The 57,671-nt window shown below is 30.4% G+C and carries 57 protein-coding genes (1 of these 57 running past the window's edge); all 57 read left to right on the top strand.

Going from position 1 to position 57,671, the window contains the following annotated elements:
- Positions 1–143, top strand: partial view of a motility protein A gene (locus BUB36_RS07790; RefSeq protein ID WP_073148732.1) — the final stretch only. It extends 652 nt beyond the left edge of the window; 143 of the gene's 795 nt are visible here — the last part of the coding sequence; the start codon falls outside the window, past its left edge; it ends in the stop codon at positions 141–143.
- Positions 136–891 (top strand): OmpA/MotB family protein, encoded by a 756-nt coding sequence (locus tag BUB36_RS07785; RefSeq protein WP_073148730.1) that lies wholly within the window; start codon positions 136–138, stop codon positions 889–891. Before BUB36_RS07790 ends, BUB36_RS07785 begins: the two co-directional genes overlap by 8 nt.
- Before the next feature lie 40 nt (positions 892–931).
- Positions 932–1,348: a flagellar basal body-associated FliL family protein gene (locus BUB36_RS07780; RefSeq protein WP_073148728.1), complete on the top strand. Its 417-nt coding sequence runs from the start codon at positions 932–934 to the stop codon at positions 1,346–1,348.
- 17 nt (positions 1,349–1,365) lie between these two features.
- Positions 1,366–2,361, top strand: a complete 996-nt coding sequence (gene fliM, locus BUB36_RS07775; protein ID WP_073148726.1) for a flagellar motor switch protein FliM — start codon at positions 1,366–1,368, stop codon at positions 2,359–2,361.
- Positions 2,354–3,490 carry a flagellar motor switch phosphatase FliY gene (fliY, locus tag BUB36_RS07770; protein WP_073148724.1) on the top strand — a complete coding sequence of 379 codons (1,137 nt, stop codon included), beginning with the start codon at positions 2,354–2,356 and terminating at the stop codon, positions 3,488–3,490. The genes fliM and fliY overlap by 8 nt, the downstream gene beginning before the upstream one ends.
- Positions 3,491–3,511: 21 nt before the next feature.
- Positions 3,512–3,874 (top strand): response regulator, encoded by a 363-nt coding sequence (locus tag BUB36_RS07765; protein ID WP_073148722.1) that lies wholly within the window; start codon positions 3,512–3,514, stop codon positions 3,872–3,874.
- A 24-nt stretch (positions 3,875–3,898) separates the two neighbouring features.
- Positions 3,899–4,225 (top strand): flagellar biosynthetic protein FliO, encoded by a 327-nt coding sequence (locus BUB36_RS07760; RefSeq protein ID WP_073148720.1) that lies wholly within the window; start codon positions 3,899–3,901, stop codon positions 4,223–4,225.
- Positions 4,226–4,348: 123 nt separating this feature from the next.
- Complete coding sequence (gene fliP, locus BUB36_RS07755; protein ID WP_073148718.1) at positions 4,349–5,131, top strand: flagellar type III secretion system pore protein FliP; 783 nt, start codon at positions 4,349–4,351, stop codon at positions 5,129–5,131.
- Between the two features lie 13 nt (positions 5,132–5,144).
- Positions 5,145–5,414 (top strand): flagellar biosynthesis protein FliQ, encoded by a 270-nt coding sequence (gene fliQ / locus BUB36_RS07750; RefSeq protein ID WP_073148716.1) that lies wholly within the window; start codon positions 5,145–5,147, stop codon positions 5,412–5,414.
- 215 nt (positions 5,415–5,629) lie between these two features.
- Positions 5,630–6,403 carry a flagellar biosynthetic protein FliR gene (gene fliR / locus BUB36_RS07745; RefSeq protein ID WP_073148714.1) on the top strand — a complete coding sequence of 258 codons (774 nt, stop codon included), beginning with the start codon at positions 5,630–5,632 and terminating at the stop codon, positions 6,401–6,403.
- Between the two features lie 4 nt (positions 6,404–6,407).
- A complete protein-coding gene (gene flhB / locus BUB36_RS07740) occupies positions 6,408–7,493 on the top strand; it encodes a flagellar biosynthesis protein FlhB (protein WP_073148711.1) in 1,086 nt (361 codons plus the stop codon).
- Positions 7,494–7,623: 130 nt separating this feature from the next.
- Positions 7,624–9,651 (top strand): flagellar biosynthesis protein FlhA, encoded by a 2,028-nt coding sequence (gene flhA / locus BUB36_RS07735; RefSeq protein ID WP_073148709.1) that lies wholly within the window; start codon positions 7,624–7,626, stop codon positions 9,649–9,651.
- Positions 9,652–10,791 carry a flagellar biosynthesis protein FlhF gene (gene flhF, locus BUB36_RS07730; protein WP_073148707.1) on the top strand — a complete coding sequence of 380 codons (1,140 nt, stop codon included), beginning with the start codon at positions 9,652–9,654 and terminating at the stop codon, positions 10,789–10,791.
- A 1-nt stretch (position 10,792) separates the two neighbouring features.
- Positions 10,793–11,680, top strand: coding sequence for a MinD/ParA family protein (locus tag BUB36_RS07725; protein ID WP_073148705.1), 888 nt, complete (start codon positions 10,793–10,795; stop codon positions 11,678–11,680).
- A 128-nt stretch (positions 11,681–11,808) separates the two neighbouring features.
- Entirely contained in the window at positions 11,809–12,471 is a 663-nt protein-coding gene (locus tag BUB36_RS07720) for a flagellar brake protein (protein ID WP_073148703.1), read from the top strand.
- Positions 12,472–13,542 carry a protein-glutamate methylesterase/protein-glutamine glutaminase gene (locus BUB36_RS07715; RefSeq protein WP_073148701.1) on the top strand — a complete coding sequence of 357 codons (1,071 nt, stop codon included), beginning with the start codon at positions 12,472–12,474 and terminating at the stop codon, positions 13,540–13,542.
- 3 nt (positions 13,543–13,545) lie between these two features.
- Positions 13,546–15,567 carry a chemotaxis protein CheA gene (locus tag BUB36_RS07710; RefSeq protein ID WP_073148699.1) on the top strand — a complete coding sequence of 674 codons (2,022 nt, stop codon included), beginning with the start codon at positions 13,546–13,548 and terminating at the stop codon, positions 15,565–15,567.
- Positions 15,568–15,633: 66 nt separating this feature from the next.
- A complete protein-coding gene (locus BUB36_RS19240; RefSeq protein ID WP_073148697.1) occupies positions 15,634–16,077 on the top strand; it encodes a chemotaxis protein CheW in 444 nt (147 codons plus the stop codon).
- A gap of 18 nt (positions 16,078–16,095) precedes the next feature.
- Positions 16,096–16,716 (top strand): chemotaxis protein CheC, encoded by a 621-nt coding sequence (locus BUB36_RS19235; protein WP_073148696.1) that lies wholly within the window; start codon positions 16,096–16,098, stop codon positions 16,714–16,716.
- Entirely contained in the window at positions 16,709–17,194 is a 486-nt protein-coding gene (locus BUB36_RS07695; RefSeq protein ID WP_073148694.1) for a chemotaxis protein CheD, read from the top strand. Before BUB36_RS19235 ends, BUB36_RS07695 begins: the two co-directional genes overlap by 8 nt.
- Before the next feature lie 159 nt (positions 17,195–17,353).
- Positions 17,354–18,091: a sigma-70 family RNA polymerase sigma factor gene (locus BUB36_RS07690; protein ID WP_073148692.1), complete on the top strand. Its 738-nt coding sequence runs from the start codon at positions 17,354–17,356 to the stop codon at positions 18,089–18,091.
- Positions 18,092–18,117: 26 nt separating this feature from the next.
- A complete protein-coding gene (locus BUB36_RS07685) occupies positions 18,118–19,536 on the top strand; it encodes a DUF342 domain-containing protein (RefSeq protein WP_073148690.1) in 1,419 nt (472 codons plus the stop codon).
- Positions 19,537–19,540: 4 nt separating this feature from the next.
- A complete protein-coding gene (locus BUB36_RS07680) occupies positions 19,541–19,822 on the top strand; it encodes a hypothetical protein (RefSeq protein ID WP_073148688.1) in 282 nt (93 codons plus the stop codon).
- 11 nt (positions 19,823–19,833) lie between these two features.
- On the top strand, positions 19,834–20,376 hold the full coding sequence (locus tag BUB36_RS07675) for a DUF6115 domain-containing protein (protein WP_073148686.1): 543 nt from the start codon (positions 19,834–19,836) through the stop codon (positions 20,374–20,376).
- Between the two features lie 422 nt (positions 20,377–20,798).
- Positions 20,799–21,539 carry a 30S ribosomal protein S2 gene (rpsB, locus tag BUB36_RS07670; protein ID WP_073148684.1) on the top strand — a complete coding sequence of 247 codons (741 nt, stop codon included), beginning with the start codon at positions 20,799–20,801 and terminating at the stop codon, positions 21,537–21,539.
- A 100-nt stretch (positions 21,540–21,639) separates the two neighbouring features.
- Positions 21,640–22,290: a translation elongation factor Ts gene (gene tsf / locus BUB36_RS07665; protein ID WP_073148682.1), complete on the top strand. Its 651-nt coding sequence runs from the start codon at positions 21,640–21,642 to the stop codon at positions 22,288–22,290.
- A 194-nt stretch (positions 22,291–22,484) separates the two neighbouring features.
- Entirely contained in the window at positions 22,485–23,210 is a 726-nt protein-coding gene (gene pyrH, locus BUB36_RS07660; protein WP_334292997.1) for a UMP kinase, read from the top strand.
- Positions 23,204–23,758: a ribosome recycling factor gene (gene frr / locus BUB36_RS07655; RefSeq protein WP_073148678.1), complete on the top strand. Its 555-nt coding sequence runs from the start codon at positions 23,204–23,206 to the stop codon at positions 23,756–23,758. Before pyrH ends, frr begins: the two co-directional genes overlap by 7 nt.
- Positions 23,759–23,763: 5 nt before the next feature.
- A complete protein-coding gene (locus tag BUB36_RS07650) occupies positions 23,764–23,961 on the top strand; it encodes a hypothetical protein (protein ID WP_073148676.1) in 198 nt (65 codons plus the stop codon).
- Positions 23,962–24,014: 53 nt separating this feature from the next.
- Positions 24,015–24,773 (top strand): isoprenyl transferase, encoded by a 759-nt coding sequence (locus tag BUB36_RS07645; protein ID WP_073148674.1) that lies wholly within the window; start codon positions 24,015–24,017, stop codon positions 24,771–24,773.
- A gap of 99 nt (positions 24,774–24,872) precedes the next feature.
- Positions 24,873–25,658, top strand: coding sequence for a phosphatidate cytidylyltransferase (locus tag BUB36_RS07640; RefSeq protein WP_073148672.1), 786 nt, complete (start codon positions 24,873–24,875; stop codon positions 25,656–25,658).
- 115 nt (positions 25,659–25,773) lie between these two features.
- On the top strand, positions 25,774–26,919 hold the full coding sequence (locus BUB36_RS07635; protein ID WP_073148670.1) for a 1-deoxy-D-xylulose-5-phosphate reductoisomerase: 1,146 nt from the start codon (positions 25,774–25,776) through the stop codon (positions 26,917–26,919).
- Positions 26,920–26,930: 11 nt separating this feature from the next.
- Positions 26,931–27,938, top strand: coding sequence for an RIP metalloprotease RseP (rseP, locus tag BUB36_RS07630; RefSeq protein ID WP_073148669.1), 1,008 nt, complete (start codon positions 26,931–26,933; stop codon positions 27,936–27,938).
- A 12-nt stretch (positions 27,939–27,950) separates the two neighbouring features.
- The gene (ispG, locus tag BUB36_RS07625) at positions 27,951–29,015 is read left to right on the top strand and encodes a flavodoxin-dependent (E)-4-hydroxy-3-methylbut-2-enyl-diphosphate synthase (protein WP_073148667.1); all 1,065 of its coding nucleotides are present in this window, start codon (positions 27,951–27,953) and stop codon (positions 29,013–29,015) included.
- Between the two features lie 167 nt (positions 29,016–29,182).
- The gene (locus BUB36_RS07620) at positions 29,183–33,463 is read left to right on the top strand and encodes a PolC-type DNA polymerase III (protein WP_073148665.1); all 4,281 of its coding nucleotides are present in this window, start codon (positions 29,183–29,185) and stop codon (positions 33,461–33,463) included.
- A gap of 421 nt (positions 33,464–33,884) precedes the next feature.
- Positions 33,885–34,352, top strand: a complete 468-nt coding sequence (locus tag BUB36_RS07615; protein ID WP_073148663.1) for a ribosome maturation factor RimP — start codon at positions 33,885–33,887, stop codon at positions 34,350–34,352.
- A 12-nt stretch (positions 34,353–34,364) separates the two neighbouring features.
- Positions 34,365–35,408, top strand: coding sequence for a transcription termination factor NusA (gene nusA / locus BUB36_RS07610; protein WP_073148661.1), 1,044 nt, complete (start codon positions 34,365–34,367; stop codon positions 35,406–35,408).
- Positions 35,409–35,445: 37 nt separating this feature from the next.
- On the top strand, positions 35,446–35,715 hold the full coding sequence (gene rnpM, locus BUB36_RS07605) for an RNase P modulator RnpM (protein WP_073148659.1): 270 nt from the start codon (positions 35,446–35,448) through the stop codon (positions 35,713–35,715).
- Entirely contained in the window at positions 35,708–36,022 is a 315-nt protein-coding gene (locus tag BUB36_RS07600; RefSeq protein ID WP_073148657.1) for a L7Ae/L30e/S12e/Gadd45 family ribosomal protein, read from the top strand. The genes rnpM and BUB36_RS07600 overlap by 8 nt, the downstream gene beginning before the upstream one ends.
- 20 nt (positions 36,023–36,042) lie before the next feature.
- On the top strand, positions 36,043–38,088 hold the full coding sequence (infB, locus tag BUB36_RS07595; RefSeq protein WP_073148655.1) for a translation initiation factor IF-2: 2,046 nt from the start codon (positions 36,043–36,045) through the stop codon (positions 38,086–38,088).
- Positions 38,089–38,191: 103 nt separating this feature from the next.
- Positions 38,192–38,575, top strand: a complete 384-nt coding sequence (rbfA, locus tag BUB36_RS07590) for a 30S ribosome-binding factor RbfA (protein ID WP_165613050.1) — start codon at positions 38,192–38,194, stop codon at positions 38,573–38,575.
- Positions 38,568–39,539, top strand: a complete 972-nt coding sequence (locus BUB36_RS07585) for a DHH family phosphoesterase (protein ID WP_073148651.1) — start codon at positions 38,568–38,570, stop codon at positions 39,537–39,539. Before rbfA ends, BUB36_RS07585 begins: the two co-directional genes overlap by 8 nt.
- Positions 39,540–39,555: 16 nt before the next feature.
- Positions 39,556–40,452 (top strand): tRNA pseudouridine(55) synthase TruB, encoded by an 897-nt coding sequence (gene truB, locus BUB36_RS07580; protein WP_073148649.1) that lies wholly within the window; start codon positions 39,556–39,558, stop codon positions 40,450–40,452.
- A gap of 146 nt (positions 40,453–40,598) precedes the next feature.
- Complete coding sequence (locus tag BUB36_RS07575; protein ID WP_073148647.1) at positions 40,599–41,525, top strand: bifunctional riboflavin kinase/FAD synthetase; 927 nt, start codon at positions 40,599–40,601, stop codon at positions 41,523–41,525.
- A gap of 238 nt (positions 41,526–41,763) precedes the next feature.
- Positions 41,764–42,033 (top strand): 30S ribosomal protein S15, encoded by a 270-nt coding sequence (gene rpsO, locus BUB36_RS07570; protein ID WP_073148645.1) that lies wholly within the window; start codon positions 41,764–41,766, stop codon positions 42,031–42,033.
- Between the two features lie 196 nt (positions 42,034–42,229).
- Positions 42,230–44,332, top strand: coding sequence for a polyribonucleotide nucleotidyltransferase (locus BUB36_RS07565; RefSeq protein WP_073148643.1), 2,103 nt, complete (start codon positions 42,230–42,232; stop codon positions 44,330–44,332).
- A gap of 114 nt (positions 44,333–44,446) precedes the next feature.
- Positions 44,447–45,154, top strand: coding sequence for a polysaccharide deacetylase family protein (locus tag BUB36_RS07560; RefSeq protein WP_242655740.1), 708 nt, complete (start codon positions 44,447–44,449; stop codon positions 45,152–45,154).
- Positions 45,155–45,314: 160 nt separating this feature from the next.
- Complete coding sequence (locus BUB36_RS07555; protein ID WP_073148639.1) at positions 45,315–46,589, top strand: M16 family metallopeptidase; 1,275 nt, start codon at positions 45,315–45,317, stop codon at positions 46,587–46,589.
- A 77-nt stretch (positions 46,590–46,666) separates the two neighbouring features.
- Positions 46,667–46,936 (top strand): YlmC/YmxH family sporulation protein, encoded by a 270-nt coding sequence (locus tag BUB36_RS07550; RefSeq protein ID WP_073148637.1) that lies wholly within the window; start codon positions 46,667–46,669, stop codon positions 46,934–46,936.
- Between the two features lie 188 nt (positions 46,937–47,124).
- Positions 47,125–48,339 (top strand): aspartate kinase, encoded by a 1,215-nt coding sequence (dapG, locus tag BUB36_RS07545; protein ID WP_073148635.1) that lies wholly within the window; start codon positions 47,125–47,127, stop codon positions 48,337–48,339.
- 175 nt (positions 48,340–48,514) lie between these two features.
- Positions 48,515–49,357 carry a ClpP family protease gene (locus tag BUB36_RS07540; protein WP_073148633.1) on the top strand — a complete coding sequence of 281 codons (843 nt, stop codon included), beginning with the start codon at positions 48,515–48,517 and terminating at the stop codon, positions 49,355–49,357.
- A gap of 320 nt (positions 49,358–49,677) precedes the next feature.
- The gene (locus tag BUB36_RS07535) at positions 49,678–51,951 is read left to right on the top strand and encodes a DNA translocase FtsK (RefSeq protein WP_073148757.1); all 2,274 of its coding nucleotides are present in this window, start codon (positions 49,678–49,680) and stop codon (positions 51,949–51,951) included.
- A gap of 160 nt (positions 51,952–52,111) precedes the next feature.
- Positions 52,112–53,176 carry a tRNA 2-selenouridine(34) synthase MnmH gene (gene mnmH / locus BUB36_RS07530; protein ID WP_073148631.1) on the top strand — a complete coding sequence of 355 codons (1,065 nt, stop codon included), beginning with the start codon at positions 52,112–52,114 and terminating at the stop codon, positions 53,174–53,176.
- Positions 53,177–53,180: 4 nt separating this feature from the next.
- Positions 53,181–54,527, top strand: a complete 1,347-nt coding sequence (gene rimO / locus BUB36_RS07525; RefSeq protein ID WP_073148629.1) for a 30S ribosomal protein S12 methylthiotransferase RimO — start codon at positions 53,181–53,183, stop codon at positions 54,525–54,527.
- A complete protein-coding gene (gene pgsA, locus BUB36_RS07520) occupies positions 54,511–55,044 on the top strand; it encodes a CDP-diacylglycerol--glycerol-3-phosphate 3-phosphatidyltransferase (RefSeq protein ID WP_073148627.1) in 534 nt (177 codons plus the stop codon). Before rimO ends, pgsA begins: the two co-directional genes overlap by 17 nt.
- Positions 55,045–55,111: 67 nt before the next feature.
- Positions 55,112–56,356 (top strand): competence/damage-inducible protein A, encoded by a 1,245-nt coding sequence (locus BUB36_RS07515; protein WP_073148625.1) that lies wholly within the window; start codon positions 55,112–55,114, stop codon positions 56,354–56,356.
- Positions 56,357–56,518: 162 nt separating this feature from the next.
- Entirely contained in the window at positions 56,519–57,559 is a 1,041-nt protein-coding gene (gene recA, locus BUB36_RS07510; RefSeq protein WP_073148623.1) for a recombinase RecA, read from the top strand.
- The last annotated feature ends 112 nt before the right edge of the window (positions 57,560–57,671 follow it).

Raw genomic sequence — 57,671 nt, 5'->3', positions numbered from 1 at the left:
AAATAATGATTGAGGGATTATTATCTATTCAAGCTGGTGAAAATCCTAGAATTATTGAGGAAAAATTAAAGGCTTTCTTACCACCTTCAATACGTAAATCTTTAAATAATGGTGAAGATATGGAGGCTGTAGCAGATGAGTAGGAAAAAACCTCAAGAAGAAGAAACTGGTGGCGTACCAGAATATATGGCTACCTATGGGGATATGATGACATTATTGCTTTGTTTCTTTGTACTTTTATTTGCTTTTTCAGAGATTGATGCAAAGAAATTTCAAGCTATAATGCAATCATTTCAAGGGTCGGCTGGTGTTATGAGGGGTGGTAAGACCTTGGACGATACGCAGTTTGTAAATAATTCCACATTAGAAGATGATATTACCAACAACTTAAGGGAAATAAGAAACCTACAAGCCTTAAAGGAAAGCTTTGAAAAGCACCTAAAGGAGAATGATTTGCAAAGTCAAATTCTGGTTGAACTTGACGATAGAGGGCTTTTGATTAGGTTTGATGACAATGTTCTTTTTGATTCAGGTAGGGCTGAGTTAAAAACACAGTCTAAAGAGATCATAAAGTTTATGTCAAGCTTACTTAAGCAAGATAAATTCTCTGATAAAATAATTCGAGTAGAAGGACATACGGATTCAGACCCTATTAAAAGCAGTAAAAAATTTCCGACTAACTGGGAATTGTCAACTATAAGAGCAGTTAATGTAGCTAGATTTTTAATCGAGGAAACCAACATAACCCCTGAAAGAATATCCGTATCGGGATATAGTAAATATCATCCAGTTGCTCCCAATGATACTCCGCAGAATAAGGCAAAGAATAGAAGAGTTGATATAGTAATATTGAACTCAGAATATGAAAAAAGTGAGCCAAATTATAATTAGTAATGTGGAAATATAATATATAATAAAAGGGGAACAAGTTATGAGTTTAAAGAAAGTTCTTATTTTAAGCTTAATAGGATTTCTTGTTTTAGCATTAATATTCACCTTAGTATTTTTTCTAGTTCTTAATAAGAAAGAAGCAAGCAAGGAGCAAAAGGTTGAATATTATAAGTTCAAGCTTGATGAAATGTATACGAATATCAAGGAAAGCAACAATATATTAAAGATTAATATAACTATTGAATATACAGATAGTAAACTTGCTGAAGTTCTTACAAAAAACAAAGAAAGAATTACAAATGACATTTTAGAGCTTCTAAGGGATAAAACCATAAAAGATATGTCTGGGGAAGAGGGGCAACAAAAAGCAAGAAAAGATATACAAAATAAGATAGTAAATATAGTAGAATCCAATGCTATCTCTAATGTTTATTTCACAGAATTTATAATCCAATAGTATTGGGGGTGACGTAATTGTCAGATGTCCTTTCGCAAAGTGAAATTGATGATCTGCTTCAAGCGTTAAGTACAGGGGAAGTTGATGTACAAGAATTTAAAGAGGAAAATAAAGATAAGAAAATAAAAAAGTATGATTTTAGAAGACCTGATAAATTTGCTAAAGACCAATTACGTACACTTCAAATTATCCATGAGAATTTTGCTAGGCTTTTAAATACTTTTTTATCTGGATATTTGAGAACATTAATTAACATAGATGTTCTTTCAGTTGAACAATTGACTTACTATGAATTTAGTAATTCTATTTCCGATCCTGCAGTTTTAGGGATAATTAATTTCGAGCCATTAAATGGGCAAATAATAGTAGATGTCTCTACTGATATAGCCTTTACAATGATTGAAAGAGTTTTAGGTGGAAGTGGACGATTGATTAAAGAAAACCGTGGCTTTACTGAGATTGAACTAACTCTTTTGAAAAGAATCCTTATAAAGATTAATAAGTTAATAGTAGAATCATGGGAGAATATAGTAGCTTTGAATCCTTCTTTAGAAAAAATTGAGACAAACTCTCAATTTGCACAGATTGTTTCACCCAATGAGATTATTGCATTAGTAACCCTTAATGTTAAAATTGGAGAAGTTGAAGGTATGCTTAATATGTGTATTCCTTATTATGTCCTCGAACCAATAATACCAAAATTAAGTACAAGGCTTTGGTTTTCAAATAATAATAAAGAAGTTACCTGTGAAGAGAAGGATGCAATAAAATTTGGTTTAGAAAAGACCTATGTAAATGTTAGAGCAGTTATTGGCAGTACAAACATTTCCGTTGGGGAGTTCCTTGATTTACAGATAGGAGATGTGATTCAATTAGATACCAAGGTAAATGAAGATATTAAGGTTATAATAGGTAATCAACAGAAGTTTTATGCCAAGCCTGGTGTAAGAAAGAATAAGGTCGCTATAAAGATTACAGAATTCATAGAGGAAGGAGATGATCTGGATGGCTGATATGCTTTCTCAAGAAGAAATAGATGCTTTACTTAAGGGGACTACTTCTGATTTTGAAGAGGACAATGATTTGACAGATGATGAGAAAGACGCTTTGGGGGAAATAGGTAATATTAGTATGGGGACATCTGCCACCACATTATTCACATTACTAGGTCAAAAAGTTACTATAACTACTCCTAAAGTATCAGTAACGACTTTGGATGAGGTATCTAACGATTATGATATACCTTGTGTAGCTGTAATGATAAAATATAGAGAAGGAATAGAGGGTTTTAATTTACTAATATTAAATGAGGAAGATGTAAAAATCATTACCGACTTGATGATGGGTGGTGATGGCAAAAATGTTTCTCAAGATCTTACAGATATTCACCTAAGTGCCATAGGAGAAGCTATGAATCAAATGATTGGTTCTTCATGCACATCTCTTTCCGAAATATTTACAAAAAAAATAGATATTTTACCTCCAAGTGCTTTTTCTGTTGACTTGCCTAATAAAAAATATGACAATATGGGAATAGAAAGTGACCATAAAATTGTGAAAATTGCCTTTAGAATGACTGTAGGTGATTTAATAGACAGTGAAATAATGCAGATTATTCCAATTGAATTTGCTAAAAAATTGGTTGCTCCATTATTAAATGTAAGTTCTGGTTCTGCTAAAACAAAAATGGTAGATAATGACATTGTTAGGGAAACTGATATAAATGATATACCTGAACAAAATACTATGAAGCAACCAATGAATAATAATAGAAGAGAAAAAGCTGTTAATCCTAGAATTGAAAGAAATTCTCATAATAAGCCTGTTAATGTGCAGCCTTTACAATTTGAAAGCTTTGATGATGAGGGTGATGGCTATAATTCTTATAGTGATATAGAGCTTATAAAGGATGTGCCATTAGGTATTACAGTTGAATTAGGAAGAACAACTAAACAGATAAGTGAAATTCTTGATTTTGGACCTGGTACTGTTATAGAATTAAATAGGCTAGTAGGAGAACCTTTAGATATTTATGTTAATGGTAAACAAATTGCTAAAGGAGAAGTAGTAGTTGTTGATGAAAATTATGGTATTAGAATTACAGATATTATTAATCCACAAAAACGTGTAAATAATTTCTAGTGAATTAAAGGAGGAAATATTATGGCAAATGGAATATTAATTGTTGATGATGCGGCATTTATGAGGATGATGATTCGCGATGTTTTATCAAAAAATGGATATACAATAGTAGGTGAAGCAGAGAATGGGCAAAAAGCTATTGAGAAATTTAAAGAATTAGATCCAGAATTAGTAATAATGGATATTACCATGCCTGAAGTTGATGGTATACAGGCTGTTAAAGAAATAAAAAAGATTGCTCCTGATGCAAAAATAGTTATGTGTTCTGCCATGGGGCAGCAAGCAATGGTTATTGAAGCTATACAGGCAGGGGCACGTGACTTTATTGTAAAGCCATTTCAAGCTGATAGAGTTATTGAGGCTGTTAAAAAAGTTATTGGCTAATATGAAGGGAGTAAAAACTCATAAATGACAGGATATTATCCAATTATTGTTTTGATTGCATCAATATTTATTATAATATTGGCATTTTTCACTACTAAAATAGTCTCTGGAGGATTAAATGCCAATATTACAACAAATAGGAACATAAGATTTATAGAAAAATTGCCTTTAGGAGTAGATAAATCCCTTGTATTAATCCAGTTAGATGAACATTACTACCTAATATTTGTAGGTAAAAATGGTGCTCAGTTGATTGATAAGTTAGATTCTCTACAATTAAAGGATGTTAAAATAAAAAACATGAAATTTAGTGATATTTTATCAAACATTAAAAACTTAAGATACAAGTAAATAGTAGTTTAAAATATGGATATTAGTTTTAAAAAGATACAAAACCATATATAATTAGCTTTATTAATAAATATCTTATGAAGCTAATATCTATAGAATTCAATTACAGGTAAGGATGAAAAAATGAATAAAATATTCAAATATTTTATTATCACAATGATTGCGATAATTATTATAAGTAGTTTTTGTATTAATGTAAGTAATTATACTGCTTATGCAGAGCCAGAGTTTCCTATTCCCAAATTAAGTCTAGGGATCGATGAAGCTAAGAATCCAAAGGAAGTAGCTGTTAGTATAGAAATACTTGTATTGCTTACAATTTTAACCATAGCTCCTTCAATATTAATAATGACTACAAGTTTTACAAGGATAATTATAATTTTATCTTTTTTGAGAAAGGCATTATCAACTCAATCAACGCCACCGAATCAAGTGTTGATTGGTTTAGCTCTTTTTTTAACTTTTTTTATAATGGCACCTACCTTTGATGCCATTAATGAGAATGCTATTAAGCCCTATACCAATGGGGAAATATCATTTGAACAAGCAACAGATCAAGCGATAAAACCCCTAAGGCAGTTTATGTTTAAACAAACTAGACAGAAGGACTTAGCGCTATTTCTAAATATTATAGGAGATGAAACTCCAAAAAGCATAGATGATATACCTACTAGGGCTTTAGTTCCTGCATTTATTATAAGTGAGCTTAAAACAGGTTTTGGAATAGGCTTTTTGCTATTTATTCCTTTCATAGTTATTGATATGGTAGTTGCAAGTACTTTGATGTCAATGGGAATGATGATGCTTCCACCAGTCATGATTTCCTTACCATTTAAGATATTACTTTTTATTATGATTGATGGTTGGAACCTTATTATTAAGCATATTTTATTGGGATTTAATTAGGAGTGTTAATATAATGGATGAAGGTTTAGTGCTGGATTTATTTCAGCAAGCTTTATATCATATTATTCTTCTTGCATCACCACTTTTATTGGCTGGACTATTTGTGGGCTTGGCTGTAAGTATTTTTCAAGCAACAACTCAAATTCAAGAAGCTACTTTAGCTTTTGTACCCAAAATACTAGCAGTATTTCTAACATTGGTTCTACTTGGTCCTTGGCTTTTAAAAAAATCAACAGAATTTACAACTTATATTTTTTCTAACATAAACAATTTTGTAAAATAACTATAGGGAATTTAAGTAAAGATGCTAATTTACGTACGGCTAAGAGCCCTAGAAAAACTAGGTATTTGTACATGTATAAGCTAATTTTTACTATGTAAATCCCATAAAGATAAACAACATAAATACTTAATGTTGTTTATCTATAATAAGAATTGATTTTAACGGATTAAAAGCGATATTGAAAGCAGTTAATTAGTTAGATTGGAAGAAAATTAATGAATATAATGGAAAATATAATTATACTTATATTAGTTTTTTCAAGAATCAGTGGCATATTTTTATTAACACCAGTATTTGGGACAAAAACTATACCAAGAACTTTAAAAATTGGAATTGCTGGATTTCTTACCCTTATTGCTTTTCCAATAATTACAATTTCATCTAAATTGCAAATAATACACGTCTATCAATTATTGTACTATATGTTAATTGAATTTTTAATTGGCTTAGTATTTGGGTTTATTTCTCTTTTGATTTTAAATTCCATATATATAGCTGGAGTTTTAGTCGATAGAAATATTGGATTTTCCATTGTAAGCGTCATAAGTCCACAAGACGAATCACAAATACCAATTACTGCTAATTTTTATTATGTAATGTGTATACTAGTTTTTTTAATGACTGATTTACATCATACTTTAATTAAAGCTGTTTTGCATAGCTTCAAGATAATACCTATAGGATATGAGACTGTAAAATTATTATTTGTAGATAAAGTTATTGAAATACTGGAAACTTCATTTATACTAGGCTTTAAGATTGCAGTTCCAGTAATGATTACAATTTTCATCACAAATGTTATATTAGGCATTTTATCAAGAGCTATTCCTCAAATGAATGTTTTTGTTGTTGGAATGCCCTTAAAAATTTTTATTGGACTTGTTACTATTTTTATAGTATTGCCACTTTATTTTAAAGTATTCAGCAATATTTTTGCAATAATGTTTGACTATATTAAAGAGTTCTTGAATAGTGCTGTAAAAGGATGATTGAATGTTAAAACTTAGATTTGATTTACAGCTTTTTACAGGAGAAAAAACTGAAAAGCCAACAGCCAAGCGTAGAAAAGAAGCAAGAGATAAAGGGCAAGTACATCAAAGTAAAGATATTAATTCTGCTTTAATATTAATTTTCGTTTTTTCTTCAATAAACTTACTTAAAGGTTATTGGTATAAAGAAGTATACAAATTTTATCATAAAGTGTTAAATTATACGTCTGATATAAGCTCGATTTACATATTTAAAAATATTGTTTTGTTTTTAAATGAAACATTATTATTGATTGTAAAGCTTTCACTGCCATTACTGCTTATTTCTTTGACAGTAGGAATAGTATGCAGTTATATGCAGGTGGGGTTTCTTTTTACCACAAAGACCCTAAAACCTAAACTTGACAAACTAAATCCTATAGCTGGATTTAAAAGAATGTTTTCAATGAAATCGTTGGTAGAACTTGTAAAATCACTTTTAAAGACAACGATACTTTTGTATATAAGCTGTAGCTATTTATTAAAAGAATATAATAATATATTGAATGTGTTTGATATGGACCTAGATCAGGTAATTGATTATGCTTGGAGTTTAGTTTTTAATATTACTATACGATTAGGTATAGCGTTGTTGATTTTGGCAATTTTAGATTATTACTATAAAAAATGGGAGCATGAAAAGGGACTAAAAATGTCTAAGCAAGAGGTTAAAGAAGAATATAAACAGACAGAAGGAGATCCAAAAATAAAGTCAAAAATTAAGGAAAAGCAAAGACAAATAGCAATGAGAAGAATGATGCAGGATGTGCCCAAGGCCGATGTTGTTATTACAAATCCAACTCATTTTGCTGTTGCTTTAACCTATAATGAAGATGCCCATGATGCTCCAAAGGTAATTGCAAAGGGGCAGGACCTAATTGCTCAAAATATAAAAAAAATCGCAAAAGAAAATGATATTCCCCTTTTTGAAAATAAGCCATTAGCAAGGAGGCTTTATTATACAGTTGATATTGGAGAATTTATTCCACCAGACTTATATCATTCTGTAGCAGAAATTTTGGCATATATTTACAGTTTGAAAAATCAATAATCGTATTTTCTATATTTTTTTAAGTCTTTTATAAATAGCAAGATCTTGAAAATTTCATTAATGATTGTACGATATATTTTAAAATATCAAATAGTCTTATACAATTTTTGACAATATAGGAGGAACTTAGATGAAATTTGGCGGTATTATTGTTGCCGTAGGTATTATAGCTATTGTAATGATAATAATAATCCCTGTGCCACTAATGGTCTTAGATTTTTTATTAAGTGTAAATATTTCACTAGGATTATTGATATTACTTATATCTATATATAATAAAGAGCCATTACAATTTTCAGTATTCCCATCATTATTGCTGGTAACTACTTTATTTAGATTATCACTTAATATTTCTACAACAAGATATATACTTAAGGATGGAAATGCTGGTAATGTAATAGAAGCCTTTGGTAATTTCGTTATTGGAGGTAATGCAATAGTTGGTTTTATTATTTTTATGATAATTATAGTTATTCAATTTCTAGTAATCACTAAGGGTTCAGAGAGGGTTTCTGAAGTAGCAGCTCGATTCACATTAGATGCTATGCCTGGAAAACAAATGGCCATCGATGCCGACTTAAACTCTGGTTTGATTACTGAAAGTGAAGCAAAAGATAGAAGGATGAGGATACAAAAAGAAGCCGATTTTTATGGAGCGATGGATGGGGCTAGTAAATTTGTTAAGGGTGATGCAGTAGCTGGCATAATTATTACTATTATTAATATCGTTGCAGGTTTTATAATCGGCTCCTTTATGAATGGTATGGAAATTTCTGAGGCGATGCAAAGATATACTTTACTTACTGTCGGAGATGGCCTTGTAAGTCAGATACCAGCGCTATTGATATCAACAGGGACTGGTATAGTGGTTACCAGAGCTGCTTCTGACTCAGATTTAGGTAATGATTTAATAAAGCAGTTATTTAGGCAGCCTAAGATAATGTTTATCATAGCAGGAGTACTATTTGTGTTAGGGATTACTCCCCTACCCAATACCCCTTATTTTATGTTGTCAGCTACTTTTGTATTTTTAGGTTATATTTTGCGTAAAGAAATTATTAAGAATGAAAGCATTGAATTAGAAGAGGTAGAAGAGGCAGAGGTGGAAGAAATAAGGAAACCTGAAAATATTATGCCACTACTACAGGTTGACCCTATAGAATTAGAATTTGGTTATGGAATTATACCTTTAGCTGATCCAAATCAAGGGGGAGATCTATTTGATAGGCTTGTTATGATTAGAAGACAAATAGCCTTGGAATTAGGTATGGTTGTTCCAATGATCAGACTTAGAGATAATATTCAATTAGATGCCAATAAATATTTAATCAAAATAAAAGGAACTGAGGTATCAGATGGAAGTATAATGTTTAATCATTATCTTGCCATGAATCCAGGTAATGCTAGTGGAGATATTGAAGGGATAGATACAATAGAGCCTGCCTTTGGATTACCTGCTAAATGGATTACGGAAGCTAATAGAGAAAAAGCGGAAATCCTTGGCTATACAGTTGTAGATCCTTCTTCAATAATTTCAACACATTTAACCGAGATTATTAAGAAATATTCCTATGAATTATTAGGAAGACAAGAAGTAAAAACCCTTATTGATAGTGTCAAAGAAGAACAATCAGCATTAGTTGATGAACTTGTTCCAAAGCTGATGTCTTATGGTGAAATACAAAAAGTATTATGTAACCTATTGAAGGAAAGAGTATCTATAAGGGATTTAGTTACGATTTTAGAAACTTTAGCTGATTACTGTCTTATAACAAAGGATACAAATATGTTAACCGAATATGTTAGACAGTCTCTTGGAAGGGCTATAACAAAACAATACATACAAAATAAAAGAGCTAAGGTTGTGATGCTAGATCCAAATCTTGAAAAGCTAATTATGGAATCAATAAAGCAATCTGAGCATGGGTCGTATTTATCCCTAGAGCCTTCTGTGGTTCAAGTAATATTAAACAATCTTTCTACAGAAATTCAAAAGTTAGTATCCATTGGTGAACAACCTATAGTAATAACAGCTCCTATAGTTAGATATTACTTTAAAAGCTTAACGGAACAAAGTATACCAGATTTAATAGTACTATCATATAATGAAATAGATACTGATGTTGAGATTCAGTCTATAGGGACGGTGAAAATATAGATGAAGGTAAAAAGGTATATAACTAAAGACGTACAAGAGGCCATGATAAAAATAAAAAGTGAATTAGGCAGAGATGCTATAATACTTCATACAAGAAAAATAAAGGAACGAGGATTAAAGGGTTTTCTTAAAAAACCTCTTGTTGAGGTAGTGGCTGCTGTAGATTCAATTGAGCAAAATAATGCTCAACCTAAATATTTTGTAAATAGTAGCCCGGTCAAACAAAATATAATTGAAAAAAACAAATCATCAAATGTTAGTTCATATGATATTAATAATATAAATAAAGAAATTGACTCCATAAAAATGATGCTGTCAACAGTGATTGACAATATGAATAAAAACTCTAATACTAATAATGATGGAGTTTTACAAAAATATGAGAAGTGTTTAATGGATAAAGGAGTCATAAAACCAGTTAGTGATAAAATACTTTCTATTGTTAGAAGGCAAATAAGTATTTCTAACGAAAATGATTCATCTATAAGGAATGCTTTAAAGATAATTTTAAAGGATTATCTTGGAAATCCCTATATAATCAGTAATAATAGTAGAAAACAAAATGTTATAATATTTGTAGGTCCTACAGGCGTTGGTAAAACTACCACCCTTGCTAAGCTTGCAGCAAAACAAACTATAATGAATAAACGTTCTGTGGCATTTATTACTGCAGATACCTATAGAATTGCGGCCGTTGATCAACTAAAAACATATAGCGAAATATTGGATGTTCCGCTAACTGTTATTTATGAACCAAATGAAGTTAAGGATGCTATTGAAAAATATTCGGATAAAGATTATATTTTTATCGATACAGCAGGAAGAAATCATAGAAATAAAGAATTACTAAAAGAAGTAACCAGTATTTTAGAGTATGTAGAGTCACCAGAAATATTTCTTCTTTTAAGCCTAACAACATCTTATAAAAATATTGAAGATATAATAAAGTCATACCAGTTTTTAGATGACTATAGTTTAATATTTACTAAAGCTGATGAGACATCGTGTTTTGGTAACATACTTAATGCCAAATTCATAACTTCAAAGCCTATATCATATTTAACTACTGGACAAAGTGTACCTGATGATATAGAAATAGCTGATATTGATAAGATTGTTAATATGTTTGTAGGTGATTAAAATGAAGGATCAAGCTACTAATTTAAGAGAACTCATAAACAGCTTTAGACAAAATAACAACAAAATCATAAGTATGAATAAAAAACCAGAAAATAGTGCAAGGGTATTGGCTATAGCCAGTGGTAAAGGTGGAGTAGGAAAAACAAATTTCACTATCAATTTAGGCATTGCATTAAGTAATAAAGGTAAAAAAATAACAGTAATAGATGCTGATTTAGGTCTTGGAAACATAGATGTTGTTTTAGGTATGATACCTAAACAAACCTTAGCTAATGTAATTAGAGGTGAAGCTAGTATAATTGATATCATTATGAAAGGTCCAAAAGGAATAAATATTATTTCTGGTGGTTCAGGGATAACTGATATGATTGATTTATCAAAACAAGAAATTGATAATCTAATAAATAATTTTTACATGTTAAATGAAATTTCTGATTATATTTTGATAGATACAGGTGCAGGTATAAATAATTCAGTGGTATCTTTTATTGAAGCTGCTGATGAAGTAATTATTATAATTACACCTGAACCGACTTCTATAACAGATGCATATGCTATAATAAAGAATATTAGGCATAAAAATAAATCAATAAAGCTCGTTATTAATCGTATAGAATCAAGCAATGAAGGACGTGAAGTATTTAATAAAATAAGTTCGGCTACCAAAAGATTTTTAGACTTTGAAGTTGAAAATTTAGGATTCATATACGAAGATTCTTCGGTAAAAAAATCAGTAAAATTACAAAAACCTTTTATTTTAAAGTTTCCAAATTCAGTTGCAAGTAAAGGTATTGATATGGCAGCATATAACCTAATAAACAACCAAACTCAAATTAAAGATATTTCTAGTTTTAAAAGATTTATTAATAATTTGTTTAATAGGATATAGAAGGCGAGTTACAAAATTATATTAAGCTATGGTAAATTTTAAATTTAGATATTTTATTGCAGCGAACTAATGTTTTTATTGAATTATATTTAATTATTTTATATAAAAAATAGTAAGGAGGTATGTTTTTGGATAAAAGGATTACTGACTTGCTGGATATTGGAGAAAACATTGAGATAGAGATAGAAAAAGATGACTCCTTTTTAAATCTTAAAAGCAATGTCATAAGGGTTATAAATGATAATATCATTGTTATATCAAACCCTATTTATAAAGGGAGAATCTATCCCATGCGAATTGGCACAAATATAAATATTGTTTTCAACAAAGAAAACAAGGGTCAATTTTACTATGTCGGTGAAATCATAGATAGAAAGAAAAAAAACAACTTAAATATTCTATTTGTTAGTAAACATAGTGACATTCGGCATTTTCAAAGAAGAGAATTTTATAGGTTAAATATAGTTTTAAATGTAGATTTACAGATAATTGAAAATGGAGCCGTTGTTAAAACTATTCCCGCCATCACTAAGGATATAAGTGGAGGAGGAGTAAGATTAATAGCAAAATCAAAGCTAGAAAAATATACGACGGTAAAATGTGTTATTCATCTTGATAATGAGACAATAGAAGCCTTTGGTAAGGTTTTAAGATGCGATCCTATTCCAGATTCTATGTTGAAATATGATTTAGGTATTTGTTATACAGCTATAGAAGAAAAGAGTCGTTCAAAAATTATATCCTTTGTATTTAAGAGACAAAGAAAAATGATTAAAAAAGGGTTGATGTAAATGGATAAAATAAAAGTTCTTGTAGTAGATGATTCTGTATTTATGAGAAGGATACTTAGTGATATCATTAATTCCCATCCAAACATTGAAGTTATTGATACAGCTAGAGATGGTGAGGAAGCTATATTAAAGGTACAAAATCTAAAACCCCATGTTGTAACACTTGATGTTGAAATGCCTAAAATGGATGGATTAAAAGCACTTCAAAAAATAATGGATATTAGCCCAGTGCCAGTACTTATGCTAAGTGGTTTAACAAAAGAAGGTACTGATGCCACTATTAAGGCCCTACAATATGGAGCTGTGGATTTCATAGCCAAGCCAAGTAATATTTTTAAGATAAATGTAGAGGATATGAAGAAACAATTATTAGATAAAATTATAATTGCTTCTAAAATAAAACTTGGAAAAAAGCTTTTCTATAAAACTCATATTCCTAAAAAAAATGTAAAAGTTCACTCCACGTCACCTAGAATACTTACCAATAACAAGGGTACAGCTAAAAAGGTAGTAGCTATTGGGACGTCTACAGGAGGCCCTAGGGCATTACAAACCATTTTACCTAATATTCCAAAGGATATTGATGCAACATTTGTAATTGTACAGCATATGCCTCCAGGATTTACAAAATCGTTGGCAGATAGATTGGATTCAATATGTGAGATAAATGTTAAAGAGGCAGAGCAAGATGATATTCTTCTACCTGGTCATGCTTATATTGCTCCTGGTGGCAAACATATGATTATCAATAAAGATAATAACAAATTAAAGATTAGCTTAAACAAGAAGCCTGCTGTATCTGGACATAGACCATCCGTTGATGCAATGATGAATTCCTTAGCTAGTACAGGAATAGATAATATTATTGGAGTTATTCTTACGGGAATGGGTTCAGATGGTGCACAGGGTCTAAAAAAAGTCAAAGAAAACTCAGCATATATAATTGCCCAAGATGAAGAAAGTTGTGTTGTTTTTGGAATGCCTAAGTCAACAATAAAGCTTGGAATTGTTGATAAGGTTCTACCAATTGATGATATTAGTGATGAAATAATAAGAGCAGTGGAGGTGTAGAATATGGACATGAATCAGTATCTTGATATTTTTATTGAAGAATCAAAAGAACATCTTCAGGATATGAATCAGCTGCTTCTAAAATTAGAAGCTTCTACTGATGACTTAAGTCTTTTAAATGAAATTTTTAGAATTGCACATACGTTAAAGGGTATGTCTGGAACGATGGGATATGTAAAAATGGCAAATTTAACCCATGAAATGGAAAATGTTCTTCAATCCATTAGGAATAAAGAAATTGAAGCAAACGAACACATTATAGATGTGCTTTTCGAATGTTTTGATACCCTTGAAGAATATGTCAATGGGCTCATAAAGAATGGTGTTGAAGGTGATTTAGATCCAAAACCATTAATAAAAAAATTAAGCAATATTATGAACAATAATAGTATGGAAAAAAGCCATGATGAAGAAGATATAAAAGACGAAGAAAATAATTCAAAATTTACAATCGATATTGAAGATATTACATATAATATCATCAATAAAGCTAGGGAAAGTAATTTTAGTTCATTTAAAATTATGGTTGTTTTGAATCCTGAATGTATGCTGAAAGCAGCTAGAGCATTTATAGTTTTCAATACTTTGGAAAAATTCGGGGAAATTATTAGATCAAAACCAAGTGCTGAAGAAATCGAAGATGAAAAATTTGATAATGCCTTTGAAATAATTTATATAACTAAACTTGATGAAAATACAATAAGAAATGAGATACTTAACATTTCTGAGATAAATGAAGTTGTTGTAGAAAGAATTAAAGTTGAAGGGAATATAAATAAGCCACAAAAAATAAAGGAAACTAAAAAAATAAATAAACCTGTTAGTAAAAATAATGATAAGCCAAAAAAAGAAGAAAAATCTAATAAATTAAAATCAAAGACTTCTAAAACAGTTAGAGTTGATATTGATAGACTAGATAATTTAATGAATTTAGTAAGTGAACTGATTATTATAAAAACGAGGTTAGAAGATATTGAAGATTCAAAGCTTAATACAAATATGAACGAAGCTGTTGAATATCTTGAAAGAATAACTACTAGTCTACATGATGCTGTTATGAAGGTTCGTATGGTACCTATTGAAAGAACGTTTAATAGATTCCCAAGGATGGTTAGGGATTTATCTAAAGAGTTGGGAAAAGAAATTAAGCTATATATGACAGGAGAAGAAACAGAAGTAGATAGAACTGTAATTGATGAGATTGGTGATCCATTAATACATTTATTAAGGAATTCTATTGATCATGGCATAGAAGATCCTAAGACAAGAGAGGAATTAGGAAAGCCTAAAGCAGGAAATGTGTATTTAAGAGCATATCCAGATGGAAATAACGTTGTAATAGAAGTTGAAGATGACGGAAGTGGTATTTCTATAGAGAAGGTAAGAGATAAGGCGTTATCCAAGGGATTAGTTTCCAAGGAAACTATTGCAAATATGAATAATGATGAAATTGTTAATCTTTTATTTAAGCCTGGATTCAGTACAGCTGAAAAAATCTCTGATATTTCAGGAAGAGGTGTTGGTCTTGATGTTGTAAAAACAAAAATAGAATCCCTCGGTGGATTAGTTGAAGTTCATTCAGAGATGAATATGGGTTCGAAGTTTATTATTAGATTGCCGCTAACCTTAGCTATTATACAAGCTCTAATGGTTACAATCGGTGATGAAAAGTACGCATTGCCTCTAAATTCAATTAAAGAAATTGCCACAATTAAGACAAATACAATTAGAAAAGTTCACAATCAGGAAGTAGTATTATTTAGAAATAATACACTGCCTATATTAAGAATGAATGAAATACTTCAAGTTAATAAAATATCTGAAGATAAAGATGAAATGATTATTGTGGTAGTTAAAAAGGGGGATAAAATAGCTGGCCTTGTAGTTGATAATTTAATAGGACAGCAAGAGGTAGTTATAAAATCATTAGGTAAATATTTATCTGGTATCAAAGTAATTGCAGGAGCTACTATTTTAGGTAATGGTCAAATAGCATTAATAGTTGATCCTAATTCATTATTTTAATATGTTATTTAGCAAGTATTAAATACAATAAATCGTTCCATAAATCATTGTAAAAGGAGGAAGCTTATGCCGATAAAGGAATATGTTGTTTTTAAATTGGATAATGAGTATTATGGCATTGATATTCATAATGTAGAAACAATAGAAAAGGTTATGCCTATGACTCGTGTACCATATACAAAAGACTTCGTAAAGGGTGTTATAAATTTAAGGGGTAATGTTGTTCCTGTAATCGATCTTAGAAAGAGATTTGATCTAAGTATGAAGGAATATGATGAGAATTCAAGAATAATCATTGTGAAATTAGATGAAATTACCGTTGGAATGACTGTAGATTCTTCGTCAGAAGTTATCCAACTATCAGAGAAAGATATTGAAGAAGCTCCATCCCTTAAGGGTACCAGCGAAGAAAACTTTGTTAAATGTATTGGTAAAAAAGATAAACGTATTATCATGATTATCGACCTATATAAAATATTAGATATAAACGATATGGAAAAAGAGCTATGATTAATAAGGAGTGTTTACATGGATAATTATCTTAATAATATTGATTCTTTAATTCTTGATGTACTAAAAGAGGTTGGTAATATTGGAGCTGGCAATGCTACAACAGCTTTAGCTAAAATGTTAAATAAAAAAATTGATATGACTGTCCCTAAAGTTAATGTGTTAGACTTTTCAGATGTTGCTGATTTGATTGGAGGAGCTGAAACTATAGTTTGTAGTACCTTATTTGAAATTGAAGGTGACTTAAATGGGAGTATAATGTTTCTCTTAGAAACCGAGTATTCAAAAAAATTAGTTAGTTTAATAATGAATGGATATGAAGTTAAGGATATTGATGATTTAGCAAAATCTGCACTAAAGGAAATAGGTAATATTCTTTCAGGTGCTTATGTTTCATCATTATCTGGATTAACTGGATTAAACATGAAGATATCTGTACCATCACTGGCTATTGATATGGCTGGGGCAATATTAAGTGTACCTGCTATTAAATTTGGTCAAGTTAGTGATAAAATATTAATTATCGAAACACAGTTTTTAGAAGGCAATGATAATGTTAAAGGCTATTTCCTCCTTGTTCCTGACTATGATTCATATGACATATTATTAAGAAGCTTAGGGGTAAGCACAAATGGATAATATAGTAAAAGTTGGAATGGCCGATCTAAAGACCACATTTTCACCTAAAATACTAACAACTTTAGGACTTGGTTCCTGCGTTGGAATTTGCCTATATGACCCTGTTAAAAAAGTTGCTGGAATGGCCCATATTATGCTACCTGACAGTAAAAACATTAGAAATAACAGCAATTTATTTAAATTTGCTGATACTGGTATAGATGCCCTAATTGATGAAATGGTAAAGAAAGGTGCTTCAAAATATAGACTTATAAGTAAAATAGCAGGTGGATCTCAAATGTTTTCATTTGCAAGTAAAAATGATATTATGAAAATTGGTGAAAGAAACGTTATAGCTGTAAAAAAAATACTCAACGATTATAATATACCCATTAAAGCCCAAGATACAGGTGGAAACTATGGACGAACTATAGAATTTCATTCAATTGATGGTAAACTTTTAGTTAAAACAATTGGACATGGTATTAAAGAACTATAATCGACTATGTTTTTTATATAATTAAATATAATTTTATAATATATAGAAACTTCTACAAAATGACTGTAAGTCATTTTGTAACCCTATGTTAGATATTTATATAGTAATAATTTTCAGTAAGAAAATATTAAAAATACTCTAAGGAGAAGGATATAGTTTATGGCTAATAATGAATTATTGAAATTGTATAAAAAAAGCAAATCAAAAGAAATAAAAGATCAACTAATTGTCGAAAATATAGAATTAGTTAAGATAATAGCAGGCAGACTATATCATTCATATAATACAAATTTAGAATACGACGATATCGTTAGCTATGGCATTTTAGGTTTAATAGATGCAATAGATAAATTTGATCCTGATAAAAATGTCAAATTTGAAACATATGCTAACTTCCGTATAAGAGGATCCATAATTGATCATTTAAGAAGCTTAGATTGGGTACCAAGGTCTATCAGACAAAAACATAAAAAGTTCGAAGAAGTAGTATCAAAACTCCAAAGTATACATGGACTAGATATTGATGATGAAATTCTAGCGAAAGAGCTTAATATGTCCTTAGAAGAATTTAAAAATTTTCTTTCAGAGGTTTCGATTTTTTCAGTTGTATCCCTCGATGATAAAATGTCTGAAAATACTAATTTTAATATAATATCTCAGGATACTGAAACAAGACCTGAAAGCAGTTACATACAAAATGAAACAAAGAAGATATTATTAAAGACAATTGATAGATTACCAGAAAGAGAAAAGATGATAATCAAACTTTACTATTTTTCTGAATTAACCTATAAAGAAATATCCAAAATTTTAAACATCTCTGAATCAAGGGTATCTCAGATTCATACTAAGTGTATCGCTAAATTAAAGAGTTCTTTAAATAGCATATATACATAAAGTATATGTAGGGGTGGGGTGAAGGAATGAAGGATTATATTGAAGAAAATAGTTGTAGAGATAATAATAATGATACAAAAGAAGAAAGTACTATAGACATAAATATAGAGTTGTCCAGTGACTACTATGAAGCCTTTATAACAATACAGTGTGAAGACGATGAAATAATAAATAAAGAAGATATAATAAATGAATTAAGGAAGAGTAATGTTACATATGGTTTAAAACAAGATGTTATAGATGAGATAGTAAAAAATCCTAAAAATGTTGATAGAATTTGTATTGCTATTGGAGAAAGACATGTAAATGGCACAGATGGAAAAATCGAATATTATGTTGAAGAAAATAAAAAAAAGAGACCAAAACAGCTAGAAAATGGGAAAGTTGATCATAAAGAATTAAATTTTATAAATCAGGTAAAAAAAGGTGATGTATTAGCCAAGAAGATACTACCTATAGATGGAAAGGATGGGAAAACGGTAACAAATAGAATTATTAAAGCAAGACCTGGAAAATATGTTGATTTTAAAAAAGGAAAAAATGTAAGCGTGTCCGATGATGGAATGTTTCTATTAGCATCAGAAGATGGTTATATTAAAGTAGAAAATGGAAAAATTAGCGTTATTAAAATTTTAGAGATAAATGAAAATGTGGGAGTGACTACAGGAAATATTAGATTTAATGGAAAAGTAGTAGTCAAAGGTAATGTGGAAAATGGATATTTAATTAATGCATCAGAAGAAGTAGAAATACATGGAGTGGTTGAAGGTGCAGAGATTACAGCTGGCACCATTATAATCCACAAAGGAGTCCATAACAATTCAAGACTTATTTGTGAAGGTGATATAAATGCTAAATTTATGGAAAACTGTTATGCACAGGTTAAGGGCAATATAATTTGCGATACTATAATTCACTGTAATATTAGTTGTATGGGAAGGATTATTGCTAATCAAAAAAAAGGGCTGATATTAGGAGGCAACATATATGCGAGAAAAGAAATTATTGCAAAGACAATTGGGAGCCAAATAGGTTCAATTACGAGGATTCAATTGGGAACCGATGAAAAATTACTAATGGATATTAAAAAAACACAAAAATCAATAGAAGAAATTAAAGTTAGTTTAGATAAAGTTACTCAAGCTATTAATGTACTGAATAATAAAAAAAGCAACTTTCCTAAGAAACAGATTTATTTAAAAAAATATTTAAATACAAAGGAGCAATATACTTTACAGCTTAGGACTTTGCAACAAAACATGAAGAATCTATGCTGTACATTAGAAGCTTTAAAATATAGCAAAGTTAGCAGTGATGAAATTTATCCTGGAACGAATATTAAAATTAATAATTCCCACTATATTGTAAAAAATGTATTAAAAAATGCTACCCTATTAAAGGAAAATGGTGAAATAGTAATTGCTCCTAATTTAATAAGGAGTTGATGATATGCCTATTAGACCTATAGATATGCAGGTACTTATGCCTAAATCACAGAATATTTCAAAAATAAGTCAGGATATGGCAAATAGAAGTGAGAATCTTTTACAGCAGGCAGATATGAAAAGTAAAAAAATAGATAAAGAAAAACTAAAAAAGGTTAATACTACTGAAAAAAAAGATAAGTCACTATTAAAAAACAACAATAGTAATGAAAATAACAAGTGCATTTATAATAATGAAAAGAGAGTAAAAAATAGAAAAAATTCTAAAATAGACATAAAAGTATAATGGGGTGCAGCATGATAAGTTTAATATTTCTAGTAATAGGTATACTAATTATTATCATTTCACTATTTTTTATAAAAAATCAAAGGGCTGAAACTAATAGCAATAAAGAATATGAGGAAGATAATATAGAATTGATTTCATCTTTAGAGTCAATAGAAGATATCATAGATGGTATTAATATAACCTTTAATAACACAATAGCTCAAATGGAGAAAAAATATAAGGTATTAGAAACTAAATTAGAGCAAGTAGAAATGAGAACATCAGAGAGTGAGTCAATTCATAAAAAAGCTTATAATGAAAAACAATGTAAACCTAAAAATACAAATATAAATAGTAACAGTGACGTAAATCATTTTAATAATAATATAGTCAATGAAAATGTTACAAAGGAAGATAAAAATACCAATAATAAAAGCGTAAAAATAAAAGAGTTATATGATAAAGGAATGAATATTCCCCAGATTGCAAAATCATTAAATATTGGGATAGGAGAAGTTAAGTTGATTATAAATTTAAAAAAAGCTAAGGTAAGGAACAATTTAGAAGTTTAATTTACTAGCTTCTAGCTACTGGTTTCTAACCTTAAGCTATTTCAACAATAAAAAATAAAGTAGGTTCTATTTTACTCAGCTTTTTCTATATTATTTTCCATTTAAGGATTAGATATGAACATAGTAACTAGTAGCAAGCAGCTAGTAATTTACTAAAATACAGTAATACTCATGGTTATATATATTTTTTTGGTTATACTATAATTTGAGTTTATTTTATTAATATTAAAGAAAAACTTTATTATACTAAATTTAAAAATTTAATATTTTAATCTTTTTTCTTGCATAATTAATATTTTATATGTTATACTACTTAAGGTAATAAATACGCACGTCTCGAAATTCTTAAACTGGTGCCTTGCTATAAGAGGTTCTTTAAGAAAATGATCGAGGCGGAGGAAAAAACCATGGAGGTGTAAATAGTGGGTGTAATTTCTATGAAACAATTACTTGAAGCAGGGGTTCATTTTGGACATCAAACCAGAAGATGGAATCCTAAGATGGCTGAATACATCTTTACAGAAAGAAATGGTATCTATATTATTGATTTGCAAAAAACTGTAAAGAAGATGGAAGAAGCCTATGAATTTGTTAAGAATTTGGCTGCTGAAGGAAAGAAGATTCTTTTTGTTGGTACAAAAAAGCAAGCTCAAGAGGCAATTGAAAAAGAAGCTAAAAGATGTGGAATGTTTTACGTAAATCAAAGATGGTTAGGTGGAATGTTAACAAATTACAAAACCATCAAAAAAAGGATTGAAAGATTAGTTCAGCTTGAAACAATGGAAGAAGATGGTACTTTTGATGTTCTTCCTAAAAAAGAAGTTATTAAGCTTAGACATGAAAAGGAAAAGCTAGAAAAATTTTTAAGTGGAATAAAAACTATGGATGGAATACCAGATGCTCTTTTCGTAGTTGATCCTAGAAAAGAAAAAATTGCTTTAAAAGAAGCACAAATTTTAGGTTTGCCAGTAATTTCTATTGTTGATACTAATTGTGATCCTGATGAAGTAGATTATGTTATCCCAGGAAATGATGATGCTATTAGAGCTGTTAAATTAATAGCTTCAAAGATTGCTGATGCTATTATCGAGGGTAGACAAGGCGAACAATTTGATACTGAAGATGAACAAACTGAAGAATTAGAAGAACCAGTGGAAGAATAAGAATATTATACTAAGGATAACTTTAATGGTAAGGGCATTAAGGGAAAAATCTCCCTTACTACTCTTACCATTTATTATAGTGTAAAGAGGAGGAATATAAATGGCAGTAACTGCTTCAATGGTAAAGGAATTAAGAGAAAAAACTAGTGCTGGTATGTTAGATTGTAAAAAGGCTCTTGTTGAAACCGATGGTGACATGGAAAAAGCTATTGAAATACTAAGGGAGAAGGGTTTAGCAAAAGCAGCTAAAAAAGCTGGAAGAATTGCAGCAGAAGGTATAATTTCATCATACATACATGGTGGTAGAATTGGAGTTATAGTAGAGGTTAATAGTGAAACAGACTTTGTAGCTAAAAATGAAGAATTTCAAACTTTTGCAAAGGATGTTGCAATGCAAGTAGCTGCTTCAAATCCATTATATGTAAGACGTGAAGAAATACCAAAGGAAACTATAGAAAAAGAAAAGGAAATTCTTAGAAATCAAGCTTTAAATGAAGGAAAACCTGAAAAAATAGTCGATAAAATGGTTGAAGGAAGGATTGAAAAATATTATAAAGAAGTGTGTCTTTTAGAACAACCATTTATAAAAAATCCAGATATTACAATACAAGATTTATTAAATGAAAAAATAGCAAAAATCGGTGAAAATTTAAACATTAGAAGATTTGCTAGATTTGAAGTTGGTGAAGGTATAGAAAAGAAAGAAGAAAATTTCGCAGAAGAAGTTGCTAAACAAATGCAAAATAAATAAAGATATTAAAATCTATTAATTTAGTAAAAACTAAAAATAGAGAGCACAGAGGTGTTCTCTATTTTTATAAGACCTATGAAATGATATTTATTAGATGTAGTGCTATGATTATTTAAAAGTTTATCTTAAATTAAAATGTTTAAATTTATAGAAGGTTTTTTAGTATTTGTGTAGAACTAATAGAACGGAGGTTAATTACTGTGAGGCCTATATATAAAAGAGTTATATTGAAGTTAAGTGGTGAGGCGTTGGCTGGTGAAAATGGATTTGGAATAGATCAAAGCGTAATTGATTCGATTGCTGAACAAGTTAAGGCAATAGTCAATTTAGGTGTAGAGGTTGCTGTTGTCGTTGGTGGGGGAAACTTTTGGAGAGGAAGAAGTAGTGAAGGCATGGATAGGACTACGGCAGACTACATGGGAATGCTAGCTACAGTAATTAATTCCTTGGCCTTACAGGATGCATTAGAGAATATTGGTGTATTAACTAGGGTTCAAACGGCTATAGAAATGAGACAAATTGCAGAACCATATATTAGAAGGAGAGCTGTAAGGCATTTAGAGAAGGGGAGAGTAGTAATATTTGCCGCTGGGACAGGAAATCCATATTTTTCCACAGATACTACTGCATCTCTAAGAGCAGCTGAAATAGAAGCCGAAGTTATTTTGCTTGCAAAAAAAGTTGATGGGGTTTATGATAGTGATCCAGCTATAAATCCAAATGCAAAAAGATTTAATGAACTTACTTATATTGATGTCTTAAATAGAGGTTTAAAAGTAATGGATTCGACTGCTACTTCTCTATGTATGGATAACAAAATACCTATTATTGTATTTAGTCTAAAGAACCCTGAAAATATTAAAAGGGTTATTTTAGGAGAAAAAATCGGTACTTATGTAAAGGAGGAGGATCTATGCTAAAGGTTCATAAGGATTTTGAAGAAAAAATGAAAAAATCAATTAATGTGCTTAAGGAAGAATTACATAGCATAAGAGCTGGTAGAGCTAATCCAGCATTATTAGACAGAATTACTATTAACTATTACGGAGCAGAAACACCATTAAAACAAATTGCTAGCATTAGTGCACCTGAACCAAGATTGTTGGTTATACAACCCTATGATTCAAATTCTATAGCTGATATTGAAAAATCCATCATGCAATCTGATTTAGGAATAAATCCATCAAATGATGGAAAAGTTATTAGACTTGCTATACCGATGTTAACGGAAGAAAGAAGAAAAGAACTTAAAAAAGTAGTTAAAAAAGCAGGAGAAGAAATAAAAATAGCCATTCGAAATGAGCGTAGAGATGCCAATGATAAACTAAAAAAGATGGAAAAAAACAAGGAAATTACAGAAGATGATTTAAAGAGAGCAGAAGATGAAGTGCAAAAAATGACTGATAAATATATAAAACAGGTTGAAGAATTAGTATCTAAAAAAGAGAAAGAAATTTTGGAGGTATAAACCAAATGGAAATACCTGATTTAGTAGGTATTAGATTTGAAGAAGTTTCTAAAAACATAGAGTGTTTAGGAGAAACCTTTAATTTTAGTATAAAAGAAACTTTATCTCCATTTATGAAAAAAGAATATAAAAAAAATGAATGTAGAGTTGTAAGACAGCAAAATTATGACAATACTATTGTAATAACGGTTAGCTATTTTTAGCCCTCCTACCTTGGAGGGTTAAATGTTTTAACGACACGGAGGTTTAAAAGTGTATGCTAAAAAATATTATGAAGAGCAATAAAGAAAAAATGATAGTAGATTTAGATAAAGATAAGCTGCCTAAGCATATCGCAATCATTATGGATGGAAATGGGAGGTGGGCAAAAAAAAGGAATTTACCTAGAATTGCTGGTCATAGAGCAGGTGTAGAAGCTTTAAGAGGTGTTATCAAAACATCTTCAGATATAGGGATTAAGTATTTAACATTATACGCATTTTCAACCGAAAATTGGAAGAGACCTGCTGAAGAAGTTAAAGGTCTGATGGAGCTTCTCGTTTTATATCTTAGAAAAGAAATTGGTGAATTGCATAATAATAATGTTAAAATAAATATAATTGGAGATATTTCAAAACTACCGTCAAAAGCAATTTCAGAGATTGATAAGGCTGTCAATCTAACATCAAATAATAAAGGGCTTAACGTTAATATTGCATTAAACTATGGTGGAAAATCAGATATTATTCACGCTGTTAAAGGCATATGTGAAAACGTATTAGATAATAATTTGCAAATTGAAGATATCTGTGAAGATACATTTTCTAAATATCTATACACAAGGGGTATACCTGATCCAGATTTATTAATACGAACAAGTGGTGAACAGAGAATAAGTAATTTTCTTTTATGGCAAATAGCTTATAGCGAACTATGGTTTACGAAGGTCTATTGGCCAGACTTTACCTCTGAACATTTAATTGAAGCAATACATGATTTTAAGCACAGAAAGAGAAGATTTGGGGGGCTTAAATAAAAGATATTCAGCTTTAGTGTGATAATATGGATATATATTTTTCATATTGTCAAGTGTGGGATATGAACTTGAAGTTGTTATCTATAGGATGGTGAATTTATGCTAAAGAGAATATTAACGGGTGTCATAGGGCTACCATTACTTATTTTTATAGTAATCAGTGGTGGGTGGATCTTAAAACTTTCTACTTTAGTGGTTGTTCTAATGGCATTGAGGGAATTTTATCAATCCTTTAATCATAAGAACATATATCCACTGAGCTGCGTTGGATATCTGTTTACTGTTTTTATGTATACGACTGCTTCAAACTTTAATATTAATTTAACTTTTTTATTGATAACCTTTGCTTCATTGATTATTTTTCTCTTCAATAAAAAAGTAACCTTTAATGATATTGCAATAACCCTATTAGGATTTTTATACATATCCTATTTCTTGTTACATATTATATTAACATCGAAATTAAATTCCAACTTAATAATCTGGTTTATATTTATAATTGCTTGGTCAGCAGATACGTCTGCGTATTTTGCAGGAAATTTTTTAGGTTCAAAATTATTTGGTCCCAAAAAACTTTTCCCTGAAGTCAGTCCTAAGAAAACTATTGAAGGATTTATAGGTGGTATATGTGGAAGTACTTTAGCTTCATTTCTATTTTCCTATTTTTTCATTCCAAGCTTTATGGTACATTCAATAATTATAGGTTTTTTTGGGAGTATTATATCTCAAACTGGAGATTTAATTGCATCGAGAATCAAACGAGCAGTAGGAATAAAGGATTTTGGTAATGTAATGCCTGGACATGGAGGAATACTTGATAGGTTTGACAGTATACTATTAATAGCACCCGTTGTCTATTATTATGCTTTATTTTTCTTCAAGTAAAATCAGGAAAAAAATATTAATGGCTAGCATGTGAGTAGATGTTTTTAATTAATAGGATTACATTTACACTATAAAGTAATATGACTAATATTGTATGACACTGGGGGATGAACATATGAAAAATATATCTATTTTAGGTTCAACAGGTTCTATAGGTAAACAAACCTTAGATGTGATTAGAAATAATCTCGATTTATATAAGGTTATTGCTATTAGTGGTAATAATAATATAGATTTATTATTGAAGCAAATTAAAGAATTTGCGCCAAAGTATGTTGCAGTTTTTGATGAAAAAAAGGCTAAAGAATTGAGAAATAAAGTTTCAGATTCTAATGTTAAAATTTTATGTGGACTTGAGGGATTGAATGAAATATCTACTCTTAAAGAAGTCGATATTCTTGTAACGTCAGTCGTAGGAAATATTGGATTATTGCCTACCCTTAATGCTATAAAAACAGGAAAAACAATTGCTTTGGCTAATAAAGAAACATTAGTAACAGCTGGCGAGTTAGTGATGAAGGAAGCAAATATTAATAATGCAAGAATAATACCAGTAGACAGTGAGCATAGTGCAATTTTTCAATGTTTACAGGGAGCAAATAAAAAAGAAATAAACAAGATTATTTTAACTGCCTCTGGTGGTCCTTTTCGAGGAATGAACAAGGAAAAACTCATGGATGTAAAGGCAAGGGATGCACTTAAACACCCTAATTGGTCAATGGGAAGGAAGATATCTATTGATTCAGCTACGTTGATGAATAAAGGTCTTGAAGTTATCGAGGCAAAATGGTTATTTGGACTTGAAATAGATAAGATAGATGTAATAATACATCCTCAAAGTATTATTCATTCTATGGTAGAATTTATTGATGGCTCTGTTTTAGCACAGCTTGCTATACCAGATATGAAGCTTCCAATACAATATGCATTGACATATCCTGAAAGAGTGAAATCAAACACTGAAGGTTTGAGTTTTGAGAAGTACAATGAACTGACCTTTGAAAAACCAGACAGAAATACTTTTTTATGCCTGGACTTAGCTTATGAGGCTTTACGACTTGGAGGTACAATGCCTACGGTATTGAACGCTGCCAATGAAGAATTGGTAATGCAATATTTAGATAATAGGATTAAATTCTATGATATACCCGATAGAATAGAAAAAGCAATGAAAAAGCATAATATAATAAAAAATCCTAATATAAATGATATAATTGAAACAGATAAATACACTAGAGAATATATAAATAAATCTTTCTAAGGTGGGATTATATGTTAACTGCAATTAGTTTTGTGTTTGTTTTTGGGCTTCTAGTTTTTTTCCATGAATTTGGTCATTTTGCTTTAGCTAAAATAAACAACATAAAGGTTCATCAATTTGCTTTGGGTATGGGACCTAAGATTATAAGCTTTAAGGGTAAGGAAACAGAGTACTCCTTGCGGATTTTACCGATTGGTGGATATGTAAAAATGGAGGGAGAGGATGAGGTTTCCGATGATGAAAGAAGCTTTTCATCAAAAACCCCGCTGCAAAGAATTTCTGTTTTAGCAGCTGGTCCAATTATGAACATAATATTGGCTATATTATTACTTACAATTATCGCCTTTAACTTTGGAAACCCTGTTAATATAATAAACGAAACCACTAAAAATTCTCCTGCAGAAAAGGCTGGGTTAAAATCAGGTGATGAAATTATAAAAATTAATGAAACCCATATAGATAGTTGGGAAGACATTGTTAATACCATAGGGAAAAGTGAAGATGATATATTGAATATAAAAGTTCTTAGAAATGGAGAAGTTTTTTCTTTTGATGTTGTACCAGAATATGATGAAGAAACAAAAAGAAGACTTATAGGCATATCGCCAGTTATGAAAAAATCCTTACTAAAGTCAGTTAAAACATCGGCAGAAAATGTTTTTTTAGTTATAAAGCAGATATTGGGATTTTTGTTTAATTTTATAAGGGGAGAAGGGTCGGCTAAAGATATTGTTGGACCAATCGGAATGGTTCATTATGTCGGTGAAGCAGCGAAGATTAGCATTTTTTCCTTGTTATCATTAGCAGCTGTGATATCCATTAACTTAGCCATTCTAAATATTTTACCTTTTCCAGCCCTTGATGGTGGAAGAATAATCTTTGCTATCATCGAATTAATCAAGGGAAGTCCAGTTGATCCTGAAAAGGAAGGTTTTGTCCATATGATTGGATTTGTAATACTGATAGCTTTAATGATTATAGTTATCTATAAAGACATTGTAAGATTTAACTTGCTTTAGGACGGTGGAAAAATGCAGATAAAAAGAAGGAAAACAAAAAAAGTAAGATGTGGAAGTATTTATATTGGCGGAGATGCGCCAATTGCTATTCAATCTATGACCAATACAGACACTCGTAATATAAAGGAAACTATTAATCAAATAAAAAATTTAGAAGAATATGGTTGTGAAATAGTACGTATAGCGATACCAGATATGGAGGCTGCTATGGCAGTACCAGAGATTAAAAAAAACATTTCAGTACCCCTTGTAGCAGATATTCACTTTAACTATAGACTTGCCCTTAAGTGCATAGAAAATGGTATTGATAAGCTAAGAATAAATCCAGGGAATATAGGTGATATACAAAGAGTGAAGGAAATAGTATCGGAGGCTAGGGTAAGGGAAATTCCAATTCGTATAGGGGTTAATGCTGGCTCATTGGAGAAAAATATTATTGAGCAGTATGGCATGACACCAAAAGCTTTGGTAGAGAGTGCTATGAATCATGTAAGAATTCTAGAAGACCTTAACTTTGGCAATATAATTATTTCCCTTAAGGCTTCCGATATAAAACTAACCCTTGATTCATATAAGCTTTTATCAAAAAAAGTCAAATACCCTCTGCATATTGGCATTACAGAGGCGGGTACTGTATGGAGAGGTACAATTAAATCAGCAATAGGTATTGGTACATTACTTTTAAATGGTATCGGAGATACATTGAGGGTTTCTTTAACGGGTGATCCATCTGAAGAAGTTAGAGTAGGCAAAGAAATTTTACAGTCATTAAATATTAGAAGTTTTGGTATAAATTTCATTTCATGTCCTACATGTGGAAGGACCCAAATAGATTTAGTTAAATTGACTAAAAAAATAGAAAATGCTCTTAAGGATATTAAATTACCTATAACGGTTGCAGTTATGGGCTGTGCCGTTAATGGGCCTGGTGAAGCAAGAGAAGCTGATCTAGGTATAGCAGGAGGTAAAAACTCCGCATTGTTATTCAAAAAAGGAAAAATCATAAAAAAGGTCCCCGAGGGTGAAATAGTAGATGCTATTTTAAGGGAAGTTGAAAAGGTAGTCCAAAACGACTAAAGTAGTTTTGGGGTTGTAGGTTCCAAGTTGCAAGCTTTATGGTCATACTTTTTAAGAAAAATCTAAAAGACTAATCAGACAGTTTTTATTTTAAATGACCTTAAAGAATGGCAAAAAATCTTGGAACTTAGAACCTAGAAATTGGAACTTAATATGGAGGTAAATAAATGAATCAAAATACAACCTATGATAATTTTAAAAGCTTTCTTAATGATAAATCAAATATTTACCTTGATACAATTAAATATAATGCAAATTCAAAAACATTACATTTAACATTAGTACCTAATCAAATTATAGAAAAAGAAAAATTATATAATCTTAAACTGAGTATAAATGAGAGTTTACCCTTTGTTAATGATGTTTTAATAAATACTGTATATAAAGAAATATCTGATGATATTGAAAAATATATACTAGATTATTGGGACAATATACTATATGAAATAAAAATCAAGAGTCCATCCATGCTTGGATGGCTTAAAAATTGCAAAAGAGCCTACGACAGTTCTAGGCAAATATTAGAGATATGTGTTGACAATTCTGTTGGCTTAGAAAATTTGAATATAAAAAAATGTAATAAACTAATAGAAGATATATATAAAAATGACTTTAATAAAAGAATAAAGGTTAATTTTAAAATTTTAGAATCTGATAATAGTAATTCATATAATAATGAAAAAGAAAAGGAACTAAACTCAATATTGAGTAAAATAATGTCACAAAGCTCAAAGCCTAGTGAAAAACAGAATAAAGATAAAGAAAAGAAACCGAAAAACAAAAATATTTTTGGAAAAAAGATTAATGGAGAAATTGTGAGAATAAAGGGTTTATCTGAAGAAGATGGGATGGTATGTATCGAAGGTAAGGTTTTTGAAAAAGAATCCAGAGAATTGAAAAGTGGAAAAATATTAATAACACTATCAATTACTGATTATACATCTTCAATTGGAGTTAAGATATTTGTAAGCAAAGATGATGCAAAACAGCTGGATGAAAATATACAAAAGGGAAGCTACTATAGAATAAGAGGAGCAGTTCGATACGATACATTTGAAAAGGAAACAGTAATTATGGCAAGGGATATTAATATATCGGATTTAGAAGATAAGGTAAGAATGGACAATAGCAAAGAAAAGAGAGTAGAGCTCCATGCCCACACTAAAATGAGTTCCATGGATGGTGTGTGTAGTGCATCGGATTTAATAAAAAGAGCTTCCCAGTGGGGACATAAAGCTATAGCAATAACAGATCATGGCGTAGTTCAAGCTTATCCAGATGCTATTTCTGCTTCTAAAAAATATGGAATAAAAGTTATCTATGGAATAGAAGGCTATATTATAAATGATGGTTCTCTGCTGGTACAAAATAGTAAAGGACAATCATTAGATGATACATATATAGTATTCGATATCGAGACAACTGGATTATCCTTTAAGCATGATAAGATAACGGAAATCGGAGCTGTAAAGATTAATAATGGTAAAATTATAGATAAATTTTCTGCTTTAATAAATCCAGAGGTTAAAATCCCAGGAAAAATAGTAGAATTAACTGGCATTACTGATGCAATGGTTAAAGACAAACCAACTATCAATGAAGTATTACCAAAATTTCTTGATTTTATAGATGATAATCCCGTTGTGGCTCACAATGCTTCCTTTGATACTTCATTTATAAAAGAAAATTGTAAAAGACTAGGTAGAGAATTTAATAATACTATTGTAGATACATTATCTTTAAGCAGAATATTAGTACCAAATTTAAAAAGATATAAATTAAATGTTTTAGCTAAACATTTTAAAGTAAATCTTGAAAATCACCATCGTGCAGTTGATGATGCAGTAGCCACAGGAGAAATATTTATTAATTTAATATCTTTACTAAAGGAAAAAAATATTAATACTCTTGATGATGTAAATAATCTTCTAAGTGATAAAGTTGATTATACAAAACTTGATACATATCATATAAATATTCTAGTTAAGAATTATAGAGGACTTAAAAATCTTTACAAGCTTGTTACCCATTCCCATCTTGAAACCTTCTATAAAAGACCAAGAATTCCTAAGAGTATGCTTGAAGGCATGAGGGAAGGATTGATAATAGGTACTGCCTGTGAGGCAGGAGAGTTGTATAGAGCAATATTAAACAACAAAAATGAAGATGATATTAAGGATATCGTTAAATTTTACGATTTTCTTGAAATACAGCCTTTAGAAAACAATGGATTTATGATAGAGAAGGGTATAGTAAAGAATTATGATGATTTAAAGGAAATAAATAAGAAAATCTTAGATTTAGGTAAAAAATATAATAAACCTGTAGTTGCAACAGGTGACGTTCACTTTTTAGATCCCCATGATGCAATTTTAAGAACAATCCTCATGACTGGGCAAGGATATTCTGATGCTGATAATCAACCACCTATATACTTTAAGACTACTGAAGAAATGTTAAATGATTTTAGTTATCTTGGAGAAGAAACTGCTTATGATGTAGTTGTAAAAAATCCTAATATGATTGCAGATTCCATCGAAAATATAATTCCTATACCCGAGGAAACCTATCCTCCTAAAATTGAAGGTGCAGATGAAGATTTACGTAATATGTGCTATAAAAAGGCAAAAAGTATATATGGAGACCCATTGCCTGAAATAGTACAAAGAAGACTTGATAGGGAGTTAAGTTCTATAATTAGCAATGGCTATGCTGTGATGTATATTATCGCCCAAAAATTAGTTACAAAATCTCTAAAAGATGGATATTTGGTTGGGTCAAGGGGTTCTGTAGGGTCATCCTTTGTAGCAACTATGAGTGATATAACAGAGGTTAATCCATTAGCTCCCCATTATGTGTGTCCAAACTGTAAGAGCTCTGAATTTATAACGGATGGGTCCTATGAAAGTGGAGCTGATTTACCTGATAAGACCTGTCCTAATTGTGGTACAAAATATAACAAGGATGGTCATGCTATACCCTTCGAAACTTTTTTAGGTTTTGAAGGAGATAAAGAGCCAGATATTGACCTTAACTTTGCAGGTGAGTATCAATCGGTAGCCCATAAGTACACTGAGGAATTATTTGGCACAGGATATGTATTTAGGGCTGGGACTATTGGCACCATAGCAGATAAAACAGCCTTTGGTTTTGCAAAAAAATATTTTGAAGAAAAGAATATTACAGTAAGCAGCAGAGAAATCCTGAGATTATCCTCAGGCTGTACTGGAGTTAAAAGAACTACTGGACAACATCCAGGAGGTATAATGGTTGTACCTAACTATAAGGAAGTACATGATTTCACACCAGTGCAGTATCCAGCCAATGATAAATCCTCTGGTGTAATAACTACCCACTTTGACTATCACGCAATCAGCGGTAGGCTATTAAAGCTTGACATACTAGGACATGATGTTCCAACAATTATAAAAATGCTTGAAGAACTTACGGATATTGATCCTCAATCTATTCCTCTTGATGATGAAAGCACGGTAAAAATATTTACTTCTACAGAACCTCTTAAATTGGTAGATGAGGATTTTGATATTGAAGTTGGCTCATTGGGAATACCAGAGTTCGGGACAAAATTTGTAAGACAGATGCTTATTGATACCCAGCCTACGACCTTTGCTGAATTGGTTAGAATCAGTGGACTGTCCCACGGTACCGATGTTTGGTTAAATAATGCACAAGAATTAGTTAGACAAGGGACTGCACAGCTTAAGAATGTTATATCAACAAGGGACGATATAATGAATTATCTCATTCTAAAGGGGTTGCCACCAAAGGCTGCCTTCACTATAATGGAGAAAGTAAGAAAGGGTAAAGGCCTTACTCCAGAGCATGAAAAGCTTATGAATGAACATAATGTTCCTAAATGGTATATAGAATCCTGTAAGAAGATTAAATATATGTTTCCTAAGGCCCATGCAGTTGCATATGTTATGATGTCCTTTAGAATAGCCTATTTTAAAGTACATTATCCCCTTGCTTTTTATTCTACTTATTTTTCCACAAAGGTTGATGATTTTGATGCTGATTTAATATGTAGGGGCAAGGAGACTGTATTGAATAAAATAAAGGAGCTTAGTGAGCTAGGCAATAATGCAACTCAAAAAGAAAAAGACTTACTTACAGTACTTGAAGTAGCTTATGAAATGTATTGCCGTGGGTTTAGTTTTCTGAAAGTAGATTTATATGAATCTGATTCAGATAAGTTTTTAATAAAGAATAATTCCATATTACCACCTCTTAGGGCATTACAAGGTGTAGGAGAAAATGCTGCTAAGAAAATAGCTGAGGAAAGCAGAAAAAGTGAATTTCTTTCAATAGAGGATATTAGATTAAGAACAAAAATATCAAAAACTGTGATAGAAACCTTAGATAAACATGGCTGTCTAAAGGATTTGCCTCAGTCAAATCAACTGTCTCTATTTCAAGTTATATAAAAAGGAAAAACATCTATATTAAAATCCCCGCCATAGAAACTAGCTTGGCGTGTCAAATTAAAGTTGCACACATTTACTCATTATGATATAATTTCCATATAATAATGTGTATTTTGCTAAAGAGTGGGGCTTTCCCACTCTTTGTCATTGTAGTTACTTCATCAAGTTAACTTTAATAAAGCAAAGGGACTAAATTTATTTTGTTTAAACTGTATTAAGTAAATAAATATTGTATTTTATACTTATAGGTATATAGTGTGGAATTTTACGGAAAAATACGAATAGAACAAAATTTCTAATTTGAAATATACTTCGTTTAATGTAGATTTTACCTATACAAATAAAAAAGTGTATTTACCTACAATATCAATAAGCTTATAATTTTGTACCTGTTATAAAAAAATATAAAGGAGGTTTAAAATTGAAAAAGAAACGCGTTGTAGATATAGTTGAAGAAATAGCTCTACCATTTTTGGATAAAAATAATCTGGAGCTAGTTGATGTAGAATTTGTTAAAGAGGGTCAGCATAGATACCTTAGAGTATACCTAGATAAAGAAAACGGAGTAAGCTTAGATGATTGTCAACTAGTAAGTGAATACTTGAATGAAAAACTTGATGAATTAGATCCAATTGAAGAAAATTATTTTTTAGAGGTATCTTCACCAGGTATAGAAAGACAATTAAAAAAAGAAAAAGATTTTGAGAAGTATAAGGGTAGATTGGTGGAAGCACGATTATATCATACATTAAATGGTGAGAAGATCATTAAAGGTAAGTTGATGGGCTTGAAGGATAATAAAGTTATTATTAATAGAGAAGAAAAAGGCGAAGTAGAAATTGCCAGAGATAAAGTTGCATTGGTTAAACTTTCAATCAACTTCGATTAGGGGGTATAAATTGTGAAAAATGAATTGTTTGATGCCTTAGATCAGCTTGAAAAGGAAAAGGGAATATCCAAAGATATGCTAATTGACGCAATTGAAGCTGCATTGATTACCGCCTACAAAAAAAATTTCGGGTCATCTCAAAATGTTAAGGTTATAATAAATAGAGATAACGGATCTGTTAAGGTTTATTCGAGAAAGGAAGTAGTGGAAAACGTAGAAAACGACTTATTTGAAATTAGTTTAGAAGAGGCAAAAAAAATTGATCCTAATTATGAAATAGCTGATATCATAGAAGAAGAAGTGACACCTAGAAATTTTGGGAGAATAGCAGCTCAAACAGCTAAGCAAGTAGTTGTACAAAGAATAAGAGAAGCTGAAAGATCTGTAATATTTCAAGAATATGCAAACAGAGAAAGTGAAATAGTAACTGGAATTATTCAAAGAATAAGTAAAGGTACAGTTTATATAAATCTTGGTAGAATTGAAGCATTATTACTTCCCAATGAACAAATACAAGGAGAAATATATAAGCAAGGTAGCAGAATAAAAACCTATATTGTTGAAGTGAAAAAGACTACTAAAGGCCCACAAATACAAGTATCTAGAACACATCCAGGTCTTGTGAAGAGACTATTTGAATTGGAAGTTCCAGAAATTCACGATGGAATTGTTGAGATAAAAGGAATATCGAGGGAGGCTGGTTCTAGAACTAAAATTGCTGTATATTCTGCAGATATCAATATTGATCCAGTAGGCGCATGTGTAGGGCAAAGAGGCGTAAGGGTACAAAATATAGTAGACGAGCTAAAGGGTGAAAAAATTGATATAATAAAATGGGATAAAGATCCAGCTATATTTATATCCAATTCCTTAAGTCCTTCAAAGGTATTAAAGGTGGAAATAAACGATGAAAATGAAAAATCAGCTTTAGTTGTTGTGCCAGATTATCAGTTATCCTTAGCAATTGGAAAAGAAGGACAAAATGCTAGGTTAGCAGCAAAACTTACAGGATGGAAAATAGATATAAAAAGCGAATCACAATATAAAGGTGAATAAAAAGTAAATCTACTGTTTTAAGTGAGGAGGTATAAATATGAAAAAAAGAAAAATACCCCTTAGAAAATGTGTGGGCTGTAATGAACAAAAAAATAAAAAAGATATGATTAGAATTGTCAAGAATAAAGAGGGAAGAATTAATATTGATTTTACTGGAAAAGCCCACGGGAGAGGTGCATATATCTGTCCAAATGAAGAATGTTTAAAAGCAGCCCAAAAAAGAAAATCCCTTAATAGAGCCTTTGGACAAGAAATTTCAGAAGATATTTATGAAAGGTTAATGGAGGAGCTAAAAAATAATGAATGATAAAATTTTATCATTATTAGGATTTGCTCAAAAATCTAGAAGTCTTTTTTCAGGTGAGAACACTGTTAAGCTATATATAAAAAAAAATAGGATTAAGCTTGTAATTATTGCTGAAGATACGTCTCAAAACAGCAAAGAGGATTTTATAAATCTTTGTAATTTAAAAAATATTCCATATATAATATATTCTAGTAGAGATGAACTATCAAAGGCAATAGGTAAATATAATAGGGCAATATTAGGTATTAAAGATTCAAATTTTGCAGAAAAAATACTAGAACTTTATAAAGCAAAATTTGATATGTAAATATTATAGGGGGTGAAATTATGTCAAAGACTAGAGTTTATCAGTTGGCAAAAAAAATTGGTGTCTCAAGTAAAGAGCTTATAGCCAAATTGAATGAATTTGATCTTGAAGTGGCGAATCATATGAGTACTCTAGATGATGAAGATGCAAATCTTATCCTTGAATACTACCAATCTGAAGATAAAGAAGAGAACGGTAATAAAGGGAAAAATAATAAAACTAATTATAATAAGAAATCTAAAAATAAAAATATAAAGGATAAAGATAAAAAAAGCGAGGAAGAAAATTTGACTAATCAAAATAATACCAAAGAAAAAGAATTAAAGTTATCAGAAAAAATAGTTGTAAAAGAACTAGCTGAAAAATTAAATGTTAATCCAAACGATTTAATAATGAAATTAATGAACCTAGGAACTATGGCTGCAATAAATCAAGAAATAGATTTCGAAACAGCGGAAGTAATAGCTACAGAATATGGATTTAGTTGTATATTAGAAAATACACAAGAAGATATGGAAGATGATATATTTGAAGAAATAATAGATAATCCCGAAGATTTAGTAAAACGTGCACCTATAGTAACTGTTATGGGACACGTTGACCACGGCAAAACATCTTTATTGGATGCTATTAGAGAAACTGAAGTTACTGCTGGTGAAGCTGGGGGTATTACTCAACATATAGGGGCTTCAGAAGTTAAAATAAATGGAGAAAAAATAGTATTTTTAGATACACCTGGTCATGAGGCCTTTACTACACTGCGTGCTAGAGGAGCACAAATCACAGATATAGCCATATTAGTAGTTGCTGCAGATGATGGAGTTATGCCACAAACTATTGAGGCAATAAATCATGCTAAGGCAGCAGGGGTTCCATTGATAGTTGCGGTGAACAAGATCGATAAATTAAATGCTAATCCTGATAGAGTAAAGCAAGAATTATCAGAGCATGGAGTATTAATAGAAGAATGGGGCGGAGACGTTGTTTGTGTACCTGTTTCAGCCGTAAAGGGCGAAGGTATTGATCATCTATTGGAAATGATTATTTTAGTTTCTGAAATGCAGGAATTAAAAGCTAACCCTAATAGACCCGCTATGGGAACAATAATAGAATCTGAAGTGGATAAAGGAAAAGGACCTGTTGCTACTGTAATAGTTCAAACTGGAACATTAAGTGTTGGTGACTCAATAATTGCTGGACATACTTATGGAAGAGTTAGGGCTATGTTTAATAGTAAAGGAAAGAGAATAAAAAAGGCTGGTCCTTCCACTGCCGTTGAAATACTAGGTCTTTCAGATGTACCAGAAGCTGGTGATAAATTTATTGTAGCTAAAGATGATAAGACAGCTAGACAGATAGCTGAAAAACGTCAACAAGAGATAAGAGCTAAGAATTTGAGGGTTAATCAAAAAGTATCTCTCGAGGATCTATTTAATCAGATACAACAAGGAAAAGTAAAGGATTTAAATGTTATTGTAAAGGCTGATGCCCAAGGGTCTGTAGAAGCATTAAGACAATCATTAGTTAAATTGACAAATGAGGAAGTAAGAGTAAATGTTATTCATGGTGCAATAGGAACTATTACAGAATCTGATATACTATTGGCTTCAGCTTCTAATGCGATTATAATAGGATTTAATGTAAGACCTTCATCTAGTGTTACAAATTTAGCTGAAAGAGAAAATATTGAGATTAAAACATATAGAATTATATATGAGGCTATAGAGGATATAGAAGCTGCTATGAAGGGTATGTTAGAGCCTGAATATAAAGAAGTTGTACTTGGTAAAATAGAAGTAAGAGCAACCTTTAAAGTGCCAAATATTGGTGTTATAGCAGGTGGTTATGTTCTTGAGGGTAAAGTTACTCGTAGCTCAAGTGCAAGATTAGTTAGAGATGGAATTGTTATTTTTGAAGGAAAGATATCTTCTTTAAAGAGATTTAAGGACGATGTGAAAGAAGTTCTAACTGGATACGAATGTGGTATAGGTCTTGAAAATTACAATGATATCAAAGAAGGAGATATAATTGAGTCATTTATTATTGAAGAGGTTTCAAGAGCTTAGTAATAATACTTTATATTAATATTATTTGAATTAAATAAAAGTTAATTGACCTTAATTTTGTTTAAATAATACCATTAACGCATCAATAAGGATGGTGAAAAAATTGCGATACTCTAGAACAAGCAGAATTTCTGAAGAAATAAAGAAAATTGTTAGCAGCTTAATAATGAATGAATTAAAGGATCCTAGAATATCAAAACTAACAAGTATTACACATGTTGAAACTACAGGTGATTTAAGATATGCAAATATTTATGTCAGTACATTTGGCAAGGATTCCGATAACCATGATGAAACAATAGAAGCTTTAAATAATGCTAAGGGTTTTATTAGAAAAGAATTGGGAAAGCATTTAAAGCTTAGATATACACCTGAGCCTATATTTAAGTCTGATGATTCTATTAAGCAGGGAGTATACATGAGTAAGCTTATTGAAAATGTCAATAAGCTTGCTCCTTCGAAACAGGAAGTGGAAGATAATGATTAGTAAGGACATTGTTAATATCCTAAGGGGAAGAAAACATGTAATAATTCTTCCCCATATACTTCCAGATGGGGATACACTAGGTTCTTCTTTAGCACTTGCAAATGCTCTTAGAGATATAGGAAATGATACATTAATTATACTTGATGACGACATTCCTTCAAATTTAAAATTTTTAATAGATAATGACAATAATAATATTATGTCAACCAAATCTTTTTTAAATTTAGATATGAAACCAGATTTGATAGTTACTATAGATACTAGCGATGTTGATAGATTAGGAGATAGATATAAGCTCCTAGGACTCTGTGAAGAGATTTTAAATATAGATCATCATATAACAAATAGAAACTATGGTAAGTACAATTATGTTGATGCTGAGGCTTCTTCATGTGGAGAAATAATATATGAAATTACTAAGTGTTTAGATATAGAATTAAGTAAGGATATTTCTACATATCTCTATGTTGCATTATCTACCGACACTGGAAGCTTCAAATACAGCAATACCTCTCCAAAAACCTTAAGAATAGCTGCTAACCTACTTGAAGCAGGAATAGATACAAACTACATTATTACTGAGCTTTATCAAAATAGACCCATTAATAAAATTAAGCTTTTATCTGATGCATTAAACAACCTTGAAAGGTTTTACGATGGCAGGCTTTCTTTAATGTATATTTCACTACAGGTGTTTGAGTCTAATAATTTATCTCCTGGAGATGCAGATGGCATTATAGAATATGCCCGTGATATTGAAGGGGTTGAGGTTGCTGTATTACTTAAGGAGCTTTCTCCAAATGAAATTAAGGTTGGATTTCGTTCGAAGTATGATATTGATGTAAGTGCTATTGCTGAAGAATTTAATGGTGGAGGGCACAAAAAGGCTTCAGGCTGCACTATTTTTGATACCATAGAAAACGCAAAAAAATTAATAGTAGAAAAATTCAAAAATATATTTTAGTTTGACAGGTGAAGATATGAAAGGTATATTAAATATTGCTAAGCCTCCAAATATGACATCCCATGATGTAGTATCCTTTGTTAGAAAAAAAATCAATTTGAAAAAAGTTGGACATACGGGAACCTTAGATCCTATGGCAACAGGAGTGCTGCCTATATGTATTGGGAAAGCTACAAAGGTAATACAGTACATGGAGAATGATACAAAGGTATATAGGGCTGAATTAACTTTAGGAGCAGTTACAGATACCCAAGATAAATGGGGGAATATTATATCTCAAAACAACACAAATGTTTCAAAAAAAGAAATTCTTGAAGCTTTTAATTCATTTGAGGGAGAGATTTTTCAAATTCCTCCAATGTATTCCGCCTTAAAATATAAAGGAAAAAAGCTTTATGAGCTTGCTAGAGAAGGTAAAGAGATTAAGCGTGAAGCAAGAAGAGTATATATTTATTATATAAATATAATAAATATTGTTGAAAACAGGGTTCTTTTTGATGTAAAATGTTCTAAAGGAACATATATTAGAACATTATGTCATGATATAGGCAAAAATCTTGGTGTCGGTGGGCATATGTCATTTTTAGCAAGACTTCAAAGCGGTGTATTCAAGCTTGAAGATTCTGTAACTATAGAAGAATTAGATGAAGCAGATATAGATACCATTAATAAAAGGTATTTATATAAAATAGATTATCCTTTAAGTGATATGCCTAGGATAGATATAGCTTTATCAGCTGCAAAATCAACTCTTAATGGAGTACCTGTAAAAGAAAATTTTTATAAAACTAATAGTATAATCAAAAATAATCAACTAGTAAGATTATATATAGAAGAAAAATTTATAGGTATAGGTATGTATAATAAAAGAAAAAATAATTCTTTTATAAAAATAAAGAAGTTATTTATTTAAATTAACTCATTGTGTCAGTAATTAAGTTTTTGTTTGAAAAATCCTCGGCATGAAAGCTAGCACAATGAGTTAAATTGAAGACAGAATAAGAAAAATTATGTAAATTAATATTTATTTTCTTAGTAAAACTAGTGAGGAGAAGCTCAATGGAAGTAATATATTCGTTAGAAGAAATAGATAAAATAACTGACAAAACTGGGGTTTCTCTTGGATCCTTTGATGGACTTCATAAAGGTCATCAAACATTAATTAATACACTTAAGGGAAAATGTGTAAAAGAAAACCTTAAAAGTGTTATTTACACATTTTCTAATCATCCGAGAGGAATAATTAATTTTAAAAGTTCACCGAAACTAATTATAAATAATAATCAAAAAATAGGTTTGCTTGAAAAAATAGGGGTGGATTATTTAGTTTTAGTTAAGTTTGATGAATTTCAGAAAAATATTGGAGCAAAGGAATTTGTTGAAAAAATATTATTAGAAAAATTAAATATGAGTTGTATGGTAGTTGGTAATGATTGTCGTTTCGGCAAAAATGCTGAGGGTGATACAAGCTTATTAGAAAAATTCTCAAAAAAATATGGGTTTGCTTTAAATGTTGTCGCACCTGTTATGATAGGTGATGAAGTTATCAGTAGTACATCCATAAGAAATCAATTGTCTAATGGCTTAATTGATAAGGCAAATTCTTTTCTTGGTAGAAAATATTCTATTGCAGGAAAAGTTATAAAGGGTAAGCAATTTGGAGGAAAACAAGGTTTTCCCACAGCAAATATTTCAATTGACTTTAACTTGTGCCTGCCTAAACCTGGTGTTTATGTAACTGAAACAATAATAAATAATAATAGATACAGCAGCATAACAAATGTAGGCTTTAATCCCACATTCAATCAAAAAAATTACAATATAGAGACACATATAATGAATTTTAATAAAAAAATATATAACGAAGAAATTACAATAGAGTTTCTTTGTAGGATAAGAGATGAGATAAAATTTAATAATGTAGATGATCTATATAGACAAGTAAATAAAGATATTGCTTTTGCTAAAGATTATTTTAATATATAGATTGAAGATGTATTAGAATATCCTTTTGGTTGCAAGTTTTGAATCATTCTCATATAATTTTGTAATCATTAATTTTAGTGGAAGTAAAGTATAGAATATTTTTATATTTATTTGCAATTATATATTTACAATATTCATTTTTTATGTTAAAATTTCATAGCGAAGAACCTTTTGCTTAGAACATCGATTCACCAACGTTATTCTAGGCATAAGGGGATAAAAAAGAGGAGGTGACAATATGGCTTTAACTAAAGAAATTAAAGACAAGATAATTGCAGAACATAAGGTTCATGAATCTGATACTGGTTCTCCAGAGGTTCAAATTTCATTACTTACTTATAGAATTAATGAATTAAATGAGCATTTAAAGATTCATAAAAAAGACCATCATTCAAGGAGAGGTCTTTTAAAGATGGTTGGTAAAAGAAGAAATTTATTAAATTATCTTAAAAATAATGACATTGAAAGATATAGAACATTGATTACTAAACTTGGATTAAGAAAATAGTTTTGAGCGGGGGTATAACCCGCTCTATTATTTTATTATTTTCATGAAAATTAAATCATTGAGTTAATACATACTATTTTTATTTTATTAAAAGACTTTTTTATTAATTAGTAGGATATAATATTTTAATATAGAAATAAATTATTATATCTAATTTCATAGTATATATTTATATATTAGACTAAGGAGGTATAAAATGGTAAAAGTTTTTGAAATGGAGCTTGCTGGTAGAGCCCTTAAAGCAGAAATAGGAAAAGTAGCTGAGCAAGCCAATGGTGCTGTACTTTTAAGCTATGGTGAAACCGTTGTATTGGTTACTGCAACAGCTTCAGCAAAGCCAAGAGAAGGTATTGATTTTTTTCCTTTGAGTGTTGATTTTGAAGAACGGCAGTATTCCGTTGGAAAAATTCCTGGTGGTTTTATTAAAAGAGAAGGAAAGCCTACAGAAAAGGCAGTTCTTACTTCTAGATTAATTGATAGACCTATCCGTCCATTATTCCCAAAGGGATATAGAAATGATGTACAAGTTATTGCAACAGTTTTATCTGTGGATCAGGATTGTACTCCAGATATTGTAGCTATGATTGGTTCTTCTATAGCATTATCGATATCAGATATACCCTTTGATGGGCCAACTGGCTCTGTAGCAGTAGGTTTAATAGATGGTAAATTTGTAGTAAATCCGACTGCTAAGGAAAGAGAACTTACAGAGATGCATTTGGTTGTATCTGGAACTAAGGATGCAATTATGATGGTTGAGGCAGGTGCAAATATAATTCCTGAAGATGTAATCCTTGATGGTATAATGTTTGCACATGATCAAATAAAAGCTATAGTTCAGTTTATAGAAGGAATAGTTAAAGAGATTGGAAAAGAAAAACAAGAGGTAGAACTGTATAAAGTAGATGAAAATATTGATAAAGAAGTAAGAGAATATGCAGTTGAAAAAATGAAGGATGCCATTAGAACAGAAGATAAACAACAAAGAAATGAAAATATTGAAATAGTAAAAGAAGAAGTTGTAAACAAATTTATTGAAGAGTATCCTGAAAATGAAAAAGATATAAAAACTGTTCTAGAAAGCATTATAAAAGAGCTTGTTAGAGAAATGATAACTAAAGAAGGGATAAGACCAGACAATAGAAAATTAGATGAGATTAGAAAAATAACCTGTGATGTAGGATTGTTAGCTAGAACCCATGGATCAGGTCTATTCACAAGAGGCCAAACTCAGGTTCTTACCATTGCCACTTTAGGAGCTCTTGGTGATGCTCAAGTATTAGATGGACTAGGACTTGAAGAATCTAAAAGATACATGCACCATTACAATTTCCCGCCATACAGTGTTGGAGAAACTAGATTTTTAAGGGGGCCAGGCAGAAGAGAAATAGGACATGGAGCATTAGCTGAAAGAGCGTTAGAGCCTGTAATTCCTTCTGAAGAGGATTACCCATATGCTATAAGGTTAGTTTCTGAGGTGCTCAGTTCAAATGGAAGTACATCTCAAGCCAGTGTTTGTGGTAGTACATTATCTCTTTTAGATGCAGGCGTACCAATAAAAGCTCCTGTAGCTGGTATAGCCATGGGATTAATAAAACAAGATGATAAGGTAGCTATACTTAGTGATATACAAGGAATGGAAGACTTTTTAGGAGACATGGATTTTAAGGTTGCTGGAACTGCAGAAGGGATTACAGCAATTCAAATGGATATTAAAATTCATGGAATCAATAAAGAGATTTTGCAAAAAGCTTTAGAACAAGCAAGAATAGGAAGATTATTTATACTTGATAAGATGAACGAAGTAATTTCAAAGCCTAGAACAGAAATGTCCAAATATGCACCAAGGGTAATAAAAACAAAGATTGACCCTGAAAAGATACGAGATATAATTGGTCCAGGTGGTAAAACTATCAATAAAATAATTGCTGAAACCGATGTTAAAATAGATATAGAAGATAATGGAGATATATTTATAACAGCTAATAGTATGGAGCAAGGTGATAAGGCCTTAAGAATAATAGAAGAAATTGTAAAAGAAGTCCAAGTTGGAGAAATTTATGTAGGGAAAATAGTTAGAATAACTTCCTTTGGAGCTTTTGTAGAAATTCTTCCAGGCAAAGAAGGTTTAGTTCATATTTCCCAAATGGCAAAAGAACGTATTCCAAGGGTAGAAGATTTATTCAAGGTTGGAGATGAAATAGTTGTTAAGGTTACTGAAATAGATAAGCAAGGTAGAATAAATTTATCTAGAAAAGCGGCACTAGCAGCTAATGAAGAAAAAAGCAAGAAAGCATAAACCAAACAAGGTTTATGTTTTTTAGTTGATTCATTGTGATTTTTGTCACCATTTAAATGAAATATTAATATATACAACCTTCCCTTCATAAGATTAAGTAGGGGAGGGATGTATGTGACAAGAACTACAAAAACCTTTATAATACCAGTTTTTTTATTGGTGATTTTAATACTTACATCATTTTTGTATAATGAAACCGTGTTATCAGTCTTTAGGAATGAGGAATTGACACCTATACGTAAAGGAAGTAATAAGGATTATATAGCATTTACCTGTAATGTTGATTGGGGAACAGAATTTATACCACCAATGCTTGATATTTTAAAAAAACATGATATTAAGATAACATTCTTTGTTAGTGGAAGATGGGCAAAAAATAATCCTGATATGCTAAAAAAAATTGATGAGCAAGGGCATGAAATAGGTAATCATGGATATGGACATAGAATGCATAGTAAGCTAGGTATAGAGGATAATAAGATAGAAATAGAAAAAACCCATAACATTGTTAAAGATATTTTAGGTAAGGATATGTACTATTTTGCACCTCCTGCAGGAGATTTTAATGATATAACATTAAAAGTAGCCAGTGAATGTGGTTATAAAACCATATTATGGAATATTGATACAATAGATTGGCGTAAGGATTCTACTAGTGATAAAATTATAAAAAGAGTTTTAGGTAAGCCATTGAAGTCATCAATTGTTTTAATGCACCCTAAAAAAGAAACGGTTAAGGCATTAGATTACATGATAGAAGCAATAAAAGAAAAGAATATAAAAATCGGTACTGTCTCTGATGTTTTGAATAGTCTTGATTAAATATATAAACTAAATTATAATAATCTTATGCAATTTGTGAAGTTATACTTTAATAGTAAAATTTCACAAATTTTTAATGAGTAAAGAAATAATATCCGCAAAGAGAAAAGATATCTTTGTCATTAAAAAAAGTACAAGTAATTTAGCAAGGGAGATTATAATGCATAAAAAATTTATCTTAAATAATGGAATTAAAGTAATTACTAGAAAACTTTCCCATGTTAGATCTGTATCTATAGGAATATGGGTTAGAACTGGTTCAGTTTCTGAAAATATTTATAATAACGGTATTTCACATTTTATCGAGCATATGTTATTCAAAGGTACATTTGATAGAACTGCAAAGGAAATTGCTTCTGATATGGATAGTATAGGCGGACAAATAAACGCTTTTACCAGTAAAGAGTATACTTGTTATTATTCTAAGGTATTGGATTCACATATGGATATTGCCATAGATATTTTAAGTGATATGATACTGAATTCAAAATTCGATGAAAATGATATAATCAAAGAAAAAAGTGTTATTTATGAAGAAATAAGTATGTATGAGGATTCACCAGAGGATTTAGTATATGATTCCTTATCAAAGGTAATATTTAATGGACATTCATTAGGCTTGCCAATTTTAGGAACACAAGATTCAATAGAATCTTTATCAAAACAAGATTTAGTGAATTATATGAAAACCAACTATAATAGGGACAGTATTGCTATTGCCGTTGCTGGAAGCTTTGATGAAAGCAATTTGATAAAAGAGCTAAATAGAAAGTTTGGATGGTATGCCTTTGAATCGTCGGATGAAAGAAATATTGAAAAGCCTATATTTCATAGCAATTATATCTATAGGAGTAAAGATATTGAGCAAATACATTTATGTATTGGCTTTAACGGGGTAGCAAATGATGGAGATATTATATATCCACTATATATTTTAAATAATATATTTGGTGGAAGTATGAGTTCAAGATTATTCCAGATAATAAGGGAAGAACATGGATTAGCATATTCAATCTATTCTCATCCAAGTTTTTACAAAAATTTCGGTTTATTTACCATTTATGTAAGTTTAAATCCTTCGCAGCTTAAAAAGGTTACAGAATTGATAACAATAGAAATAAATAAATTAGTTAATAATTATATAACAAAAGAGGAGTTAAATAGAGCTAAAGAGCAACTAAAAGGTAATTATATTTTAGGTTTAGAGAGCACAAGCAGTATAATGACTATGTTGGGTAAATATGAGATATTTGGAAAGAAAATAAAGAGTATAGGAGAAGTTTTAAAAAGCATTGATAGTGTCAATATGTCTGACATGGAAAATATTATAAACAAAATATTTAAAGGGGATAAGTTCAGCTTATCAATAGTTGGCAAACTAGATGAAAATACTACGAAAGAGAGTTTTGAATATATAAAGGATAATTTATTATAATTTTTTTTATTGTCATATTTCTTCCTTTTAAATTATAAAATAGTACAAACAGGTTAGATAAAAGGAGGAAAAATATTATGAGATTTAGTGAACTTGGAGGAAAGGAAATAGTAAATATAAGTGATGGCTGTAGACTTGGAATGGTTGCCGAATCTGATTTGCTTATAGATGAAAAAACAGGAAAAATTAAGGCTTTATTAGTACCAGATATAAAAAGTAGTTTTTCAATTTTTTCTGATAGAAACTTTATAGAGATTCCCTGGGAATGTGTAAAGAAGGTTGGTAATGATATGATTATTATTGAGCTTAATAGTAACCAATATGGTGATAATGGCTTGTATCTGTGATCAAGATTTTTTTGATAAAATAATGACTATATAAAAATAGATTTATGAAAATAAATCTAAAGGTAACATCCCTACAGCAGTAATCATAATATAAAATATAGTTTATGGATACTTGTATTTAAATGATTAAAGCAAGTATCCCTATAAATTGCATACTTGACATTAGGTATGATACAAGGGGGATAAATATGGATATATTGGTTCAAAAATTTGGAGGTACATCTGTTGCTACAAAGGATTTAAGGGAAAGGGTAGCTCAAAAGGTTATTGAAACAAAGGCATGTGGTAAATTTCCTGTTGTTGTTGTGTCTGCTATTGGGAGAAACGGAGATCCCTATGCAACAGATACTTTACTTAAACTATCAAAGTCAATTTACCCAGAATTAACTAGTCGTGAATTAGATTTATTAATGAGTTGTGGAGAAATTATATCGGCGGTTTTAATGACCAATACTATAAAGTCAAAGGGATATGACGCTGTGGCATTAACAGGATTTCAAGCAGGTATAATTACTGACTCCAATTTTGGGGAAGCACAAGTTATAAGCGTTAATCCAACAAGGATTATTAATTATCTTAAGGATGATAAGATAGTAGTTATCACTGGATTTCAAGGAGCAACGAAGGATGGAGATATTACAACCTTAGGTAGAGGAGGAAGTGATACTTCGGCGGCAATCTTAGGTGAAGCTTTAAATGCTGAGGTGGTAGAAATATATACCGATGTTGATGGAGTAATGACAGCAGATCCTAGACTTGTGTCGGAAGCAAATGTAATACAATCACTATGTTATAACGAAGTTTATCAAATGGCAAAGTGTGGAGCAAAGGTTATCCATCCTAAAGCTGTTGAAATTGCAGAAAGGGCAAATTTAACTCTAAAAGTAAAGAATACATTTAACGATACAGATGGTACCATTATAAATAATAAACGCCCTTTTTCAGTAATTAAGACAAATGAAAGCTATTCTAAGAAATTAGTTACGGCTGTAGCCCATATGAATGATATAGTTCAAGTTATAATCAATATAAGTTCTGAAGACGAAAAAAATGATTCATTGTTAATGGAATTAACCGATAAAAGGATAAGTATCGATATGATTAACTTTTTTGACGACAGAAAGATATTTACTATAGCTGAAAAGGATTTACAAACTATTAGAAAAATTTTAGATAGCTATAATCTTGAGTATAAAATCACTGAGAATTGTAGCAAAGTAACAATTATAGGTTATAAAATGCATGGTGTACCTGGAGTAATGGCCAGATTAGCCAGAGCTTTATCTAGAGAAAATATAAAAATTCTTCAGTCCTCGGATTCAAATACCACCATATCTTGTTTAATCAATAGTAAGGATCTAATAAATGCAGTAAGAATTTTACATCAAGAATTTGAATTATAAGAATATAGATGATGAATCATGAAATTTCCCTTAGGCAAATACTAAAATTTTGCTATAGAAACTAGCTTAGCTATTAAAAATAATTTAAATTTTTAAACTGCTATATTATTTTTTCAGTATAGTAGTTTTTTTTATGGCTAAAATAATAATAATATAAAATTTAGGAGTGTTGATTATGGATATTTATAGGGATATAAATTTATCTTTTAATAATTCTGAAGATCAGGATGTAAAAAAATCTAAGATAGATATTCCAGATTCAAAAAAATCCAAAATAAAGGTAAGCGAAAATTCAAATTTAAAAAATATAAAAGAAATGGGAACTCAAAACATTCCTAGCATAAGCAATAATATACAATTCTTAACGATAATTGGTCATGTTGAAGGACATAGTGCATCTCCTCCACAAAACAAATCTACAAAATATGAGCATATTATACCTCAATTGGTAGCAATTGAGCAAAATGATTCAGTAGAAGGATTTTTAGTGATATTAAATACTGTAGGAGGAGACGTGGAAGCGGGCTTGGCAATAGCTGAAATGATAGCAAGCTTATCTAAGCCTACTGTATCTCTAGTTTTAGGAGGCAGTCATAGTATTGGAGTACCACTGGCCACTTCATGTAAGTACTCTTATATTGTTCCAACGGCTACAATGACAATTCATCCAATAAGAATGAATGGATTAGTTATCGGAGTTCCACAAACCTTTAAATATTTCCAAAAGATGCAAGAAAGAATTATAGATTTTGTTACAAGAACATCGAAAATTTCTAGAGAAAAACTTGTTGATCTCATGAATGAAACCGACGAAATTGCAAATGATATCGGAACAATTTTAATTGGGGAAAAGGCAGTAGCCCTTGGCTTGATCGATGAAGTAGGTGGATTAGATAAGGCGTTAAAGAAATTAAATGATATGATTATGGAAGAGAGAAAGAAGAAAGAAAAAACAAAGACAAAGGAAGACCATGGAGATGATGAAAAAGTAGGAAATGATGAAGAAATACTATCATAACAAGTATAGATTTAAATTTAACTTATTGTGTTAGTTTTTATCACGGGGGTTTTAATATTTTCTTTGAAATATTAAAACTCTCTAAGGTATCTTAGGAAGCAAAAAATTTTATTATCTAGTGTGGCGATTTAAATTTAATAATAATCTAGTTCAAACTATATTTTTTAAACATACATTGTATGTTATAATATTTCTATAAAGTGTTAATCAATTTAACACTTTATTTTTTTGTAGGTCATTTTTCCTAAAGATAAGAGGTGATCATTTTGGCAAAAAAAAGGACAAGGAGTAAAAAGAAACAAGATAAAAAAACCGAAAAAATGAAGGAAATAAAAGCTTTAATTCAAGTTTCTTTTGGTATAATATGTATTTTCAGCTTACATACTAATTCTGTAGGCAAATTAGGAATTTTCATAAAGAACCTGTTTATGGGGGTATTATCTACACCAGCCTACATACTACCTTATTTAATAATAATAACAGCTTTCTTTTCTTTAAATAGTAGGTTTCAAGAGAAAAAAGGGAAGTTTATGATTAGCTTTCTTAGCCTTTATTTATGTTTTATTATTACATATTCATTGGTTCAAAGAGAATATATACCTAGTGATTTCTCCAACTATAGTTCATTAAAATACTTCTTTAGCAAGTCTTACTGGCTAGGGGTTGAAGGTGGTATTGGTGGGGGGATTATAGGTAATATAATAACATCTATTTTATTATTTCTATTTGGCGTTAAGGGGAGCTATATTATTGCATATACAATAGGTACATTAGCAATAATACTTTCAACAAATCTATCTTTAGTGCATGTAGTTAAATTGTTTGTTAAAGCTATGACGATGCTATTTGAATTCATAAAAGCTTCTATTGGCAATTTATTAACTTCAAAGACTTTACTTGCAGATAATGAAAAAAAGAAATCAAAATCTAATAAAAAAGCAAAAACTATAGCTAAAAATGTTCAAGAAAATACTGAAAACAATAAAGATATTGTGGACGAGAAAATAAAAATTCTTGATTATACTAGCAATTATAAAAGATCAGTTGATTTACCTAAGGATAATTCAAATACCAGAAACGGAAAAAAAATGAAATATAAAGATTTAAATGAAAATGAAGAAGAAGGTATGACGAATATAAATATTAGTGAAAATAATAATTTAGAGAATTATAAAATACCTAATATTGATTTACTAAATCCCAATGAAAATAGTAATTCAATGAAGGATAAAAAGGATATTCTAAATAAAGCTAAGATTTTAGAAGAAACATTACAGAATTTTGGGGTAGATGCAAAGGTGATACAGATTAGTAAAGGACCTACAATAACCCGTTATGAATTGCAGCCAAAACCAGGAGTTAAAGTGAGCAAGATTGTGAATTTATCCGATGATATTGCTTTAAATCTTGCAGCTCAAAATATAAGAATTGAAGCACCTATACCAGGGAAATCTGCAGTTGGTATTGAAGTGCCAAATCCTAGTTCTACACTTGTAACGTTAAGAGAAGTAATTGAAAGTGATAAATTTACTGATAAAACTTCAAAATTAACCTTTGTTTTAGGTAAGGATATTTCAGGTCAGCCAATTGTAGATGATTTAGCCAAAATGCCCCATATGCTTATTGCTGGGGCCACTGGATCAGGAAAGAGTGTTTGTGTGAATTGTTTAATTACTAGTATTTTATATAAAGCTTCTCCCCATGAAGTTAAGTTTTTACTCATTGATCCTAAGGTTGTAGAGCTTAGCTGCTACAATGGAATTCCCCACTTATTACTTCCAGTTGTAACAGATCCTAAAAAGGCAGCGGCAGCCTTAAATTGGGTTGTGCAGGAGATGACAAATAGGTATAAGCTTTTTGCACAAAATAGTGTGAGGGATATAGATGCTTATAATGAAAAGATAAAGGACGCAGAGGATGAAAAACTACCAAAGCTTGTAGTTATAATTGATGAATTGGCAGACCTTATGATCGTTGCTCCAAGTCAAGTTGAAGATGCAATATGTAGACTTGCACAAATGGCTAGAGCAGCAGGAATACATTTAATAGTAGCCACTCAAAGACCCTCTGTAGATGTTATTACTGGTGTTATTAAGGCAAATATTCCTTCTCGTATTGCTTTTGCTGTTTCTTCTGGGGCTGATTCAAGAACTATTCTAGATATGGGGGGAGCAGAAAAGCTATTAGGTAAGGGAGATATGCTTTTTTATCCTGTTGGTTCATCAAAGCCACAAAGGATTCAGGGAGCATTTGTTTCTGATGGAGAAGTAAATAAAGTTGTTGAGTTTATTAAAAATCAAGTTGAAGATATAAATTATGAGGAAGATATAATTGAAAAAATTACTGAAACTCAAAATTCTAAGGAAGAAGAGGTTGATGAATTACTTTCTGATGCCATAGATTTAGTTATTGACACACAGCAAGCATCTATTTCTATGCTTCAAAGAAAATTCAGAATAGGCTATAATAGAGCTGCGAGGATAATAGATGAGATGGAGAGTCGAGGCATAGTTAGTGAAAATCTTGGAAGCAAGCCAAGAAATGTACTTATATCAAAAGAAGAATTTAAAGAAATAAAGAGTAAGACTAGTTAATAAAGCGCCTAGGGCGCTTTCAGCTTGCAGAAAAAATCTACAATATGTTATACTTTGACAGAAGCTCAATTTTACTAGTTCTTACTGGTGGATTGGGGACATGTTTTTATGGGAATGATTTAATTAATCTAAACAATATAGAATCGTGGTGGGAAGAATTATGAGACAAAATTTTATAAATATCGAACAAGCCATTAAATTGCCTAATACAATTTTTATAGATGTTCGTTCAGAAAATGAATTTTTGGAAGCCAATATTCCTGGTTCAATAAATATACCTATTCTTAATAACGAAGAACGTAGTGAAGTAGGGAGGGTATATAGGCAAAAAACCATAGAAGAAGCAAAAATTTTAGGATTGAGATATGCTTCATGTAAATTGGAACAAATATATAGTAAAGTGTTAAAGCTTAAGAAAGAGTATGAAAATATTATACTATATTGTTGGCGTGGGGGTATGAGGAGTAAATCAATTTGTAATGTATTGACAACACTCCAAGTAAAAAATGTATATAGATTATCAGGTGGGTATAAAGCCTATAGGAAATTTGTTATCAATTATATACAAAACCATGTAAAAGATTTCAAGTTTGTTGTACTCCATGGCTTGACAGGTGTTGGTAAAACAATTATTATAGACAAATTAGAAGAAGATAATATTTCAGTTTTGAATTTGGAAAAACTTGCAAAAAACTCTGGCTCTGTATTTGGAGATTTACTTTTTGAAGGAAAATCTCCCTCACAAAAACAATTTGAGTCATTATTATTTAATGACCTATATTACAATGATAAAAAATATGTAGTTGTGGAGAGTGAAAGTAAAAGAATAGGCAGTATCAATGTTCCTGATTCTATAATGAAGTCAATGAAGAAAGGTTACCATATTTTAATAAAGACCAGCTTACAAAATAGAATCATAAATATATATAGTGATTATATAAAAGAAGACTGCAAAATAGATGAAAAGCTTATAAAATGTATTAAACATCTTAATAAAAGATTAGGAAATAAAAATGTTGAAATACTAATAAGTAGAATTCAAAGTGGTGATTATGAATTTGTCATAGAATTCCTAATTAAAAATTATTACGATCCACTCTATAAGTACTCAATAGATAAAATAGATAGAACTGATTTAACCATAGATTATAACAAAATTAATGATGCGGTAGATAAAATCAAAGACTTTATATTTAGTAAAAATTTAGACGAAGGGAGTAAATAAACCAGTGAATGAGAAAATATACTTAGAAACCCTAGGATGTTCTAAGAACCAAGTTGATTCAGAAATAATGTTAGGTATTTTGAAGGAGCATAATTATGATTTCACCTATGATGAATCAGAGGCAGATATAATTATAATTAATACCTGTGGCTTCATAGAGAGTGCTAAGAAGGAATCAATTGATACAATTTTAGAACTTGCACAGCTAAAAAAAACATGTAAATGTAAGATATTAATTGTAACTGGATGTTTAGCTCAGAGGTATTCGAAGGAATTATCTATGGAGATCCCTGAAGTTGATGCCTTTTTAGGTACCACGAATTTTAATGAAATTGCAAAGATTATTAATAAGATTTTGAAAAATAATGAAAGAATTGTTTCTACAGCTAATTCTGACAAAGCTGTAGAATATGATTTACCAAGAATTCTAACATCTCCATCTTATACTGCTTATCTTAAAATTGCAGAGGGTTGTGATAATTACTGTACCTATTGTATAATACCTAAGTTAAGAGGTAAGTACAAAAGTCGACCAATTGAGAAGATAGTTAATGAAGCAAAGAACCTTGCAAAGAATGGAACTAAAGAATTAATAGTCATTGCTCAGGATATAACAAGATATGGTATTGATTTATATGGCAATTATCAATTATGTGAATTACTAAAGCAGCTTAATTCTATAGAAGAATTAAAATGGATAAGATTACAATATTCTTACCCAGATATAATCAGTGATGAACTGATAGAAGTTATTGAATCAAATAAAAAAATATGTAAATATATTGATATACCTATTCAACACTGTAACAATAAAATCCTTAAAGAAATGAATCGTAGAACAACAAAGGAGCATATTATAACTGTTATTAATAAACTAAGAAAGAAAATTCCTGATATAGCAATAAGAACAACTTTAATAACAGGTTTTCCAGGTGAAACCGATGAGCAATTTACAGAGCTTTATGATTTTGTTAAAGAAATAGAATTTGATAAGCTTGGAGTTTTTACTTATTCAAGGGAAGAGGATACCCCAGCTGCCAAATTACCTAAGCAAATTCCTGAAGATATTAAAGAAAATAGAAGAGATAAAATAATGCTTCTTCAAAGAGATATATCTTTAAAGAAAAATATGGATAAAATAGGCAGAGTATATGATATACTTATAGAAGAAAAGATAGAAAATGAAAATGTGTATGTGGGAAGAACTGAGTTTGATGCTCCAGAAATTGATGGTGTTGTTTATATAAATTCCCATTTAAATATTAATATTGGTGAGTTTATAAGAGCAAAAATTATCGATGCTCTTGAATATGATTTAATAGGAGAGGTTGTCAATGAACTTAGCGAATAAGATTACTATTCTTAGAATCTTGTTAGTTCCAATTTTTATGTTTTTTCTTTTAACAAAGATTCCTTACGGAGTAACGATTGCGGTAGTTATATTCATAATTGCAGCACTAACTGATAGCTTAGATGGATATATTGCTAGAAGCAGAAATCAAATCACAAAGCTTGGGAAGTTTATGGATCCATTAGCCGATAAGCTTTTAGTAACAGCTGCTTTAGTATCTCTTGTGCAAATGGACAAGCTACCAGCTTGGGTAACAGTTATTATTATATCAAGGGAAATTATTGTTAGCGTTTTTAGAGCAGTAGCTGCATCGGAAGGAATAGTAATAGCTGCCAGTCCATGGGGAAAAGCTAAAACTATTTCACAAATAGTTGCTATTTTGGTGTTGCTTTTCAATAATTATCCTTTTAGATTATTCAACATTCCCTTTGATACTATAGCTGTATGGACTGCCGTAATACTAACCATAATTTCTGGGTTTGATTATATCAATAAAAACAAGCAAGTGCTTATGTAAAGTCTTATCATAAGAAGATAAATACTAATTAGATTAAAAACATTTTTAGCAAAGGGGAGAAAGTCAGTTGAATTGCACTATATTAACTGTTGGAACCGAGCTGTTAATGGGTCAAATTGTCAATACAAATGCCGCTTTTTTATCTAAGGAGCTTAACGAACTAGGAATTAATGTGCTATATCATCTTACAGTTGGAGATAACCCTGATAGGCTTGAAAAAATATTTAAAGATGCCCTCGAATTTTCTGACTTAATCATTACTACTGGAGGTCTTGGCCCTACTCAAGACGATTTAACTAAAGAAACTATTTCAAATGCATTAGATAGGGAACTAATACTACATAAACCAACCTATAATAAGATAAAGGATTTTTTTATTAGTATTAATAGGGAGATGACAATCAATAATAAAAAGCAAGCCTATATACCCCATGATAGTATTGTTTTGGACAATGAAAAGGGAACTGCTCCAGGTTTTATTATTGAAGCAGATGAAAAGATTATAATATCATTGCCAGGTCCTCCTAAGGAAATGAAGAGCTTATTCTTAAATTTAGTTAAACCATACTTACTGAGCAAGTCAGAATTTAAAATTAAGTCTAAAATCATTAAATTTTTTGATATAGGAGAATCAAGCCTTGAAACTGCTTTAGAAGATATTATTACTAATCAAACTAATCCAACCCTTGCTACCTATGCCAAGGATGGAGAATTGAGCTTACGTATAACTGCTAAAGGAGAAACAGATGAAGAAATTGATGGCTTTATAAATCCAATTATGAATGAAGTTAAAAAGAGGTTAGGTAAAAAAATATATAGCTATAATAATGAAACATTAGAAGAAGTAGTTGCAAAAATGCTTATAGATAATAACATAACCATTTCTTTAGCTGAGTCTTGTACTGGAGGCTTGTTAGCATCAAAACTTACTGCAATATCTGGTATTTCTAAGGCTTTAGATAGGGCTATCGTAACATACAGCAATACTGCAAAAATACAAGAATTAAATGTTGATGAAATAATTCTTAAAGAACATGGTGCTGTCAGTGAAGAAACAGCTGCTGCTATGGCCCAGGGTTTAAAAACTATAACTAAAAGTGATATTTGTTTATCAATAACTGGTATTGCTGGACCAACAGGTGGTACTCTAGAAAAACCAGTTGGTTTAGTATATATTGGGATAGCAACTGATAAAAAAACCTTTATTAAGAAACTAAGTTTAAAGGGAGATAGAAATAAGATTAGAAATTATACTGCAATATCGGCACTTAACTTAATTAGAAAAACCATAGAAATGGAATTTATAAATTAAATTTTAAAATATTGATAACTATAGTTGACCTACTAAGCAAAATTATGTATAATTAACTTATAGAACATTTGTTCGAGGAAGAAAGGTAGGTGAAAACCAGATATATAACCAATTTAGAATTTTCATTTTAAAGATGGCTATACTTATTATATCTGGGATAATATGAGTGACAAAAACAAAGCATTAGAGACTGTTTTAAATCAAATAGAAAGACAGTTTGGCAAAGGGTCCATAATGAAGCTTGGCGATGATAGAAATAGACTTAATATAGAGAGCATTTCAACAGGTTCCATTGAACTTGACATAGCTCTTGGAATAGGTGGTGTCCCTAGAGGAAGAGTTGTTGAAATTTATGGACCAGAGTCTTCAGGTAAGACTACAGTTGCCCTTCATATTATTGCTGAAGCTCAACGTATGGGAGGCACTGCAGCCTTTGTAGATGCTGAGCATGCTTTAGATCCTGTATACTGTAAAAGCTTAGGTGTAGATATTGATAACCTTATTGTTTCTCAGCCTGATACAGGAGAACAAGCTTTAGAAATCGTTGAAGCTCTAGTAAGAAGTGGTGCTATTGATGTAATAGTTATTGATTCCGTTGCTGCACTTGTACCTAAAGCTGAAATTGCTGGTGAAATGGGAGACAGTCATGTTGGATTACAAGCAAGGCTTATGTCACAGGCTTTAAGGAAATTAACAGGTATTATTAATAAATCTAAAACCGCAACAATTTTCATAAATCAATTAAGAGAAAAAGTAGGAGTTATGTTTGGAAACCCAGAGACTACTACAGGTGGTAGGGCACTGAAATTTTATTCTTCAGTTAGACTTGATGTTAGAAAAGTAGATATTATTAAACAGAACAATGAATTTATGGGAAATAGAACTAAGGTTAAAGTAGTCAAGAATAAGCTTGCTCCACCATTTAAACAAGCTGAATTTGATATAATGTATGGTAAAGGTATATCTAAGGAAGGTGGAATACTAGATAGTGCTGTAAATGCGGAAATAATTAAAAAGTCTGGTTCTTGGTATAGCTATAAAGATATTAAGCTAGGTCAAGGTCGTGAAAATGTTAAACAATTCCTAATTGAAAATCCTGAATTGCTATCGGAATTAGATTTAATGGTTAGAAAGCATTATAACTTACCCATAAAAGAAGAAATGAAGCAAGAAGAGTCGGTTAAGCCAGAAAAAAACAAATAAGCCAATTATAGGAATTTAAGTAAAGACTTTAATTTATACATATCCAAAACGCCCAGAAACGTTGCGTATTTGTACATGTATAAATTAAGTTTTACTATGTAAATCCTATATA

This window comes from Paramaledivibacter caminithermalis DSM 15212, from assembly GCF_900142245.1.
Lineage (GTDB): Bacteria > Bacillota > Clostridia > Peptostreptococcales > Caminicellaceae > Paramaledivibacter > Paramaledivibacter caminithermalis.
The sequence above is the reverse complement of the archived record's forward strand: the minus strand, read 5'-3'. Positions and strand labels throughout refer to the sequence as shown.

Excerpts from the sequence above, each read along its gene's own strand:
- flhF (WP_073148707.1), top strand. The coding sequence starts at position 9,652 with ATGAAGGTAAAAAGGTATATAACTAAAGACGTACAAGAGGCCATGATA.
- rpsO (WP_073148645.1), top strand. The coding sequence starts at position 41,764 with ATGGCTTTAACTAAAGAAATTAAAGACAAGATAATTGCAGAACATAAG.
- BUB36_RS07565 (WP_073148643.1), top strand. The coding sequence starts at position 42,230 with ATGGTAAAAGTTTTTGAAATGGAGCTTGCTGGTAGAGCCCTTAAAGCA.
- BUB36_RS07765 (WP_073148722.1), top strand. The coding sequence starts at position 3,512 with ATGGCAAATGGAATATTAATTGTTGATGATGCGGCATTTATGAGGATG.
- BUB36_RS07535 (WP_073148757.1), top strand. The coding sequence starts at position 49,678 with ATGAAGGAAATAAAAGCTTTAATTCAAGTTTCTTTTGGTATAATATGT.
- frr (WP_073148678.1), top strand. The coding sequence starts at position 23,204 with ATGCTAAAGGTTCATAAGGATTTTGAAGAAAAAATGAAAAAATCAATT.
- BUB36_RS07785 (WP_073148730.1), top strand. The coding sequence starts at position 136 with ATGAGTAGGAAAAAACCTCAAGAAGAAGAAACTGGTGGCGTACCAGAA.
- ispG (WP_073148667.1), top strand. The coding sequence starts at position 27,951 with ATGCAGATAAAAAGAAGGAAAACAAAAAAAGTAAGATGTGGAAGTATT.
- BUB36_RS07640 (WP_073148672.1), top strand. The coding sequence starts at position 24,873 with ATGCTAAAGAGAATATTAACGGGTGTCATAGGGCTACCATTACTTATT.
- fliR (WP_073148714.1), top strand. The coding sequence starts at position 5,630 with ATGAATATAATGGAAAATATAATTATACTTATATTAGTTTTTTCAAGA.
- truB (WP_073148649.1), top strand. The coding sequence starts at position 39,556 with ATGAAAGGTATATTAAATATTGCTAAGCCTCCAAATATGACATCCCAT.
- BUB36_RS07675 (WP_073148686.1), top strand. The coding sequence starts at position 19,834 with ATGATAAGTTTAATATTTCTAGTAATAGGTATACTAATTATTATCATT.
- mnmH (WP_073148631.1), top strand. The coding sequence starts at position 52,112 with ATGAGACAAAATTTTATAAATATCGAACAAGCCATTAAATTGCCTAAT.
- BUB36_RS07575 (WP_073148647.1), top strand. The coding sequence starts at position 40,599 with ATGGAAGTAATATATTCGTTAGAAGAAATAGATAAAATAACTGACAAA.
- fliQ (WP_073148716.1), top strand. The coding sequence starts at position 5,145 with ATGGATGAAGGTTTAGTGCTGGATTTATTTCAGCAAGCTTTATATCAT.
- flhA (WP_073148709.1), top strand. The coding sequence starts at position 7,624 with ATGAAATTTGGCGGTATTATTGTTGCCGTAGGTATTATAGCTATTGTA.
- tsf (WP_073148682.1), top strand. The coding sequence starts at position 21,640 with ATGGCAGTAACTGCTTCAATGGTAAAGGAATTAAGAGAAAAAACTAGT.
- BUB36_RS07710 (WP_073148699.1), top strand. The coding sequence starts at position 13,546 with ATGGACATGAATCAGTATCTTGATATTTTTATTGAAGAATCAAAAGAA.
- BUB36_RS07725 (WP_073148705.1), top strand. The coding sequence starts at position 10,793 with ATGAAGGATCAAGCTACTAATTTAAGAGAACTCATAAACAGCTTTAGA.
- dapG (WP_073148635.1), top strand. The coding sequence starts at position 47,125 with ATGGATATATTGGTTCAAAAATTTGGAGGTACATCTGTTGCTACAAAG.
- BUB36_RS07780 (WP_073148728.1), top strand. The coding sequence starts at position 932 with ATGAGTTTAAAGAAAGTTCTTATTTTAAGCTTAATAGGATTTCTTGTT.
- flhB (WP_073148711.1), top strand. The coding sequence starts at position 6,408 with ATGTTAAAACTTAGATTTGATTTACAGCTTTTTACAGGAGAAAAAACT.
- infB (WP_073148655.1), top strand. The coding sequence starts at position 36,043 with ATGTCAAAGACTAGAGTTTATCAGTTGGCAAAAAAAATTGGTGTCTCA.
- BUB36_RS07540 (WP_073148633.1), top strand. The coding sequence starts at position 48,515 with ATGGATATTTATAGGGATATAAATTTATCTTTTAATAATTCTGAAGAT.
- BUB36_RS07550 (WP_073148637.1), top strand. The coding sequence starts at position 46,667 with ATGAGATTTAGTGAACTTGGAGGAAAGGAAATAGTAAATATAAGTGAT.
- fliY (WP_073148724.1), top strand. The coding sequence starts at position 2,354 with ATGGCTGATATGCTTTCTCAAGAAGAAATAGATGCTTTACTTAAGGGG.
- rseP (WP_073148669.1), top strand. The coding sequence starts at position 26,931 with ATGTTAACTGCAATTAGTTTTGTGTTTGTTTTTGGGCTTCTAGTTTTT.
- BUB36_RS07695 (WP_073148694.1), top strand. The coding sequence starts at position 16,709 with ATGGATAATATAGTAAAAGTTGGAATGGCCGATCTAAAGACCACATTT.
- BUB36_RS07555 (WP_073148639.1), top strand. The coding sequence starts at position 45,315 with ATGCATAAAAAATTTATCTTAAATAATGGAATTAAAGTAATTACTAGA.
- rnpM (WP_073148659.1), top strand. The coding sequence starts at position 35,446 with ATGAAAAAAAGAAAAATACCCCTTAGAAAATGTGTGGGCTGTAATGAA.
- fliP (WP_073148718.1), top strand. The coding sequence starts at position 4,349 with ATGAATAAAATATTCAAATATTTTATTATCACAATGATTGCGATAATT.
- BUB36_RS19235 (WP_073148696.1), top strand. The coding sequence starts at position 16,096 with ATGGATAATTATCTTAATAATATTGATTCTTTAATTCTTGATGTACTA.
- pgsA (WP_073148627.1), top strand. The coding sequence starts at position 54,511 with ATGAACTTAGCGAATAAGATTACTATTCTTAGAATCTTGTTAGTTCCA.
- BUB36_RS07600 (WP_073148657.1), top strand. The coding sequence starts at position 35,708 with ATGAATGATAAAATTTTATCATTATTAGGATTTGCTCAAAAATCTAGA.
- BUB36_RS07760 (WP_073148720.1), top strand. The coding sequence starts at position 3,899 with ATGACAGGATATTATCCAATTATTGTTTTGATTGCATCAATATTTATT.
- BUB36_RS07650 (WP_073148676.1), top strand. The coding sequence starts at position 23,764 with ATGGAAATACCTGATTTAGTAGGTATTAGATTTGAAGAAGTTTCTAAA.
- BUB36_RS07585 (WP_073148651.1), top strand. The coding sequence starts at position 38,568 with ATGATTAGTAAGGACATTGTTAATATCCTAAGGGGAAGAAAACATGTA.
- BUB36_RS07690 (WP_073148692.1), top strand. The coding sequence starts at position 17,354 with ATGGCTAATAATGAATTATTGAAATTGTATAAAAAAAGCAAATCAAAA.
- BUB36_RS07635 (WP_073148670.1), top strand. The coding sequence starts at position 25,774 with ATGAAAAATATATCTATTTTAGGTTCAACAGGTTCTATAGGTAAACAA.
- recA (WP_073148623.1), top strand. The coding sequence starts at position 56,519 with ATGAGTGACAAAAACAAAGCATTAGAGACTGTTTTAAATCAAATAGAA.
- BUB36_RS07715 (WP_073148701.1), top strand. The coding sequence starts at position 12,472 with ATGGATAAAATAAAAGTTCTTGTAGTAGATGATTCTGTATTTATGAGA.
- BUB36_RS07620 (WP_073148665.1), top strand. The coding sequence starts at position 29,183 with ATGAATCAAAATACAACCTATGATAATTTTAAAAGCTTTCTTAATGAT.
- BUB36_RS07680 (WP_073148688.1), top strand. The coding sequence starts at position 19,541 with ATGCCTATTAGACCTATAGATATGCAGGTACTTATGCCTAAATCACAG.
- BUB36_RS07645 (WP_073148674.1), top strand. The coding sequence starts at position 24,015 with ATGCTAAAAAATATTATGAAGAGCAATAAAGAAAAAATGATAGTAGAT.
- BUB36_RS19240 (WP_073148697.1), top strand. The coding sequence starts at position 15,634 with ATGCCGATAAAGGAATATGTTGTTTTTAAATTGGATAATGAGTATTAT.
- BUB36_RS07685 (WP_073148690.1), top strand. The coding sequence starts at position 18,118 with ATGAAGGATTATATTGAAGAAAATAGTTGTAGAGATAATAATAATGAT.